Source organism: Butyrivibrio sp. ob235, from assembly GCF_900109475.1.
Taxonomy (GTDB): domain Bacteria; phylum Bacillota; class Clostridia; order Lachnospirales; family Lachnospiraceae; genus Butyrivibrio.
Genome location: NZ_FOBE01000011.1, coordinates 1 through 57,671 on the forward strand (window position 1 = coordinate 1; position 57,671 = coordinate 57,671).

41 protein-coding genes and 2 tRNA genes are annotated in these 57,671 nt (G+C 41.7%); 9 read left to right on the top strand and 34 right to left on the bottom strand.

From position 1 onward, the window contains the following. The 6 genes from rfbB to BMW61_RS09715 form a co-directional block, all read right to left on the bottom strand. A partial coding sequence (gene rfbB / locus BMW61_RS09690; protein WP_091821362.1) for a dTDP-glucose 4,6-dehydratase occupies positions 1–865 on the bottom strand: 865 nt, incomplete at its 3' end. A gap of 121 nt (positions 866–986) precedes the next feature. After that, a complete protein-coding gene (locus BMW61_RS23050; RefSeq protein WP_091821365.1) occupies positions 987–2,021 on the bottom strand; it encodes an acyltransferase family protein in 1,035 nt (344 codons plus the stop codon). A gap of 57 nt (positions 2,022–2,078) precedes the next feature. Further along, positions 2,079–2,678, bottom strand: coding sequence for a VanZ family protein (locus BMW61_RS09700; RefSeq protein ID WP_175475154.1), 600 nt, complete (start codon positions 2,676–2,678; stop codon positions 2,079–2,081). A 170-nt stretch (positions 2,679–2,848) separates the two neighbouring features. Further along, positions 2,849–4,417, bottom strand: coding sequence for a fibronectin type III domain-containing protein (locus BMW61_RS09705; RefSeq protein ID WP_091821371.1), 1,569 nt, complete (start codon positions 4,415–4,417; stop codon positions 2,849–2,851). Between the two features lie 286 nt (positions 4,418–4,703). Further along, positions 4,704–6,017, bottom strand: coding sequence for a VanZ family protein (locus tag BMW61_RS09710; protein WP_091821373.1), 1,314 nt, complete (start codon positions 6,015–6,017; stop codon positions 4,704–4,706). Between the two features lie 124 nt (positions 6,018–6,141). Next, positions 6,142–7,278 (bottom strand): GGDEF domain-containing protein, encoded by a 1,137-nt coding sequence (locus BMW61_RS09715; protein ID WP_091821376.1) that lies wholly within the window; start codon positions 7,276–7,278, stop codon positions 6,142–6,144. 193 nt (positions 7,279–7,471) lie between these two features. On the opposite strand from BMW61_RS09715, the gene BMW61_RS09720 reads away from it, so the two are divergent. Continuing rightward, positions 7,472–7,545: transfer RNA gene (locus tag BMW61_RS09720), tRNA-Met, on the top strand. Positions 7,546–7,648: 103 nt separating this feature from the next. After that, positions 7,649–8,686 (top strand): M42 family metallopeptidase, encoded by a 1,038-nt coding sequence (locus BMW61_RS09725; protein WP_175475156.1) that lies wholly within the window; start codon positions 7,649–7,651, stop codon positions 8,684–8,686. Between the two features lie 67 nt (positions 8,687–8,753). Here BMW61_RS09725 and BMW61_RS09730 read toward each other — a convergent pair whose 3' ends face one another. The 5 genes from BMW61_RS09730 to BMW61_RS09750 form a co-directional block, all read right to left on the bottom strand. Continuing rightward, on the bottom strand, positions 8,754–11,216 hold the full coding sequence (locus tag BMW61_RS09730) for a leucine-rich repeat protein (protein ID WP_091821382.1): 2,463 nt from the start codon (positions 11,214–11,216) through the stop codon (positions 8,754–8,756). Between the two features lie 259 nt (positions 11,217–11,475). Continuing rightward, positions 11,476–12,609, bottom strand: coding sequence for a Coenzyme F420 hydrogenase/dehydrogenase, beta subunit C-terminal domain (locus BMW61_RS09735; protein WP_091821385.1), 1,134 nt, complete (start codon positions 12,607–12,609; stop codon positions 11,476–11,478). Between the two features lie 8 nt (positions 12,610–12,617). Continuing rightward, positions 12,618–14,387, bottom strand: coding sequence for an arginine--tRNA ligase (gene argS / locus BMW61_RS09740; RefSeq protein ID WP_091821388.1), 1,770 nt, complete (start codon positions 14,385–14,387; stop codon positions 12,618–12,620). A gap of 64 nt (positions 14,388–14,451) precedes the next feature. After that, entirely contained in the window at positions 14,452–14,778 is a 327-nt protein-coding gene (locus BMW61_RS09745; protein ID WP_091821391.1) for an MGMT family protein, read from the bottom strand. Further along, complete coding sequence (locus BMW61_RS09750; protein ID WP_091821394.1) at positions 14,759–15,481, bottom strand: epoxyqueuosine reductase QueH; 723 nt, start codon at positions 15,479–15,481, stop codon at positions 14,759–14,761. The genes BMW61_RS09745 and BMW61_RS09750 overlap by 20 nt, the downstream gene beginning before the upstream one ends. A 92-nt stretch (positions 15,482–15,573) precedes the next feature. Between BMW61_RS09750 and BMW61_RS09755 the strand changes: the two genes are divergently transcribed. Next, a complete protein-coding gene (locus BMW61_RS09755) occupies positions 15,574–16,041 on the top strand; it encodes a GNAT family N-acetyltransferase (RefSeq protein WP_026497704.1) in 468 nt (155 codons plus the stop codon). Between the two features lie 59 nt (positions 16,042–16,100). On the opposite strand, the gene BMW61_RS09760 is transcribed toward BMW61_RS09755, so the two are convergent. Next, positions 16,101–16,625, bottom strand: coding sequence for an NUDIX hydrolase (locus BMW61_RS09760; protein WP_044958454.1), 525 nt, complete (start codon positions 16,623–16,625; stop codon positions 16,101–16,103). A 119-nt stretch (positions 16,626–16,744) separates the two neighbouring features. Continuing rightward, entirely contained in the window at positions 16,745–17,869 is a 1,125-nt protein-coding gene (locus BMW61_RS09765; RefSeq protein ID WP_091821397.1) for an SLC13 family permease, read from the bottom strand. 221 nt (positions 17,870–18,090) lie between these two features. Here BMW61_RS09765 and BMW61_RS09770 point away from each other — a divergent pair, with 221 nt between their 5' ends. After that, positions 18,091–18,654: a TIGR01440 family protein gene (locus BMW61_RS09770; protein ID WP_026497707.1), complete on the top strand. Its 564-nt coding sequence runs from the start codon at positions 18,091–18,093 to the stop codon at positions 18,652–18,654. Between the two features lie 116 nt (positions 18,655–18,770). Here BMW61_RS09770 and BMW61_RS09775 read toward each other — a convergent pair whose 3' ends face one another. The 6 genes from BMW61_RS09775 to BMW61_RS09800 all read right to left on the bottom strand — a co-directional run bounded on the left by BMW61_RS09775 (position 18,771) and on the right by BMW61_RS09800 (position 27,505). Beyond that, on the bottom strand, positions 18,771–19,679 hold the full coding sequence (locus BMW61_RS09775) for a hypothetical protein (RefSeq protein ID WP_139176270.1): 909 nt from the start codon (positions 19,677–19,679) through the stop codon (positions 18,771–18,773). Next, on the bottom strand, positions 19,672–20,382 hold the full coding sequence (locus tag BMW61_RS09780; RefSeq protein ID WP_242829888.1) for an RNA polymerase sigma factor: 711 nt from the start codon (positions 20,380–20,382) through the stop codon (positions 19,672–19,674). The genes BMW61_RS09775 and BMW61_RS09780 overlap by 8 nt, the downstream gene beginning before the upstream one ends. Positions 20,383–20,648: 266 nt before the next feature. Beyond that, a complete protein-coding gene (locus tag BMW61_RS09785) occupies positions 20,649–22,388 on the bottom strand; it encodes a vWA domain-containing protein (RefSeq protein ID WP_091821402.1) in 1,740 nt (579 codons plus the stop codon). Between the two features lie 205 nt (positions 22,389–22,593). Then, a complete protein-coding gene (locus BMW61_RS09790) occupies positions 22,594–24,027 on the bottom strand; it encodes an Ig-like domain-containing protein (RefSeq protein WP_091821404.1) in 1,434 nt (477 codons plus the stop codon). A 112-nt stretch (positions 24,028–24,139) separates the two neighbouring features. Further along, the gene (locus BMW61_RS09795; protein WP_091821406.1) at positions 24,140–26,236 is read right to left on the bottom strand and encodes a leucine-rich repeat domain-containing protein; all 2,097 of its coding nucleotides are present in this window, start codon (positions 26,234–26,236) and stop codon (positions 24,140–24,142) included. Between the two features lie 192 nt (positions 26,237–26,428). Next, positions 26,429–27,505, bottom strand: coding sequence for a hypothetical protein (locus tag BMW61_RS09800; RefSeq protein WP_139176271.1), 1,077 nt, complete (start codon positions 27,503–27,505; stop codon positions 26,429–26,431). Positions 27,506–27,686: 181 nt separating this feature from the next. On the opposite strand from BMW61_RS09800, the gene BMW61_RS09805 reads away from it, so the two are divergent. Continuing rightward, a complete protein-coding gene (locus BMW61_RS09805; protein WP_091821412.1) occupies positions 27,687–28,649 on the top strand; it encodes a GTP-binding protein in 963 nt (320 codons plus the stop codon). Positions 28,650–28,734: 85 nt separating this feature from the next. On the opposite strand, the gene BMW61_RS09810 is transcribed toward BMW61_RS09805, so the two are convergent. The 6 genes from BMW61_RS09810 to BMW61_RS09835 form a co-directional block, all read right to left on the bottom strand. Beyond that, positions 28,735–29,691, bottom strand: a complete 957-nt coding sequence (locus BMW61_RS09810; protein ID WP_091821415.1) for an alpha/beta hydrolase — start codon at positions 29,689–29,691, stop codon at positions 28,735–28,737. 107 nt (positions 29,692–29,798) lie between these two features. Then, the gene (gene carB, locus BMW61_RS09815; RefSeq protein WP_091821418.1) at positions 29,799–33,083 is read right to left on the bottom strand and encodes a carbamoyl-phosphate synthase large subunit; all 3,285 of its coding nucleotides are present in this window, start codon (positions 33,081–33,083) and stop codon (positions 29,799–29,801) included. A 70-nt stretch (positions 33,084–33,153) separates the two neighbouring features. Next, the gene (locus BMW61_RS09820) at positions 33,154–34,356 is read right to left on the bottom strand and encodes a carbamoyl phosphate synthase small subunit (RefSeq protein WP_022760589.1); all 1,203 of its coding nucleotides are present in this window, start codon (positions 34,354–34,356) and stop codon (positions 33,154–33,156) included. 20 nt (positions 34,357–34,376) lie between these two features. Next, positions 34,377–38,252 carry a phosphoribosylformylglycinamidine synthase gene (locus BMW61_RS09825; RefSeq protein ID WP_022760588.1) on the bottom strand — a complete coding sequence of 1,292 codons (3,876 nt, stop codon included), beginning with the start codon at positions 38,250–38,252 and terminating at the stop codon, positions 34,377–34,379. A 131-nt stretch (positions 38,253–38,383) separates the two neighbouring features. Then, positions 38,384–38,974 (bottom strand): TetR/AcrR family transcriptional regulator, encoded by a 591-nt coding sequence (locus tag BMW61_RS09830; RefSeq protein WP_091821421.1) that lies wholly within the window; start codon positions 38,972–38,974, stop codon positions 38,384–38,386. A gap of 40 nt (positions 38,975–39,014) precedes the next feature. Further along, entirely contained in the window at positions 39,015–39,482 is a 468-nt protein-coding gene (locus tag BMW61_RS09835) for a hypothetical protein (protein ID WP_026497717.1), read from the bottom strand. Between the two features lie 157 nt (positions 39,483–39,639). Here BMW61_RS09835 and BMW61_RS09840 point away from each other — a divergent pair, with 157 nt between their 5' ends. From BMW61_RS09840 to BMW61_RS09850, 3 genes are all read left to right on the top strand, one after another. Then, positions 39,640–40,182 carry a VanZ family protein gene (locus BMW61_RS09840; protein ID WP_022760585.1) on the top strand — a complete coding sequence of 181 codons (543 nt, stop codon included), beginning with the start codon at positions 39,640–39,642 and terminating at the stop codon, positions 40,180–40,182. 23 nt (positions 40,183–40,205) lie between these two features. Then, positions 40,206–41,825, top strand: a complete 1,620-nt coding sequence (locus tag BMW61_RS09845; RefSeq protein WP_091821424.1) for an alpha-amylase family glycosyl hydrolase — start codon at positions 40,206–40,208, stop codon at positions 41,823–41,825. A 124-nt stretch (positions 41,826–41,949) separates the two neighbouring features. After that, positions 41,950–42,021: transfer RNA gene (locus BMW61_RS09850), tRNA-Trp, on the top strand. A 100-nt stretch (positions 42,022–42,121) separates the two neighbouring features. Here the strand turns inward: BMW61_RS09850 and BMW61_RS09855 are convergent. The 4 genes from BMW61_RS09855 to BMW61_RS09870 all read right to left on the bottom strand — a co-directional run bounded on the left by BMW61_RS09855 (position 42,122) and on the right by BMW61_RS09870 (position 50,221). Then, positions 42,122–42,691 carry a hypothetical protein gene (locus BMW61_RS09855; RefSeq protein ID WP_091821427.1) on the bottom strand — a complete coding sequence of 190 codons (570 nt, stop codon included), beginning with the start codon at positions 42,689–42,691 and terminating at the stop codon, positions 42,122–42,124. Positions 42,692–42,768: 77 nt separating this feature from the next. Next, complete coding sequence (locus tag BMW61_RS09860) at positions 42,769–45,741, bottom strand: glycosyl hydrolase 115 family protein (RefSeq protein WP_091821431.1); 2,973 nt, start codon at positions 45,739–45,741, stop codon at positions 42,769–42,771. Positions 45,742–45,840: 99 nt separating this feature from the next. Continuing rightward, positions 45,841–47,739, bottom strand: coding sequence for an ABC transporter ATP-binding protein (locus BMW61_RS09865; protein WP_242876688.1), 1,899 nt, complete (start codon positions 47,737–47,739; stop codon positions 45,841–45,843). Next, complete coding sequence (locus BMW61_RS09870) at positions 47,660–50,221, bottom strand: ABC transporter ATP-binding protein (RefSeq protein WP_242876689.1); 2,562 nt, start codon at positions 50,219–50,221, stop codon at positions 47,660–47,662. The genes BMW61_RS09865 and BMW61_RS09870 overlap by 80 nt, the downstream gene beginning before the upstream one ends. 127 nt (positions 50,222–50,348) lie before the next feature. Here BMW61_RS09870 and BMW61_RS09875 point away from each other — a divergent pair, with 127 nt between their 5' ends. Beyond that, entirely contained in the window at positions 50,349–51,041 is a 693-nt protein-coding gene (locus BMW61_RS09875; protein ID WP_091821434.1) for a PilZ domain-containing protein, read from the top strand. 59 nt (positions 51,042–51,100) lie between these two features. Here BMW61_RS09875 and BMW61_RS09880 read toward each other — a convergent pair whose 3' ends face one another. From BMW61_RS09880 to BMW61_RS09900, 5 genes are all read right to left on the bottom strand, one after another. Next, positions 51,101–51,400, bottom strand: coding sequence for a hypothetical protein (locus tag BMW61_RS09880; protein ID WP_026497721.1), 300 nt, complete (start codon positions 51,398–51,400; stop codon positions 51,101–51,103). Between the two features lie 370 nt (positions 51,401–51,770). Then, the gene (locus BMW61_RS09885) at positions 51,771–53,636 is read right to left on the bottom strand and encodes a C1 family peptidase (RefSeq protein ID WP_091821437.1); all 1,866 of its coding nucleotides are present in this window, start codon (positions 53,634–53,636) and stop codon (positions 51,771–51,773) included. Then, entirely contained in the window at positions 53,633–54,178 is a 546-nt protein-coding gene (locus BMW61_RS09890) for an NUDIX domain-containing protein (protein ID WP_022760576.1), read from the bottom strand. Before BMW61_RS09890 ends, BMW61_RS09885 begins: the two co-directional genes overlap by 4 nt. Positions 54,179–54,235: 57 nt before the next feature. Further along, positions 54,236–55,321: an acyltransferase gene (locus BMW61_RS09895; protein ID WP_091821440.1), complete on the bottom strand. Its 1,086-nt coding sequence runs from the start codon at positions 55,319–55,321 to the stop codon at positions 54,236–54,238. Positions 55,322–55,422: 101 nt separating this feature from the next. Then, positions 55,423–57,489, bottom strand: coding sequence for a methyl-accepting chemotaxis protein (locus tag BMW61_RS09900; protein ID WP_175475157.1), 2,067 nt, complete (start codon positions 57,487–57,489; stop codon positions 55,423–55,425). Positions 57,490–57,671: the final 182 nt, after the last annotated feature.

Below are 57,671 nucleotides of genomic sequence, written 5' to 3' on the forward strand. Positions count from 1 at the left end.
ATGTGAGCTTCTCTTTTCTGGGATCTGAATCATCAAGAGACTCGCGAAGTACATCGATGATGGTCTGAACGATCTCAATGTTCTGCTTCTCATTGTGTCCGCCGATGTTATAGGTCTCGAAAAGTCTGCCCTGTTCCTGAACCATATCGATTGCCTTGGCATGATCCTCAACATAGAGCCAGTCACGAACGTTCTTACCGTCGCCGTAAACGGGAAGTGCCTTACCCTCAAGAGCATTGTGAATCATAAGAGGTATAAGCTTCTCCGGGAACTGGAACGGTCCGTAGTTGTTGGAACAGTTGGTTATATTTGCAGGGAACTTATATGTATCCATATAAGCCTTAACAAGCATATCTGAGCTTGCCTTACTTGCTGAGTAAGGGCTGTGTGGATCATAAGGTGTATCCTCATAGAAATATGCATTAGGGTCCTCGGGAAGTGATCCGTAAACCTCATCGGTACTTACATGAAGGAACTTCTTTCCTTCCTTGAAGGAACCATCCGGAAGCTCCCACGCCTTCTTTGCAGCGTTAAGCATTGTAGCTGTTCCGAGAACGTTGGTCTCAACGAAGATCTCGGGATTAACGATTGAGCGATCAACATGGCTCTCTGCCGCAAAATGAACAACTCTGTCGATGTCATTTTCCTCAAAAATCTTGTTGATGGCATCTCTGTCGCAGATATTTGCCTTAACGAATGTGTAGTTATCTCTGTCCTCGACATCCTTGAGGTTCTCAAGGTTACCTGCATAGGTAAGTACGTCCACATTTATAATGCGGATTTCGTTGTCGTATTTCTTAAACATATAGTGTATGTAGTTGGAACCGATGAATCCGGCACCACCTGTCACAAGATAAGTTCTCATAAAAAAAACATCCTCCCAAAAATATATCAAAAAATACTAAAGTAGAATAATGGTTGCATGGAAATAATGCAAGTATTTTTAATCAAAATTCAAAACTAATGAAGTGTTTTTGAATCCACATTTATTTCATTCTACTAATACTTACGTAATCTCTAACCTTACCAGATATTAGCCTTATCATCCATGCCAGTACCACAGTAAGTATTAACGTCAACCAAAAATAACTAATACCAATTGACTTTAAGCGATTTTTAAACAGAATCAAAAATCCAAATTGATATAAATATATTTCAAATGAGATTTTACTTAAAAACCGTAATATACCATTATCAAAAGTGAAGTACCTGCATATGAGCATAACAAAGAAATAAAAAGGTATCAGCATCAAATTATGACTTATCAAATCCATAATACTATAGTCCGTTGCTCGTAGTGACATTATGAAAGTAAGTACAAGCATCAATAACATCCCCCCTACCACCCAGACATTATATTTCAAAAAAACATGCTTGATTTTATCTCTGTATTCATAAATTGTGATTCCAATAGGAAATGCCCATTCACTTATATAATAACTTCTTCCAATAGGCAGCGAACTTATTTTACATAGTTCCATAATAATAGAAGTCATAAATATAACTACTAACCATATCCCCAAAGCTTTAGTCCGACTATTTCGAGAAAACTTATATATCACATAGTATAAAATATATAACCCCAATAACGCATATATATACCAATTCATATCCTTGAATAAACTTTTTATAGACATTTTTTCCCCGATTGTAATAAGGAGCATAATCTCCGTAACGATTCTGGAAAGAACCGCTGCGCAAAATATCTTTGAAATTTTTCTGACAAGAAAGCCCTTCAGATAATCTTTTTTTGAACCATATGATAAGGCCAAACCATATCCTGATAGGCAAAAGAAAAAGCCCACACAAAAGGTACTCACTTTCCTAAGCGGCATTAGTATAGTGGGAAGGTTACCGTAAGCTAAAGTACAATGAGTAAATATAATTAATATCGCAAATATGCCTCTTAATTTATTTACATTTTTCTGAATTAAAACAATCTCGTTTATTCCCTCGCGTTCAAATTTAATTCCAGGAATAAGAATAAGCAATATAAAAATATACAAAAAAAGGTACTCCAATAGTAACTCCCCCTATCTATTTAAAAATATATTGTGTTTTTTCTCTTGCACATCACACTACCTCATCATATTAACATCATTAAAAAAATGATTATCATTATTTTTCTTCCTAAAAATAATTGCAGCAATTGCTGCCCCGATAAAGGTTCCCATCGTGTTGGTCACCAGATCATTTATCTCAAATCGTCCCGTTCCGGTATAGAATTGGGTACATTCTACCAAGAGGCTTGTTGCTGCGCCAATAATAGTTGTAACGAGAACTCTTGCAGCAAACTTCTTACTTCTAAAAAAAGGGCACACTACAAGTCCCCACGGAACAAATAATAATATATTCAACGTACTAAAAATACTATTCCAAAGCCTTTTTTCTCCAAACAGTCCAAAACCAAGATTCAGCTTAAGGATCATTATTCCGGCTCTTGACCCGGGTTCACGCCTTAAAATAGTAAGGGACATCAATACGCCCGCATAAGCGAAAAGTAAAAATATATGTAGCACTCTTCCAAAGCTTACCTTTCCCTTTTTAAGTAAAATTAGTCCCGGAACAAACACTATCACCGCTTCTATTGCCAGTAAAGTCAACTGATTGGTAGGAGTAAGCCCCTCTACCTCTCTTCTTAGTATATATTTAAATAAAATAATGTAATTATTCTGCATATTTCTCATATATAAATATTCATAGCTACCCACACCAGTTCATAATTATACCATCTTTCAATCTGATTTTGTGTATTTACGGTGAATCCCAAATAAAAATAGAGCCTGCTCCAAAACCTCAGGCTCTAATAAAAATCAATTACTAATTTTATAACATATGAATTTAATTACTAGTGAAGCTCTATGCTTTTGTTTTTACTCCATTTAGAATACAACACACATTTTCCACATTTTGTGTACGCTCGAATTCGTATATAATACTTTGTTTTCATATTTACTTTTTTGACAGTTATTGATATCTTTGATTTTTTTACCTTTAAAGTTTGTACATTCCTCTTGAAATTTTGATCTGTGCTGTACTGTATCTGATATCCTTTAATGTTATTTACTCTTTTTTTCCATTTTACTGTAAATTCTCGTTTGCCCGGAATTATTCTTTTGATTGTTGGCGTTTTGGGTTTTATCGCTTTCTTTTTAGTATTATCAGTATTATTACTTACCGCAGACATAGCATCAATAGAGCTAGTCTCATTACTGCTAATATCATTATTGTTTCCATCTATCCTGGTATCATTGTCATCAACTAACTCGTTGCCCTTATCACTGTCTTCGGTATTATTATCAGGTGAATTTTTACTAGTATACTCTTGTTCTTCACTAGTCTTTTTTTCTGTATCCTCGCTTATCTTATTGTATTCTGTGGCCTTATTACTACTATCCTGATTACTTTTTTCATTTGAGTCCTCTTTATTTGTGGCATTATTTTTTTCACCTGTACTACTTTGGCTGTATTCCTTTTTGGTATTGCTATTTTTATTTGGTATTTCCGTCTTATCACTTTCATAAAGTTCATTAAGAATAGATGAATTACACTTCAAGTACTCTGAATTTGGAATTGTCTGACCCCACTGAGTTTTTTTAGTTGTAACGCATGTCAATCCCCTTGAACTATATAACTGTTCTATTGTATTAGCGCCTGTCGCATCCTTTATATCAATACCACTGGTTGCAGTAAATAATCCACTTGCAGAACTACTAACCCAGAATTCATAGGCGCATGCAAAATATAGATAATCATTTTTATCAAGAGGAACCGATTTTCCCCAAAAATGAATCACCCTACTATCCATATCCTTATCTGTAAGATCTATTTTTATATACGAATTTGTTTTAGTAACCTTTTCAGGCTTATATGCTTTATGATTCTCCCAAGGAAGCTCATATAGAAATACGCTACATGGATAGGGCTGACTATCAATCGTAATCCAATTTTGCTTGGATTTTGAATATGCAAATAATTTGATTTTTCCAAGATAAACTGAGAAGTTTTGGGGTAGTTTTTTATCTGTTGACAGATAAATTGCTCCCATTGAAAGAAGTTTCTGTGACTTCGGATTCTTTGTATCACCGATAATATGTCCATTATCTCTCCTTGCCTTAATCATAAAGTCACTTCTTGATTCTGATGGAAGGTTCATAGAACAATAAACCGGATCATCTAATAGCGAAACAGGGATATTGCCATCATGAACATCCTTTTCTGACTGATAATAAGAATCCCAGCGTATTAGATCATTTGAATTGTATTTATCTGTTTGTGCAGTAATTATCTCTTCTCTGCTTAGGTTGTAAATACCGTTTGTATTATTGCTAGCATAAATTATATCTCCACATGTACTTAGCAAAAATAATGATACCACCCCCACGTAAAGTAATTTGATAATTTTTGTTTTTTTCAATACTTTTACCTCCTATGTGGTTTCCTCTGCAATTCAAATTGTTTATCCGCTTTATATTGTTTTAACATTTGAAAATGTGATATATAAAATCAACAGAGTACAATATATCATAATTCCGATAATATTGAAATTCTTTTTAGTAATTTGATTATATAGCCTTGTGTATAAAAAAGCAATTTAGCGAATAGATATTCACTAAATTGCATTTGGGGTTTCTTTTTTTACTTTTTTAGTTAATCTATTATAGTGTCCAACATTTGGGGGGTCAGTTCATTACCCTCATGATTCATTCCTGCAATTCCTTATATGACACCCAATCATAATATGCGTAAAGCGGAGAGGCCCCATCATATTCTTTTAGCCACCCCGGTTTATCTCCCGCCCACACATCCATCATTATTTTTGCTTTCATCTGCGGAATATCTTCACTTTTCACTTCGTGAGCCAATTCGCCATCGACAAACCATTGAATAGAATCTTCGGTCCAGTTGAAAGCATACTCATGAAATTCCTCAGAGGCATCAAACCCAAGATCATATAAGTATTCATGTCCTCCGACTCCATTCGTATAGTAGTTGAACTGAACCTTTGTTGTGTCATATCCCAGAAACTCAATATCTATTTCCGTTCCCTCATCTCCAACTTTATCATATGTAAAGAAGGCCGAAACAACGCCGGTATTTTTTATAGGTTTCATTCTTACCTGGTACAAGCCAAATCCAAATGTTCTCTTTGTACATACTTCTCCACCGGTAAGTTTTGGTTCTTCATTGCATAGCTCGAGAACCATTTTCCCATCCTTGCAAAATACGTTTTTGGCTTTCCACCTCAGTTCTTGTGGTTCTCCACTGTCCCATGTAGACTTTCGAAATCTGAAATAATTAAATATATTGAGATTACTATAGAATGTAACATCATCTTTTCTCATAAAAACATCCTGGTCACAATAGTTATATCCAATTGCAACAAGAATCAAAATGCTACATATGCTACCTAATATAATTAAAAATCTTTTTACCATCTGTTCCTTACCTTTTCTCGGTCTAAATATCGTGCAAAGCACTGCAACAACGATCGCACCGATAAATGTTCCTGCCGTATTCGTTACAATATCCGTAAGTTCAAACATTCCAGTAGCAGTATGAAGCTGTGTAATCTCTATGAAAAGGCTGGTAAACGCACCAATAATTGTAGTAATTAAAATCCTGGTTATGGGGCTTTTTTTACTGAAAAACGGACAAATAATCATTCCCCAGGGAATAAACAAGATTGTGTTAAGCGTGCTAAACGCAGCACTCCAATAGGAGACTATTCCCCCAAAAGAAAAGCCTGTATCCACATTAAGGTGCACTATCCCTGGTCTCGTTCCGATGGGACGACGGAAAATGGTCATGGTCAAAATAACTCCCAGATATAATACCAGCAGGTAAACATGCAGTAATTTTCCAAACGAGGTTTTTTTCTTAATCAAGAAAATCAAGCCTGGAATAAAAACTATGCAGGTTTCTATGATGAGTAACATAATCTGATTTTCGAGGCTAATCCCCTGGAATTCCCTCTCAAGTATGTGATTGAATAATTCAATATTCTGGTCTGACATAAGGATAATCCTTTATATAAAAATAAAAGAGAAATACCTTAATTGGCATTTCTCTTGTAATTGCCTTCTTTGAAATATACCACAAAATGGAAATATCCTCAAATCGCGGTGAAAATGATACTTCCTACCTCTTACGCCTGTTATTCTTCTTATAGTACTCCTCTTTGTCAGCATACATATGCTTATCAATTTCGCTTATCAGATCGATGTTCTCATCGGTGCTTAGGTCGATGATATCTCCACCGATGGCCGCAGACAGTTTATAAGGTTTTTTTGACGCGTCATTGTAATCTTCTATAGCATCAGCAATAAATTCTTTATAATCAGCGATTGAATGTGTTGCTGTTTTATCCAGAATTACGATAAACTCGTCTCCTGCAAAGCGGATAACAACGCCGTTATTCATTACTACCTGGTTCAAAATATCGGCCATAGCAATTAGTGCATTGTCGCCTTCCGTATGAGAATAGTTGTCGTTTATCTGCTTAAATCCGTTCATATCAAGCATTAAGGCCGAAAGTTTTTCTCCGCGTTTTTTTGCTGCATTCACTATTTCATTAAGATAAAAACGGTTAAACGCACCTGTCAGTTTGTCCAGGTAGATATTCTCATTTTGAAGGCTCAGTGCTATGCAGCACACAGACACACCCACACACGGCCAGATCAAAGATACTCCGTACAATGCCGTCTGCACCAGCATACCAACCGCAATGGGAACAAGGAACTGCCATGTCGGGAAAAAGCTGAGAATCCTACCTCTCCGCTTCGCCGCAAAGTATTCATACAGTCCATAAAGCAGGAAAAAGGCCTCAACTATTATGTACACGCCATAAAAAGAGAGCCTTCGATAGCAATTGTTTTCATCAATCAGGAACACAAGAGGTTTAAATATATTTATAAGAAGAAGCAGTATCTCACTTAGACACAATGAATATACAATCAGCCTCTGTCTACAGGACTGGCTTTCGTTGATATGTCTGACAATTATAGTTATATATGCCGGTCCTATAACGGCATTTAAGAAAAACAGGAACGAATTACCAATATACAAAAAAATGCGAACAAATGTCCCAGGCTTTCCATCAAAATAGAAAACCAGTGGATCAACGATACAGCCGGATATAACAGAAAAAATCATCACAAGAAGTATCAGACTTTCGGAATTCTTGTTCTGAATTCGCCATCCACGGCTGAGCAGGATCACTGCCATTACCAAAAGTCCAACTATATTGGACGAATAAATTGAAACAAGATTAATCATGTCTTTATGGTATTTTAGAGAAAATCCAAAGTCAATTAACTCACTATTAAAAAAGCGATATAAAAGTATTATAATTACCTTTATAGAGCTCCAAAAATTCTTTGAAAAAAATTTAAAATTATTGTTGACATTACCTTTGGGGAGCGATATACTATCCTAGTCGGTCGGCAAGAGACGACAAAAAAATGAATATGGCGAGATAGCTCAGTTGGCTAGAGCACGCGGTTCATACCCGCGGTGTCGAGGGTTCGAATCCCCCTCTCGCTATGTAGAATAAGACATAAGTCAGTGACCTATGTCTTATTTTTTATGCTATTATATCTTAGTGACCACTAGTCACAATTTTATCAAAACAAGGAAGGTTTATCTTATGAGCTATGAATTAAATGAAAAACGATATCTTGAAGAGCTTGAAAAGGAGCTGGCTATTGATTCCGTCACAGGTCAGTACCACGAGCTTCAGGATTATCTTATAAAGGAAATCGAGGCGCTCGGCTTCAAAACCACCACCCTTCACAAGGGCGGCATTTTAGCTGAAATCGGCGGCGAAGGGAATCCGCTCCTCATCACCGCTCACGGCGATACAATCGGCATGATGGTTCGCCACATCAATGATGATGGCACAATTAAGGTATACAAGGTTGGCGGTCTCTACGCATATCATACCGAGCGTGAGAATGTTCGTATTCATACAAGAAGCGGAAATGTTATAACCGGCTGCGTCCAGAGAAAGAATGCTTCAGTTCACGTCACAGAAGACGAATTAAACAAAGAAGTTGCAAGCTTTGATACCAATTCTTTTGTAGTTCTTGATGAGGATGTAAAGAGCGCTGATGATGTCAGAAAGCTTGGTATAGAAATTGGTGATTATGTAGCTGTTGAACCCAGATTTACATATGCCAATGGCTATATCAAATCACACTTTATTGATGATAAGGCACTTGTCGCACTTATTATGGAACTGCTCCACGATGTTAAAGATGGCAAAATAAAATTAAATCGTAAGATTTATGCTTTCATTCCCTTCTATGAAGAGATTGGACACGGCGGATCCTGCATTCCTTCCGATGTTAAGGATTTCCTTGCTTTGGATATCGCCTGCATCGGACCTGAACAGACCAGCTCTGAGCGCAAGGTTTCAGTATTCTGCATGGATAGTAGATTCCCTTATAATCTTGACATGATAAAAGAGCTTGAGGAAGCCGGCAGAAAATCCGGTGCTGACTATGTCCCCGATATTTTCACTCCACACTATGGAACAGACGCTGATCCGGCGCTTGTGGCAGGCTTCGATATAAGGCACGCTGCAATTGGTCCCGGCACCAGAGCAAGTCATGGCTATGAGAGAACTCATATTGATGGAATTAAGAATACATATAGTCTGCTTGCTGAATATGTAACGATATAAAAAAATAAGGCTTCCCTAATTACTGCCTTCCCCCAAGGGGAAGGCAGTAATTAGGGAAGCCTTTAATTTATTTATTTGTAACCTTCTGTGATTTTCCTGAAACACCACTTGCTTTAAGAATTTTCTTATAAGCTTTGAGCTTGCTCTTTGGAACCTGAACCTTAGCCTTTTTGTTGATCTTCTTGAAGGCATTCTTACCTACTGTTTTCTTTGAAAGGAACGGTGTCTTAATTTTCACGTTTTTAAGCTTCTTGCAGCCATAGAAAGCGTTCTGACCAATCTTCTCTACATTCTCACCGATAACAGCCGTCTTGAGGCTCTTATTACCGTTAAATGCATTCTCCGTTATTTCGGTTACTCTGTATTCGTTGCCGTCAATTACGATGGACAAGGGAATTGTAATGCTACCGGATGATGCCGATCTTGCCTTTAAAAATTTCACTGTAAGATCCGTATCATCATTCGAGGTAACCTCATAAGTATTACCCTGGCAGATAACCTTATCTCCAATATTGTGACGATAAGCTGTATTTACTACAACCACCGGCTGGCTTACTTCTTCTGTTACCACAGCATTTCCGGAGGATACTTCAGCAGATTTACTATCTTCCTTTTTGTATTTCTCCTCTATTCTGTCAATGATATCGGAAACGCCTGTCTTATCAGCTATATCCTCAGCCTTCTTTTCAGCGTCATCCTTATCGTTCTTTTTATCATCCGAAGATTTGTCATCATCATTATGAAGCTTGTCATCAATCTTATCTGATATTTCCTTCTCTTTATCAGATACGGAGCTCTTCTTTATTCTGAAGGTTTTAACTGTTTTCCCAAAATAATTGGGGTTCACTGCAGTGACAATAACATCGGCAATCCCCGGGTCAACGTTATCCTTATATTCAACGGTATAGTCATCCTTATCAAGCACAATATCGTCGTTCTTTACAGTAACCTCGGGCGTCTTCTCCTCTCCATCGTAAATGTAAGAATCCTCGCTCAGTGTCACCATTGTAGGAAGCAGTTCCTTCTTCGTTATTTTGAAATTATTTGCAATCTCCTTCTGCTGCTCTTTGCCGTCCTCATCCTTGTATTTTATAACTGCTGCGGCAGTGTACTCGCCAATTTCATGGATATCGGTTTCGTTTAGTTCATTCCCCTCTCTGTCTCTGTATATGACATCACTTACTTCTATCTCTTCAGGAAGGTTCTCGGGCTTTTGAATATCAACTTTAAGTGCCTCGCCATAGTCTCTGTTTACTGCAGTTATAGATATTGTGTAACTTTCAGAGCAGTCAAGACACTTTATTGTAGCGTTGTCATCACCTGCGCCAAGGTACTCAGCTTCCCAGGAGTGAGTATGCTCATCAGCTTTAAACTCAAAATACTTCGGAGTGTTTGCATAATCGGTCTCTGTATCGCCACCGATTTTCTCACATACCAGATATGCAAACTTGAAATCATTGTAATTCTCAGGGAGATTAAACGTTCCGGTCACATAGTTGTTTATGTCCTTACCGTTTCCGGACTGCTTTGAGCTTGCAACGTCAACCGGTATATATGCAAAATCGGAAGCATTACTTATTGTCAGCCCTTCTTCGTATCTCTTCTTTAAAAGGATCACCGAAAATGAAACCTCATCATCATCCTCTGTATGAGGGAATTTAAAACTTATTTCCTCAGTATCACCATCGACATGTCCTCTTATGTCAGACGGAGTTTGCATCGCACGATCGATAACCGTAAGTTTATACTCGTTGTCTGTTCCCGCAACTAATGATGAAAAGAGTATGGATTCTTTTTTAAGGTTAAACGCGGGGCTTACACCTTCAGATTCGTTCGCCGATCTGGAGCCAATTATTCCAAGACTATCAACTCTATAAAGTCTTTTATTTAATAATTTTGTTCCTTCTTTCCCAAGTCGAAGCCACCAGTCATCCTTTCTTCCGGTAGTAATATTCTTTTTTATTCTATTAAAATCCTCTGCCTGGTTCTTATATCCATAGCTTGTATTTGTTACCTCTTTGGGATCAAGTACAAATATCTTTGTCTCCTTTAGCTGCGCAAAACCTCCGTCAACGCCTTCTCCGTCTGAAGATGACCTTCTTTCTTTTCTACTAAAAGCTATAGCATCCTTTTCAGCACCGGTAAAAACATCGGCATCAAGGAATCCCTGATCATTAAGATCCTCAATCAGCCCTGCGGAAGTACCCGGCATCAAATGATATAGAACACTGTCACAGTCAAGCAGCATCGTGTTTTTGCTGATTTTTCCATAGTCGCTGAAATCAGTGCAATCTGTATCAAGCACCCTGTATTTTACACTCTTATTTTCATATTGGCCGTAGTAGACATAATTCCACTCTCCGCCGCCTTTTACAGGATTCTCAATTGCTCCTGTTCCAAGACCTGTTATGGTTTTGTTCGAAGTCTTTGCATATACTGTAAGCGACTTATTGAAAACCGGAAGAATCGAAATCGAAATGATCATTGCCAATGTAAGTGAAAAAGTTCTTTTATTCGCTATATACTTCATCAGAAAAACTGCCTCCCTTTTGATGAAATTCACGTTCCATAGTATATAACAGAAAAAAGCCGCCAAGCCTACGGATTATGAAGCAAATAGTTCATAATTCGTACTTGACAGCTTTAAGGTTCCATGAAGCCTTGGCTATATAAGCCTTTAAAACTCACACGATGCTATTAAGTTTCCACTTAAAAAATGACCAACATTCAATTTTTATAAAAACAACCTATCAGGAGCAAAGAATCCAATCAAATCAATTACTGTCTGTTTAATATTTGTTCTTTATTATTTTCCTCAATATTCTATACGTTATTTTCCTGGAATAAGTTGCCTTAATAATTGTATCCGTCTTTCGGCCAAGTCTATAATATAAAAACCCTAATGCTCTTCCCCTTGGCATACCAACAGATTTACGTGAATCTGCTGTCTCAGGAAGTATCCTATCAATCTCTGTACTTTTCTGATAAACAAATGATGAAATCGAATTATATAATTCTTGCCCAGGTTCTGAATGAACAATAATAACGGATGAACCTTTATTATCATTAAATTCCGTAAATATGTCCTCAACTCCCCATGCATCTCCAATCGTCATGTCAGATGGTCTGTCAAGAGACTTGTATTTACATACATGGCATGAAGGTCTTAGGATAGAATTACTTAAAAACAAATTCATAAATGTATCATTACTATGTTTTTTTGTATAAGTCTCTCCATTCTCAAAAACAACTGTCATTGAATACTGATTCCATCCCGTACTCTTATCCCTAAAGGATATACTTGTAATTTCATCACCATACAAATGCTTCAATTCACTTAAGTATCTCTTCCAAACTCCAGGAGAAGGAACTCCATGACATAAAACATCTACGGTAAGAAGATTATCGTACTCTTTCTTCAGATATCCTTTCAATCCTGCTATTTGACAGGCCGTTCCTGTATAGAGAACCTTTCTGTTTTCTTCCAGAAGTCTTCTTGTTGCTGCATAAGCTTCAAAATTTCGACTCTGAAGATACTTACTGCCCATCAATTTGATCAGATTATCATTATTATCGCATAAAATATGATGAACCAACCAATTTTCATCAAAAGCCGCACCGACAACTACACCGCCACTTTCGATTATCTTTTTTGCAAGTAGTACAAAAATGCCTCCTGAAGAACTAGACATTCGCTCATTAGAATTATTAACAGCAACATAACATTTCTTATTAGAAGTATTAGAAATTACATTTAATGAAGGACAGCATTTTTCACAAATATGACAATTTACACATAAGTTCTTATCTATGTACGGATATACAAAGCCTTCATTGTCTTCTTTCATTGTTATACATTGACGCGGACAGGCAACATAGCATCCCCCGCAGCCACAACATTCTTCTTTATTGAGATTAATCATAATCAGAGTTACATCCTATCCGGTGCACTAAAGCCAAGTAAATCGATTCCTGTCTCGAGCACTTTAAGTGTTACATTAAGGAGTGCGATGTATCCGCTCTTCTTCTCCTCATCGGGCTCAGTGAGGATCTTGGTTGAGTGGTAGAAGCTGTTAAGCGCATTTGACAGCTCGTAGATATATGCACAAACTCTGTTGGGCATGAGATCTCTTGCTGCGCTCTCCACTGCATCCGTAAATCTTGTGAGAAGAAGCATCAAGTTCTTTTCATCAGCGGACTCTGCATTTCTAAGGAGTGCTTCCCTAACATTACCGCCCTCGTTCTCATACTTTGAAAGGATAGACTTGATACGTACCATTGTGTAAAGGATGTACGGACCGGTGTCTCCCTCGAAGGATGTGAACTTGTCGATATCGAAAATGTAATCCTTTGAAGGCTGGTTTGAAAGATCTCCGTATTTGATGGCTGCAAGAGCTACCTTGTGAGCTGTATCTTTTGCCTCGGTGTCATCGATTTCCTGGTTGCCTTCCTTGATGCGGTTATACATCTGCTCATCGATTTCTGCGATAAGCTTCTCAAGACGCATAACTCCGCCCTCTCTTGTCTTGAAGGGCTTGCCGTCCTTGCCGTTCATGGTACCGAATCCTACAAAGTGAAGCTCTGTCTCGGGAAGAACAAGCTTAGTCTTTCTAGCGCAGCGGAAAACCTGTGTAAAGTAGAGTTCCTGGCGCTTATCTACCACGTAGATGAGGCCTTCGGGTTTGAACTCCTCCATGCGCTGCTGAATAGTAGCAAGGTCTGTTGTATTGTAAAGTGAAGCTCCGTCTGACTTAAGGATCATGCAGGGCGGAATCTCCTTGGTGTCTGTCTCTTCAGCAACATCAACAACAAGTGCTCCCTGGCTCTCATGAGCATAGCCGTGCTGCTTCATGTAATCAACCATTCCCGGGATTACTTCGTGAACGTCGGATTCACCTCTCCAGAGATCGAAATCCACGTTGAGATTCTTATAGTTTTTCTTAAGGTCATTTACAGACACATTCATGATGTGATGCCAAAGTGCGCGATAACCCTTATCGCCGTCCTGAAGAAGCTTTGTTGCCTCCATTGCCTCAGCCTTGAAAGCCTCGTCCTCCTTGGACTTAGCACTGGCTGCAGGATAAATCTCCTCAAGCTCACCGATAGTGAAAGGTGCTTCCTTCGGATACTGTCCGGTGTGGTTTTTATCAAAATAAGGAAGATCGGGCTGACGATGCTTAAGCTCTGTGATTATGAGACCCATCTGAAGTCCCCAGTCACCGAGGTGTATATCGCCTGTTACCTTGTAGCCTGCGTACTTGAGAATTCTCTTAATGCTCTCTCCGATAACTGCTGAGCGAAGGTGTCCTACATGGAGCGGCTTTGCAACGTTCGGTCCGCCGTAGTCGATCATGAAATTAGGCGCATGAAGAGGAGTCTTGATTCCAAAGTGATGCTCATGGAGCATTTTCACAATATAGCCTCTTACGAAATCCTCGCTAACCTTGAGATTCAGGAATCCGGGCTTAACCGATTCTACAGATGAAAAGATCTCGCTTCCCTGAAGCTTTTCAGCAACCGCATCCGCAATCATGAAAGGTGCTTTGCCATATTTCTTGGCGCCTGCCATAGCTCCGTTGCACTGATATTCACAGAGGTCAGGTCTGTTGGAAAGAGTAACCTTTCCAAGCTCTGCATCAAAACCGGCTGCCTCAAACGCAGCGGAAACTTCTTTTGAAATTAACTCTAAGATTTTTTCCAAGATAATCTTCCTTCCTTATAACTAATATGAATAATAATGAATTCTAACACAAATATCTGAAATTTCAAATGTCAGGTGTGCCGGGCTTCCATATGAATCTGTCAATATCGACGTGAGTCTCATCCACAAATTCGATTCCGTCTGCCTCAAGCATTTTTATCTGAATGTTCTCTCCTCCGAATGCAAATGCCGATGACACCCTTCCCTCACGGTTCACGACGCGGTAGCACGGGATGTGCTCGGGATCGGGATTAACGTGAAGTGCATAGCCCACGACTCTGCTCCAGCGCCTGTTTCCTGCAAGCATCGCTATCTGTCCGTAGGTCGCAACCTTTCCCTTGGGAATTTGCCTCACAATATCATAGATTTTATCAAAGGTGTTTTCTTCCATTTTCACCCTGCTCCTGTCTCTCACGCTCCTGGCTTTCCCGCTCCAGCCTTGAAAACTCGCAGCCGCAGAAATCCTGCCTGTAGAGGTCGAATTTATGTGACAGTTCTATAGAGCGTTTATATCCGTCTTTTTTCTTAAAATCAGAAGGCAAAAACGAGACACCATATTTCTCCCCCATCTCATTTCCAATTCGGTTTAGTCTCGCTGCATCCTTTAAAGGCGAGATTGTGAGCGTTGTTGTGAAAAACTCTAAGCTATGCTCTTTTGCTATCCGAGCGGATTCCTCAAGACGAAGTTCAAAGCATCTGGTGCACCGCTCGCCCCCTTCAGGGCAATTCTCAAGCCCTTTCACAGCCTCAAGATAATCGCTTACGATATAGTCACCTTCGATGATTTCGATTTTCCTGGCGCCTTCATCGGAATTCATCCCCTCAAAATCGCCGTTTTCAACCTGTTTGTTATATTCGGCTATGAGGCGCTTTTCCTCCTCCACTCGCTTTCTGTACTCTGGTTCATTCATGATATTCGGATTGTAGAAAAACACGGTGATATCGAAGTACTGTCTAAGATACTCAAGACAGTAGGATGAACACGGAGCGCAGCAGGCATGAAGAAGAAGTCTTGGGAAACGTCCTTCCTTCTGGAACTGCTGTATTCTCTTTTCAAGTTCTTTTGCGTAATTTATATTCACTATCTTTTCCATTTCAATTATACTGTTAATGTTTAAACTTCTATAACTATATCACAAAAGGTATTCGATGCTTCAAAATCGCGAGTACCTTGGGAGGAATGAAAATGAATTTCAGACGAGCACTTGATAAGGATATTCCACAGATTCACGAGCTTTTAAAACAGGTTAATCTTGTCCATCATTTGGGACGTCCCGATCTTTTTAAGAAAAATAATAAATATACCGACGATGAACTTAAAGTAATCCTGAAGGATGATTCAAGGCCTATTTTCGCTGCGGTAGATGACAATGATGTGATGCTGGGCTACGCCTTCTGTGTGCACCAGGAGCACCCGAATGACAATCTTCTTACAGACATCAAGACTCTTTATATCGATGATCTATGCGTTGATGAAAACTGCCGCGGTCAGCATGTCGGAAGAAGTTTATACGACTATGTTCTTGGCTGGGCCAAGGATGCCGGCTACTACAATATCACCCTAAATGTCTGGAACTGCAATGAAAGTGCCATGAAATTCTATGAATCACTTGGAATGCAGCCCTACAAGGTTGGCATGGAGCAGATTCTGTAATTTGTATTAAGCTCCTATATTATTGCGCAGTTGTATGCACATTGAATAAGGCTGTTTTTTCATATATTCAGCAGCTTCCCATCCAAAACAGCCTCAACAAGCTCATCACCTTCATAAGTGAGCTTTAGTGAAAAGAACGGCTGCGCAGGGTCTTTGATCAGATCAAGGAAAATCAGATCACCCTTCCAGAGATCAAGTTTTACAAGTTCGTCCTTGGATATCCATTCAAGGACGCCTTCGTTGCAGTCTCCTGCGTCGCCTTCAAAATCATCGGATGTGAAAAGGCACATGTAATCCGTTACATCGCCATTTTCAGCTTCCGAAGGCTCGTATAATCCGTCTCTGTTCCCGGCCACAGCACGTGAGTAGAACGTCACAATCCCCCTAAACTTCAAAGAATTCAGCTTGATTCCGGTCTCCTCAAGCACTTCTCTTTTCACACAATCATCAGGGCTCTCGCCGTTCTCGCAGTGTCCACCCGGTGCAATCCATTTTCCTTCGTTTATGTCATTCTTTTTCTTTATACGGTGGAGCATGAGATATTTCCCATCCCTCTCCATGTAGCATAGGGTTGTAATTTCCATATTGCTATCCTTTATATTTGTGCGAGTAATTCAATCTATTACCAAGATATTCTTCTTTTTTTCAGTTCTACGGGTAATCCTAAATTATAAAATAATAATCATCCCGCAACACAGAAATATCAGACAATCACAAAGTGCATTCCAACAAATATCACAAGGAACAATACATTAACCGCAGTAAACACAAGCAGGTATTTTCCTCTGCTCTCCTTATAGTCATTGGAGAAAGCCTTGAAAGAAATAAGGCTCGCCATAGAGGCGATAAGGGTTCCGAGACCGCCAACATTTACGCCTGCAAGAAGCTCCTTGTAGTTTTCTGTAAAACCTGAAAGCATCAGCGTCGCAGGAACATTACTGATAAACTGGCTGGCCACCACTGAAGTGATAAACTCGCGTCCTTCCATCAGCTTTGTCAGATTCTCTTTGACGAAGTCCATGCGTCCCATATTTCCGGTGAAAATGAAAAATCCAACAAAAGTCAAAAGTAGTATATAGTCAGCCCTTAATAGGATTTTTCCATCCATAACAGCAACTACAACAAGAACAGCTATCACCATTATAAACCACGGAACTATGCGAAGCACTGATAAAAGTGCAATCGCAAAAAGGAGGCAATAAACTACGATCTGTTTGGTGCTTCCAAAGTGTCTTACTATATTATAATCCTTCTTTCTGCCTTCAAGAGTCTTGGATTTTCCGGGAAGAACAAGCATCGCTGTAAGCAAAAGAACCGCTGCCATAACCGAATAAGGCAGCATGCAGAGCACAAACTCACCGATTCCCATTCCTGTAAGGCCGTAAAGATATAGGTTCTGCGGATTACCGATAGGAGTCAGCATGCTTCCGAGATTCGCCGCAACAGTCTGAAGCACGATAACAGGAATCATCAGGTCTTCTCTCTTACAGCTACTAAGTGTCATAAGCGCGAAGGGCACAAAGGTAATCAGCGCCACATCGTTTGTTATAAACATGCTGCTTACAAAGCAAAGAAATACAAGAACTAATGCAAGCTGCCAGCTTTTCTTAACCTTTGAAAGAAGTACGTCTCCGATTTTCTCAAATATTGAATTCTCGCGAAGACCCTGAATGATGATCATAAGTCCCCAAAGTATTCCAAGTGACCTGAAATCAATGTATCCGGCATATTCAGAATCCGGGCGTACGATAAATGACGATAAAAAAGCCAGAATCCACGCTATTACAAGCACAGGATCTGACAATAGCTTCTTAAGTTTGTTTTTCATAATACTCCTCAAAAAATAAATGGATCTGTTTTATTTCCACATAAGATTTTATACAGTGGGAGAATTATTGCAAGGAAAATTTGGATGGAGCACTATTTTTCCAAACCCAGGTTGCTACTTTATTTGGTACTGCTATAATGGATATTGGCGATATGCATGAATATTGGCCTTGTTTAAAACACTATAAATGAGGCTTATAAAATAATAAAGGCAGGTTCATTATGAATTTTGAAGAAATAACTGCGCAGAGCAGACAGGCAGTAACAGAAATACTTGAAGGAGCAAAACTTCGTCCCGGTTCCATCTTTGTAATCGGATGTTCATCCAGTGAGGTCCTTGGCGACCAGATCGGAACAGCCACGAATGTGGATGTTGCAAACGCTGTCTATGACGGCATTATTCCGGTTCTTAAGGAAAACGGAATCCTGGCAGCCGCTCAGTGCTGCGAGCATCTTAACAGAGCTTTGGTAGTTGAAAGAGAAACCATGGAAAAATACGGCTTCGAGCAGGTAAATGCTATTCCTCAGCCAAATCACGCAGGCGGCGCGCTTGGCACTGTATGCTACGAGAGATTTGATGATCCAGTTCTTGTTGAAAGCCTCAATTGCAAAGCTGACGCCGGAATAGATATCGGCGGTACCATGATTGGTATGCATATGCACAGTGTTGTGGTTCCGATGCGTATATCACTACGAAAAATCGGCGCTGCTCCTATAATCTGTGCAAGACACAGGCCTAAGTATGTTGGCGGACAAAGAGCTATATATGATGAGGAGCTGATGTAAAAAAGTCCCCTCATCCGTCTGCTTCGCAGCCACCTTCCCCCAGAGGGGGAAGGCAAAGTAAAAAAGCCTTCCCCTTGGGGGGAAGGTGGCTGCGAAGCAGACGGATGAGGGGGGCTTTAATTTTCACTTACGTATGTCTGAATCTCCTCTTCCGTCATGCCTTTATCAGAAACAAGGGAGTACATGATTCCATCTTTTTCCCAATAAGCAAATTTATAAGTTGTGTCGTCGCCGCAGGCGATAACTCTGTAACTGTCAAATTCCATAAGCTTTTTGTTTTCAAAAGAACTAACATCTAATTCCTCGAAACCGGTGAACAGTCCGATTTCAGATGCAAAATAGCTTATGCTGTTATTATCTGTTTTATAAAGGATCTCTCCGCCTTCATCATATTTAAAATATTGAACCCCTGTTGCTTCATTTTTCAGTGATTCAATGTCTGTAATATCAAATCCTAAAGCCTGTGAAAGCTCTGATGCAGATGAAAACTCATCTTTTGTCATTGCCGGGCTCTCAGCCTCCTCGGAAGCTGAATCCTCTTTAGCACTTCCTGTAAAATCTATAGCATTCTCAGATTCCGAACCCTTTGCACCCTCTGCTGCACTTATGGATGGCGTCATAACAGAATCTGCTGATTCAGGTAAAGCAGCATCTTCGGTTGCTTCTTCGGTAACCTCTGCATAGTCCATAGCTTCTGAAGTGGCTTCTTCCATTGTTTCCGTTGCAGAATCAGTTTCATATTCGGCAGGTGCTGTAGTAGCCGTCTCTGACTTTGAACCGCCAAGTCCAACTGTTCTGATAACTCCATAGGTTCCAAGAATCAGCAGAGCAAAGACCGCTGCCATAGAACCATATCTCTTTACAAATTTTATTACATTATTACCGGATTTCTTTTTTCTTGTACTATCAAATTCGGTAATATTAGCATCCCCCACACGTAGTTTCTCATCTACATTCGAAAGGATTCTATCGCGCATTTCATTGGTAATTTTTACTGATTCCATAACTTCATTATATTTACTCAAAGTCATACGCCTCCTTTAGAATATTTTTTAGCTGTCCTCTTGCGCGATTTAAATCAGAGCGGACAGTCGACTCCTTTCGATTCAAGATCCCCGCTATATCTTTGGTTGAATATCCTTCCTGATAGAAAAGATGTACCACCTCTCTATACTTTTCAGGGAGCTGTTTTACTGCCTCCCATACAAATGCCAGGTCCTCCTTATTCTCTGCAACAAGTTCTTCTGAAAGCTCATCGGCTTTTCTCACATTCAGATAGTCGATCTTGTTCTTACTCAAATTCGCTGCTACTGTAAGAAGCCATGCTTTCTCGTGCTTTTCATTTTCAAAATAAGGTGCCTTCCTGATGTACTGAATGAGCGTATCCTGGACGATGTCCTCCGCATCACTCATATTGTGAAGGTAAGAATAAGCTACTCTCAAAATATTGTTCCCGTATTTTTCCAGAATTTCTCCTGCTCTTGCTGCTGCGGCATTCTGAGCATCCGCACTTGCGGTCTTCTCTTCATAAGACATACTTTGAGTCTCACCGCCAAAAGCATGATACCGGCTACCGTTAGTTTGCTTTTTTACATCTGCTAAAATCGCACGGATAGCCCTTTCACTAAAATCTCTGTAATCTTTTTTTTCCTTTAAAAAGAATATCGTTTCAAAAATTGTTTCTACATAATATTTCGCGATATTCCTATGCATTGAAATTGTTCTCATCGTTTCCCTAACCCGATGTCATTTTTCATACCGTATGATTTCCTCCCACGCGACATCGATTCCCTCTTTATGAGTTGTCTTTTGTCCCTCGGATTCCCCAAATGATTTTTATTCCTTTGTTTTCAAAAAGACAACTGTTTAAATTTCCAATGCATAGTATATCACGATAACGGTGCGTTTTTCCAGATTTTGCACCAGGAGCTGGTTAAGATTATCCCCTCATCCGCCCCTTCGGGGCACCTTCCCCCCCAAGGGGAAGGCTGTAATCAACTTCTCTTCGCCATCATTCTTACAAGCTGGCCGAACTCATCTCTGTATTCATCCTTGGTCTCGATTGTTTTGTAATCGTCCATGATGCCTGTAAGTGTTGCTGTTCCCTTATATTCACTGTCTGAAAGGATCATTGCAAATTCTGCTACAAGGCCTGCAAACTTTAAGTTTTCACTTCCGTTTTCATAGAAGTCCTTGTCTCCCACAACTACTGAGAAGAGCTGTGATTTATCTGCCTCGGGCTCCTTGTAGCGAACGCTTACTGTTGCGTACTCATCGCTGTAAGCACTGTCTGAATCCTTCTTACGATTATCTTCTTTCTTATTATCTGAATCATTATCCTGGTACTTAAGCTTGATCTCGCTCTTTGCACCTGCAGGAATGATCTCGTAAAGTGCTACTACGCTGTGTCCTGCGCCGATCTCGCCGCCGTCCTTGGTGTCATCGTTGAAATCTTCGTCGTTCATGAGTCTGTTTTCATATCCGATAAGTCTGTAGGAATTAACTCTCTCGGGGTTGAACTCAACCTGGAGCTTAACGTCCTTGGCTACTGTCACAAGTGTTGATCCCATCTCATCGATGAGAACCTTCTTGCCCTCGAAGAGTGAATCGATGTATGAATAGTTTCCGTTACCGCAGTCTGCAAGTCTCTCAAGGTTGTCGTCCTTTAAGTTGCCGCTACCAAAGCCGAGTACTGATAAAAAGATGCCCTTGTCTCTCTTCTGCTCAATGAGTTTCTCGAGATCGTCGGGATTTGAAACTCCTACGTTAAGGTCGCCATCGGTGCACATGATGATTCTGTTGATGCCGCCTTTAATAAAGTTATTTTCAGCAATTTTGTAAGCCTTCTGTATGCCGGCTTCACCGTTTGTGCAGCCGCTTGCCTGCATGCTGTCGATGGCATCTTTGATCTTTGATTTATTCTTCATGCTTGTTCCGGAAAGAAGTACTGCCTCCTGTCCTGAATAGGTAACTATTGAGACGCAGCCCTTGTCGGGAAGTGTATCCACAAGCTCTGTGAGTGATTTCTGCAAAAGAGGAAGCTTATCGGGTTCATCCATTGAACCGGATACATCTACCAGGAATACCAGATTACTGTCGGGTGCCTCAGAAAGGTCGATGTCTCTTGTTTTCATACCAACAAACATGAGCTCGTGGTCCTCGTTCCAAGGGCACTTAGCGATTTCTGTCGTGATACCGAACTTCTCATCTCCCACAGGATTATTGAGGTCATAGGAAAAATAGTTGATGAACTCTTCCGGTCTGACTGCGCTGGGATTTATATCTGTCAGAGAATATCCATCCTCAATCATTCTTCTTACATTGGAGTAGGATGCTGTATCAACGTCTGCCGCAAAGGTTGAAAGCGGTTTTGCGGTTACAAGGTCATATCCATTCTCCTCAGGTTTTTCATAGGACTCTGTGTTGTACTCCTGAACGTAAGGATCGTAAATGTCGGTGCAATCCTCAGTTTCACACATTGCTGTTTCATATGCATTTTCAGCCCCTGCTGCACTCTTATCTGCTGTAGCTGCTGGTGCTTCGCAGGCCTCTTCCTCGTAATACTCAGCAGCCGGCTCCTCATCGTAATACGCTGTGTCTGCAGTCTCCTCTGTACTGTAGCTGTCTTGTACTGTGGTAGCTGTTTCGTGTGTGGTTCCGCCACATCCGCATACAGCACTTGCTGAGATAATGATGCTGAGAACAACTGATGCAACATTCATTTTTCTTCTCATAATTTTTCCCTCCGTTTTTAAAAATGTGTCAGACTTTTAAAAAATAACTTGTTTTTGCTGTTCTACTCTATATACAGATGGGATTCAAAAAATGTTGCAGATATTTCAAAAAAATTTTTTTATTTTTTTCCACAGAAAAAGCCGCCACATTTCTGCAGCGACTTTTCCCTGAAACTATTGAGGTTTATAAAAAGAATGAAGAAACTCAGTAGATACTAGCGGTACTTAACAGTGAATTAAATCCGCTGGGCCACAGATACCACTGTCCATCGGAAGGATCGCGGTAAACCTGTACTGTCAGGTTGTTCTTAAGGCAAGGATGGTTATCTGTGTGGAACAAAATCTGTTCAATCGAAAGCTCTACGCCGTAAATTGTGCTCTTCTGAGGTGCATAGGGAGATTCTTCCATAACAACGGTAATTGGCTGATTGTGGTTGTAGTTGTAAGGCTTTGATCCCTCAAAGAATGCCCACGGAAGTTTTTCCTTCTTATTATCATAACCGAAATAATATGTAAGGTTTCCGGCACCACCAACAGATGCTCTGGAAATGTGAGGTGAAACCAGAAGTTCATTCATCATTGCCTGACCTTCTGCGTCTCTGCCCTCTGAATAAGCTGTCATAGCTGCAAGTGCGCATGCAACTGTGAGATACTTACCATCCTGTTTTCCATCAGCTTCACTTCCCTTACCGTTACTGCGGTCGATCTTCTTCATGTGCTTTGCTCTCTGAGGAAGGCCGTTGAAGGTGATTGTAGTCTGGTTAATCTCCTCATATACAGGCTTTCCGTTTCTTGTAGCTTCTCTTGTAACAGTCTTATATGAAATAGCGGGCTGTCTGATCACAACAGGATCAACGATTGTAAGATTGCAGGAAACAGAATACCCGGCTGCTGTTGCTGTGATAACTGCGCTTCCGTCATCAACGCTCTTTACAACGCCGCCTGAAACTGTTGCTATCGCTTCATTACTACTACTCCAGGTTACATTTGATGCTCCGCTTACAGTAAGTGTAAGTGTCTGTCCATAGTTAATTGTTGCAGAAGTCTGGCTTATTGTGAACTGAGGAACAGATACTGTACATGATACTGAAGTTTTTCCTGCCGAAGCTGTGATAACTGCGCTTCCTACGCCTACAGCTGTTACAAGGCCGTTATTTACTGATGCAACCTGATCGTTACTGCTGCTCCACTTTACATTTGCTGCATTACCTGCATTTAACTGTAATGACTCTCCAAGGAAAACCTGAGCCATTGTCTCATTTATATTCATATCAGGTACCGTTACCTTTACAGAGTAATTTCCGGAGCTGCATTTTCCTGTAATTGTTGCGGTGCCGGGCTTATTAGCTGTAAGCACGCCTTTCTTTGTTACAGATACAACGTTCTTATTTGAGCTTTTGAAATTCTTTCCGCCCTTTACAGAGATTTTCTTAGTTGCTCCCGCTACAAGGGTTATTCCCTTAGCTTTCTTACTCTTAACCTTCTTTGCTTTTTTAGTCTTCTTTTTAGATTTCTTAGCTTTCTTCTTAGCCTCTGCGGTAATTGTTGCCTGAGGTCCAAAAACGCTTGCTGCCGGACTCGCCGCCAGGATAAATGACAATAATATCGAGAATATAACTACTGAAATTCTTTTTTTCATCTAAATCCTCCTTATAGAACTTCTTATTTTGAGAGAAATTTCATTTTAATCCCCCTCATCCGTCTGCTTCGCAGCCACCTTCCCCCAAGGGGGAAGGCAGAAAATTTTTGTATTACTTTTTAATTTTCACTCCGGCATCCGTCTTCTTTTTAAGAAGCTTTGTGTAAGCCTTAAGTTTCTTCTTTGGTGTCTTGAAAGTAGCGCCCTTCTTAATCTTCTTGAAGGCCTTAGCACCGATGCTCTTTACCTTGGCTCCCTTGAAGGTGATCTTTTTAAGATTTGAGCACTTGAAGAATGCCTTCTTACCGATCTTGGATATATTTGCACCGATTGTAACCTTCTTAAGTTTCTTACAGCCCTCAAAAGCACTGTCGCCGATTTCAGTAACCTCGCCTTCAACTGCGAGACTTGTGATCTCAGTATTCTTGAATGCCGAAGGTCCTATCTTGTATACGTTATATTCCTTATCACCAATCTTTACTGTTACGGGAACAGTGAAGTCTCCGCTTACATCCTTTGTGGATTCAAGTGATGCATTTTCTCCGTCAACCTTGTAATGAGCGCCATCAACATCAGCCTCTGTTACAGGTGCAGCATCCTCGACCTTCTTAGCCTCCTCTGTGGGCTTTCCTGCTTCGCCGGACTTGCCTTCTTCACCGGGCTTTGTTTCTTCGCCGGGTTCAATTATTGGCTTGCCATCCTTGTCGAGAGCAGGGATATCTTCGATGTCTATTGTCTGAGTCTTGAAAATTTTGTTTGTAAACTCTGCTGTATATGTAGTTGTTCCCTTCTTACCTATTGATGCCGGAGTTTTAACTTTTGATGAAACCAGTCCTTCTTCCTTTTCTACTTTTCCGCATTTATCTCTTTTACAGGTTCTTGACGCCGTACATGTCTTTCCATCTGCACTCCATTCATATACAGGATCCGCATAATCATGTCCAAGTCTCGGAATAGAATCTCTATTCCCTGTCCTTACATGTTCTCCGCATATAAGACAATCATGGTATTCCTGTTTATTACCTGCTCTTTCACATGATGCAGGAGCGCTTACTCTCCAATACGGCTCACCAAAAACGTGCGCATCTGTATCAGGAACATTTACCTGACTTGGAAATGCAGCAAAATATGAGGAACCATTATCAGATCCATCCGGCTCACCTTCGATTGTGAAATAAACAAAATAGTCTTTTCCATAAGTTTTATTCTTCAGATCGAAGGGAAGCTCGTATGTAATTTCTCCTTTAGCATTTTCATATTTCCCTAAATTCACATATTCATAGAGTTTTGTATTGGACATATCAGCAAGATATTTATCACCTAGTATCTGCTTGTTAGTGATAATAAGAGACATTCTGCTATAGTTGTTGTATTTGTAGTTTGCATCAACTTCATATGAAAACTTGATCTTACCTTGGCATCTTCCAATAGTCTTAGTTGTTATTTTACGTTTATCAGAATCATATTTATCTAACAGAGTAAGCTTATACATACCATGTGTTGAATCCGCCTGCCCAACTTTTGTAGAGAACAGTATTTTGTTTAAAGGTATGTTCATTGACGGAGTAAAGCCAATTACCTGGGTATTTTTTTTATCACTATAGACACTACCATTTGTATTAACATAGTACCCATAATCAGTGCCATACGTATCTCTTAACCACCAGTCTCTCTTGATCCCGTTATAGCTTTTTATCATAGCTTGTGAATTATTACCATAAAATTCATTAATATCACTTTTACTAAGCAAACAATAATCCCAGCCGTGATATCCATCATCAATCTCCTGTATCACTCTGGATTCCAAAGGAGAAAAATGTGCTTGTTCTACGCTGGCAGTTCTAAAATAATAATTTACATCATAAGTTGACCTATGGCTGTTCTCCCATACCGGCATCTTACAGTCGATTAACAGACAAGGCGTGGACACTGTAAACCCACTCTGACATTTCGTTTTGCTGAGAACGTTGAATAAAAGTTCCTCTCGTCCATCTGCCATGCCATACGTAATAACATTAAAATGTCCAGGCTCGATATTAGTAATCGAATTAGCCCCCAAGCTTGTATTAGCCGTTGTTTTCACCACCGCAGCCTCAGCTTTAATGGCCTCTCCTCCTACAGCCGGCAACAATGTTACACTCAGGGCACACGCCAGCACTGCCCCCAGGACTTTTCGTCCCATTTGCTTCATTAGTTTCCTTCTCTTCATTCTTTATAACCCCCTTTGTTGCAGTGAAATTTGTTTTCACGTTTCCGCGAGATTATTGTAAATATTTTTTAAAAATTCCACTACCGCCATTTGGGGGTAATTTTGTCAAAAAATTAAAAAAGAGGTAACGCAGATTGATACGTTTCTGCATTACCTCAGTTTCCCATAATCAAATAGCCGATTTTCTATTTCTTATTCAAGTACTCCCGACACGCCTGTCCATTCGTAGCTCGGATCAGCTTCTTTAACATATTCAAAGACCATCGCCATATTGGAATCATTTATTGTGATTATGCTTTTGCTGTCATAATCCGATTTAAAGTAGATCATCTTCTCCTGTCCTTGGTCAGTCGCAACATAGATGGTACCATCATCCCAGGAGAGATCGTAGTAGGTACCTATAAAGTTCGCATAGCCTTTTCCGTCAGGGCAAAGCATCATATCAAAAGCTACTCCTGCCTTCTTAAGCTGGTCAGCGGTGTAGGTCTTGCTATCCTCCTGAAAAGCCATAATCTCATAATACCCTGTATCGTTATGTTTTGATGAAGACATATCCGGCAAATATGAGGAATCCAGCTTAGTAGATTCGTTAGTTGCCTCTTCTACAGTATTATCTAGGTCAGAAATCGCATCATCAGCAGCGCTGTCCAGTTCTGAAGTAGCCTCATCATAAGCGGAATCCAGCATCTCATCCGTGAGCTGATCTATGGTTTTGTCATAATCACCGTTATCGTAGGCCTGCTTTTCCTCGTCAGTCATGCGGACAAATATCATCTCGTCGCTCTCCTGAGCGATTGTAAGTTTACCGTCGGCAAAAGTATAGGGCACATCAGTATCGCTCACAGTATCATCATGCATGTGGAAATATTTCTCATCCCAGTCGAAATCCGTCATTTCACCCATCATGTTAATTTGGCCTGTTCCATCGGGATTAATGACAGCGAATATGCCGGATCCGATTGCAGCTAGTTGCTCAAGCTCAGCAGTTATATCCTCACCGTCCGTGGTCATGGATATTACCTTGTAGTAGCCGGCAAGAGTATTCTCATCCTGCGCGCTTTCCGAAGAAGCTGCTTCTTTATTATCAGTATTGTCTGTAGTCTCGGTTGTTTCCGGTATCTTGTCAGAAGTTGCCTTCAGTTTTCCCTCAGGAATGCTCGTAGTCTCTCCGGTATTACCAGTATCCGTGCCTTTCTTCGAGGAACCACATGCAACTATAGAAATTGACATAATAAGAACTATTGCAACGGCCAGAATTTTTCTCTTCATATTGCCCCCTTCATATCTGAATTGAAAATTTATGTTGCCACCTATTATTCTAGGAAAAAATCCCGCACACATCTACCCCCAAATGGAGGTAATTATTTCTTAGTAGAGATTTTTTATCATCGCAAAATTTCTTTTTATATTATAATTGATTGTTAGAAAAGATATGATCAGAGGATGAAATATGGTAAAAATAGACTTGATAACCGGTTTTCTTGGTTCCGGTAAAACTACCTTCATTAGGGAATATTCTAAATATCTGCTATCACAGGGTGAGCGCATATGTATCATTGAAAATGATTACGGCGCTGTAAATATAGACATGGTACTACTTCAGGACCTTTTTGGTGAAAACTGTAATCTTGAGATGATTGTCGGAGGCGACGGCCAGGAAGCTCACCGACGAAGATTTAGAACAAAACTGATATCCATGGGAATGAGCGGCTACACAAGAGTTATCATCGAACCCTCGGGAATTTACGACGTGGATGAATTCTTTGATGTGCTCTACGACGAGCCACTTGATCGCTGGTATGAGATAGGGAATGTGATATCTATAGTAGATGGTTCATCTGTGAGTTCACTTGAAGGAATGTCACGATATCTCTTCATGTCTGAAATTGCTCATGCAGGAAAAATAGTTGTAAGTAAGATTTCGGATGGTATGGATGTTCCCGAAGTTATTTCAAACGTTAATTCAATCATGTCCGAATTCGGACTTGGAAAAGAAAACTCCTGGTTTGATCCCTCGAAGGATTTTATTACAAAGCATTATGATGAGTTTACAGAGACTGACTTTAAATCTCTTGCAGGTTGTGGCTACAGACATGCCTCTTATGTAAAGCTTCCCCTTGAAGATAAGCAGTTCACTCCGCTCTTTTATTTTGATGTTGAAATATCCGAGGATAATCTGAGGAAAATCGCAGGATCACTTTTCAAAGATACTAACGCCGGAAAAGTTATCAGAATTAAAGGCTTTGTAAAGACCGGTGACAACTCGCAGATTGAATTTAATGCTACTGAAAACGAGATGAAGATTGCACCTGTTGTTTCAAGCAGGAATGTACTTATAATCATCGGTGAAGCACTAAATAAGGAATACATAAATTCGATTCTTAAGGATTACTGTAAAGTAGTATCGCTATAAAGCTATATCGTAAGGCGAATCAGCAAAAAAAGGAATGTACTGTCATCAGCACATTCCTTTTTATATTTTGCTCATCAGATAATTATCATAATCCAAGAGGATCAAGGAAATCTCTTACTGCGTTCATATAACCTTCCTTGTCATCGAGGACACCCTCAATGTGGGCACTGTCTGCATGATAAATGGTTTTTACAGAGCTTCCGACATTTTCATAAACCTCTTCGACCATATCGGGGAGGCATACCTCATCCTTATCGGATACGATTATCATGGTCGGCAGCTGGTCCTTTGCCACTTCATTCACAGTATCTCCGTCATCGAAATCGACGTGGTTTACAACCTTCATGTATCCCTTAGTTACCGCGATAAGATAGTTAGTCATGGGTGAATACATTCCCTCGAGGCCATCTCCGAACATAAGTCGCAACATGGATTCCATGCCGGGAACAGGACTGTCGCAGATAACCGCATCAGCTGCCTCAGGCGTTCCGGGTGTTACATTTGATGCATAAAGAGCGGTGGTCTGTCCGCCCATTGACTGTCCATGAACAATAACCTTCTCTTTTCCAAGAGTTTCTCTTGCATATTTTACAAGTGCTCTCACATCGAGCTGTTCATGAATTCCGAAAGTAACCTTTTCATCGGGATTAGCTCCATGTCCTCTCTGATCATAGGCAATTATGTCATAGCCACTCTCCAGATAAGGTTCAGCCAAGGGTGCATCGAATGTCCTGTCTCCGCCTGCTCCGTGAACAAGAACTACCAGCTTATCACTTCCGTTATCATAATAAGTTCCGGGAACTTCATTCCCATCCTCTGCTATAGCACTGATATCCACGCCTGTATACTTACTCCTGAAGCCCTCCAAGTCGTAGCCCCACTTTTCAAGCTGCTTCAAGCTATTGCCTACAGTATCATTATCTTTGTTCTGATGTAAAATACGGTCTGCAATATAACCGCCCATTGCTACTGATCCGCCAACACAGAGTATCACGATAACAATCAGTATAATACTTAAGATTTTTGTGATTCTTTTTTTCATTTCCCCAAATTCTCCTTTTTTACACAGTGCTAATATCTTACCATAAAAAGGATGAAAATGGCAGAAAAAATTGGAGGCCTTTTACAGCCTCCAATCTTACAAATTCATTAGATTTTTGCGATGTCCACAAGCTCAAGAGTATCCTCTTTGTAGGTATCCTCAAGGCTTGTAACAAGCGCTTTCGCTGTATCGAGTGCGGTGATTACGTTAACGCCTGTCTCGATAGCGGTACGGCGAATCAGGAAACCGTCTCTGCTCTTGTCTCGTCCCTGAGTGGGTGTGTCGATAACAAGGTCTATTCTGTGACCGAGAATAAGGTCGATGACCGTAGGTGATTCCTGGCTGATACGGTTAACCTTCCTTGCCTTTACGCCGTTCTCGTTAAGCGTGTCAGCAGTTGAGCGTGTTGCATAGATGATATAGCCAAGCTTTTCAAAGCGTCTTGCTATGTCGATAACCTCGCCCTTATCCGAATCCTTAACGGTAATTATCATCTGCTTATGCTTAGGAAGTTTTATTCCTGCTCCGATGAAGGCCTTGTAAAGAGCCTCACTGTATGACTTGCTTATACCAAGGCACTCACCTGTACTCTTCATCTCAGGTCCTAGGCTAATCTCAGCTCCTCTGATCTTCTCGAAGGAGAATACCGGCATCTTGATAGCGATATGCTCTGCCTCGGGCTGAAGTCTAGGTGTATAACCAAGCTCTGTGAGCTTTTTGCCCATCATTACCTGAGCTGCAAGATCAACAATCGGAATGCCCGTAACCTTACTGATGTAAGGAACGGTTCTTGAGGATCTGGGGTTCGCCTCGATGATGTAAACCTCATCTCCCACTGCGATGAACTGTACGTTTATGAGTCCGATTACATGGAGCGCTTTTGCAAGTCTCTCTGTGTAATCGGCGATGGTCTGCTTTACCTTGTCGGAAAGTGACTGTGCGGGATAAACCGAAATGGAGTCTCCGGAATGGATACCTGATCTCTCGATATGTTCCATAATTCCGGGGATAACAATATTCTCTCCGTCGCACACTGCGTCTACCTCAGTCTCAACGCCCTGCAGATACTTATCTACAAGTATCGGATGATCCTGAGCGATTCTGTTGATTATGTTAATAAACTCTTCGATTTCTTTATCAGAGAGCGCAATCTGCATTCCCTGTCCGCCAAGTACGTAGGAAGGGCGAACAAGTACGGGATAGCCAAGTCTGTTTGCTACCTCCTTAGCCTCCTCTGCTGTATAAACTGTCGCACCTTCAGCGCGCTTAATTCCGGTCTCCTCAAGGATTCTGTCAAAGATTTCTCTGTCCTCGGCTGCATCAACGTCCTCAGCCTTGGTTCCGTAAATCTTGACGCCCATTTTCATAAGGTCCTGAGTGAGCTTAATTGCGGTCTGTCCACCGAACTGTACTACCGCTCCGTCGGGCTTTTCAAGTCTTACTATGTTCTCAACATCCTCGGGAGTGAGGGGCTCAAAGTAGAGCTTATCCGCTATATCAAAATCGGTTGAAACCGTCTCAGGGTTATTGTTGATGATAATGGTCTCATAACCTGCCTTTTCGAAAGCCCATGTTGCATGAACAGAGCAATAGTCGAACTCGATACCCTGGCCGATTCTGATGGGACCTGAACCGAGAACAAGGATTTTCTTTTTGCCGCTTCCTTCGCCCTCTGCCTCATTTTCCTCATCTGCATCGCCGTATACCGAGTAGTAATAAGGTGTCTCAGCTGCAAACTCCGCAGCGCAGGTATCAACGAGCTTGTAGGCTGCCTTGATTCCATAGAAGTCCCTCAGAGCCTTAATTGTTTCAACTGAAAATCTTGTAAGTCTGCTTATTACCTTATCGGGATACTCAAGTTTCTTAGCCTTAAGAAGTGTATCCGCGCTTATGATTTTCTTAGCCTCCTCAAATTCCGGAACGTTCTCTTCGGAGGGCTTATGACGTGCTATTGTGCTCTTTTCACCAAGCCTCAGGAGCTTAAGCTCCATCTTTACAAGCTTGTGGATTTTATCAATGAACCAGAGATCAATCATAGTTATCTTATGAATCTCTTCATGGCTCATTCCGCGGCGAAGCGCCTCTGCGATAACCCAGATTCTCTGGTCATCCACGATGGTGAGTCTGTCCTTTAATTCGTCATCGTCAAGCTCTGAAAAGTCATAGCTTGTAAGGCAGTCCACGTGCTGCTCAAGTGAGCGGATAGCCTTCATCATCGCACCCTCAAAGTTGGTGCAGATACTCATAACCTCACCGGTCGCCTTCATCTGGGTTGTGAGTGTACGTTTTGCCGTAATAAACTTATCGAAAGGAAGCCTAGGAAATTTAACTACGCAGTAGTCGAGTGTAGGCTCGAAGCTGGCGTAGGTCTTTCCAGTAATAGCGTTCTTAATTTCATCAAGTGTATAACCGAGGGCAATCTTAGCAGCAACCTTGGCAATCGGATAACCTGTTGCCTTGGAAGCCAGAGCCGATGAACGGCTTACACGGGGATTAACCTCGATTACACAGTACTCAAAGCTTGTGGGATGAAGCGCAAACTGTACGTTACATCCACCTGTAATCTGCAGCTCATCAATGATATTGAGTGCCGCGCTTCTAAGCATCTGGTACTCTTTATCTGTAAGTGTCTGTGAAGGCGCAACAACGATACTGTCACCTGTGTGAACACCTACGGGATCGATGTTTTCCATGTTGCAGACGGTGATGCAGTTACCTGCGCCGTCACGCATAACCTCGTACTCAATCTCTTTCCAGCCTGCAATACAGCGCTCAACAAGAACCTCATTAGCTCTTGAAAGTCTGAGTCCGTTTTCAAGAATCTCCTCACACTCTATTCTGTTATGTGCGATTCCGCCGCCGGATCCTCCAAGTGTGAAAGCAGGTCTGAGAACTACCGGATATCCGATTTTCTCAGCAAAAGCCACACCGTCGTCGACGTTATGCACAACAAGTGAAGCTGCACAGGGCTCGCCAATTTTCTCCATGGTATCCTTGAATTCCTGACGGTCCTCGGCTTTTTTAATAGTCTCAGCTGTTGTTCCGAGAAGCTTTACACCGTGCTTTTCAAGAAATCCTGACTCTGCAAGTTCCATTCCAAGGTTAAGTCCTGCCTGCCCTCCAAGGGTAGGAAGAACGCTGTCGGGCTTTTCCTTTTCAATAATCTGCTCCAGGACCTTGACTGTGAGAGGCTCAATGTAAACCTCGTCCGCTATGTCTTTATCTGTCATGATGGTTGCAGGATTGGAGTTTACAAGGACAACCTCGATGCCCTCCTCCTTAAGGGAGCGGCAGGCCTGAGTTCCAGCATAGTCGAACTCCGCCGCCTGACCGATTACGATCGGTCCCGAACCTATAACCAAAACTTTTTTCACATCTAAATTTTTGGGCATTTTATATCCTTTCTCTAGTTCAACACCTCATCCGGCGCTTCGCGCCACCTTCCCCTCAAGGGGAAGGCTTTTATTTATTCTTCATCATGTTAATGAACCTATCGAATAAGTATCCGCTGTCCTGGGGACCACAACAGGCCTCAGGGTGGAACTGAACTGTGAAGATGTTCTTTCCGACATACTTAAGTCCTTCATTTGTTCCGTCGTTTACATTCACAAAAGCAGGTACCGCAACGTTGCTGTCGAGTTTGTCGGTATCTACCACGTAGCCGTGGTTCTGGGATGATATATAAACTCTTCCAGTCTCCAGGTCCTTGACGGGGTGGTTACCACCTCGGTGACCGTACTTCATCTTATAGGTATCCGCTCCTGTTGCAAGTGCCATGAGCTGGTGTCCAAGGCAGATTGCAAAAATCGGAACATCCGATGCATAGAGCTTTTTAATTTCCTCGATAACGCCTGTGCATTCCTTCGGATCGCCGGGGCCATTACTAAGCATTATGCCGTCCGGTTTTCCCTCAAGTATCTTCTCTGCAGATGTATCCTGAGGATAAACTGTTACGTCGCATCCTCGTGCAGCAAGAGAAGCTGCTATGTTATCCTTTGCTCCTACATCCAAAAGCGCAACCTTTAGGCCTTTGCCGTTAAGCTCCTTAACAAGGCTGGGGCGCTTTTCTCTCTTGGAAAGGTCTCCCTTTAAGGATGCCTCGTAGTCTTCCTTCTTAAATACCGCACTTCCGGAAAGCGGTCCGTTGTCAGAGAGTTCCTTACTTCCTGCAATATTCTTTACTTCTTTGCAGGAAACCTTCTCAACAACTTTTCCTGTAGTATATGCCTTGAGCCTCGGAATGATCTCATCAAGGTTGTAGTTCTCGTTGGTGGTTATCATTCCGTTCATTGTGCCCTTTTCACGAAGGATGCGAACAAGCTTACGCGTATCTATTCTCTCTATTCCCGGAATGTCGTATTCTTCAAGAAATTCCTGGATTGTCATGTCGCATCGAAAATTGGATGCCACGTCAGAGAGTTCTCTGACTATAACTCCGTCCAGCCAGATGCGCTCGGATTCCATATCATCCTTGCACACGCCGTAATTTCCGATAAGCGGATAGGTCATGCAGACCGCCTGTCCCGCATAGGACGGATCAGTAAAGACCTCTGTATAGCCCGCCATGGAAGTATTAAATACGATTTCGCTTATTACTTCCTTTACCGCGCCTATGGCATGGCCCTTGAAAACTGTGCCATCCTCTAAGATCAAAAATGCTTTCATTCGCTCCTCCTGTATATCTATTATCCGAAGTACTTCACGCCACTCTCAAATATCTTCATGTCCTGCTCGCCGAAGATGTTAACAGCTACGCCGTCACCTCTTCTCTCTGAGTGGCACATCTTTCCAAGGCATCTGCCATCGGGTGATGTGATACCCTCAACTGCCATGTAGGAACCGTTGATGTTCCAGAGATTGTCGAGATGTACCTGACCCTCGGGATCGCAGTACTGTGTAACAACCTGACCGTTCTCGAAGAGCTTCTTAAGGGCATCTACGGGGGCTACAAATCTTCCTTCACCGTGGGATGCGGGATTTACATAAACTCCGCCGAGTTCAGCGCCCTGCATCCAGGGAGACTTGTTGCTGACAACCTTAAGGTACGCCATTGTTGAAATGTGGCGTCCGATTGTATTGAAGGTAAGTGTCGGGCTCTCAGGGTTCTGACCTGTGATCTGTCCGTTGGGAACAAGGCCAAGCTTGATCATAGCCTGGAATCCGTTACAGATACCAAGTGCAAGACCGTCTCTCTTCTGAAGAAGGTCGTTAACCGCTTCCTTGATACTCTCATTCTGGAAGGCAGTTGCAAAGAACTTAGCGCTTCCGTCCGGCTCATCACCTGCTGAGAATCCGCCGGGGAACATGATGATCTGTGCCTGTTCGATTGCCTTCTTAAATTCAGCAACAGACTCTACGATATCCTCCGCATTTCTGTTTCTGAAGATTTTTACTATGGTGTCAGCACCTGCTCTCTCGAAGGCCTGAGCAGAGTCGTACTCACAGTTACTTCCGGGGAATACCGGGATGAAAACTGTGGGCTTTGCTGTCTTATTTTTGCAAACATATATATCAGAAGTCTTATATTCTTTTGTAAGCGCGCCATCATCGAAGATGCTCTTCTTATCTGCGCTTTCGGTATCCTCCTCGGAAATGGGTGCTACTGAAGGGAATACCTTTTCAAGCTTATTCTTCCAGTTTTCAAGAGCCTCTTCTTCAGAGATTTCAACGTTTCCGATAGTGAACTTCTTATCATCGGTAACCACACCGATTTCTCTTGCTTCTCTGAGCGCGAGTACTTCTCCGGCCTTGTCTGCGGGAACTTCCACCAGGATGTTTCCGATTCTGTTTGTGAAAAGGTCCTCATTTTTCACACAGCCCGCGATCTTCACACCGAATCCGTTACCAAATGCCATGCGGCTTATAGCTGCTGCTACGCCGTAGGAATCAATTGCATAAGCTGCGGAAACATAGCCCTTCTGCATAAGGTCATGGATCTCATCGTATCTGGCCATAACCTTTTCATAATCCGGAAGGCCGTACTCATCTCTGTCTATCGGAAGCTCGATGAGCATATCTCCGGCTTTCTTAAGCTCGGGAGTAATGACATCACTCTGCTTTGCAACGTCCACTGCGAAGGATACAAGAGTCGGAGGAACGTTGATTTCTCCGGATGCTCTCTTCTCATCACCCTCATAGAAGAAGGATCCTGACATTGAATCCTTACCGCCGATTGATGCGATACCGAATCTGAGCTGTGCCTCAAAGGATCCGAGAAGTGCTGTAAGCGGCTGACTCCATCTGGTCTTGTCAGCTGTCATTCTCTGGAAGTACTCCTGGAAGGTAAGGTGAAGCTTTTTATAATCACCGCCTGTTGCTACGATTCTGGCAACAGACTCTGTTACTGCATAAGCTGCGCCGTGGTAGGGACTCCATGAAGAGAGGTAAGGATCGAAGCCGTAAGCCATCATTGTTACGGTATCCGTTTTCCCTCCGAGAACAGGGAGCTTAGCTACCATGGACTGAGTCTCTGTCAGCTGGTATTTTCCTCCGTAAGGCATGGTCACTGTGCCTGCACCGATTGAAGAGTCGAACATCTCAACGAGTCCCTTCTGTGAGCAGACATTGAGGTCTTCCATTTCTGAAAGCCATGCTGTTTTTACGTCGTTATTCTTAAGTGCTTCGCCTGCAGCTTTGCACGCATACTTATCAAAATAGTTATCTTCTGCTGCAGGAATCTGAACCTCAACCTCAGTCTCCTGATGAGCGCCGTTGGTATCAAGGAATGAACGCTTGATGTCTACAATCTTCTTGCCTCTCCACTTAAGGACAAGTCTGGGCTCCTCAGTAACAACCGCAACCTTAACTGCCTCGAGGTTCTCCTCTGCTGCGTACTCAAGGAACTTATCTACCTGAGAAGGATCAACAACTACTGCCATTCTCTCCTGTGACTCGGAGATTGCAAGTTCTGTTCCGTCAAGACCTGCGTACTTCTTCGGAACCTTATCGAGATCTACATCAAGACCGTCTGCAAGCTCACCGATTGCTACGGATACACCGCCGGCACCAAAGTCGTTACATTTTTTAATAAGCTCTGAAACCTCGGGTCTTCTGAAAAGTCTCTGAAGTTTACGCTCTGTAGGTGCGTTACCCTTCTGAACCTCAGCGCCACAGGTAAGGATTGAATCGGCTGTGTGAGCTTTGGATGAACCTGTTGCACCGCCGCAGCCGTCGCGTCCTGTTCTACCGCCAAGAAGCACGATGATGTCTCCGGGATCGGAGCTCTCTCTTATTACATGTTCCTGAGGAGCAGCGCCCATAACAGCACCGATTTCCATTCTCTTTGCAGCGTAGTCGGGATGGTAAACTTCCTTTACATAGCCTGTTGCAAGACCGATCTGGTTACCATAACTTGAATAACCTGAAGCAGCACCGCGAACAAGCTTTTTCTGTGAAAGCTTACCTTTAAGTGTATCAGCAACCGGAACAGTGGGATCAGCTGCACCTGTCACACGCATTGCCTGATATACATAACCTCTTCCTGAGAGCGGATCTCTGATAGCGCCGCCAAGGCATGTAGCAGCACCACCGAAGGGCTCAATCTCTGTAGGATGGTTGTGAGTCTCATTTTTGAAAAATACGAGCCAGTTTTCTTTTACAGGGCCGTTACCGTAGTCAACATCTACAGGAACAACAACTGTACATGCGTTATTCTCTTCAGACTCTTCCATGTCTGTGAGCTTTCCGTCTTTCTTAAGCTTCTTCATTCCCATAAGGGCGATGTCCATAAGGGAGATGAATTTCTCCTCGCGCTTTTTAGGATCAGCGTAAACGTCTTCTCTCGCGCTAAGATATTTATCATATGAGGCTTTGATAGGCGCAGCATAGAAGCCATCACCAAAGCTTACGTTTTTGAGCTCTGTGCCGAAGGTTGTATGACGGCAATGATCTGACCAGTATGTATCAAGAACGCGGATCTCTGTCATTGAGGGATCGCGCTTCTCATCATCGTGGAAGTACTGCTGAATCCACTTGAAATCATTGAAGGTCATAGCAAGACCGAAGGATTCGTAGAGCTTTTTAAGATCATCCTCTGCCATATCCTTAAATCCGTCCAGAATCTTAACATCCTCAGGCTCTTCGAAGTTATCTACAAGAGTCTCGGGCTTTCCTTCATCAGCAATTCTTGAATCAACGGGGTTCATTACGTACTCTTCTATTTTAGAAAGTTCCTCATCAGTAATGTCTCCCATCAGCATATATGTTACAGCTGTGCGGATAACCGGCTCCTCGTCGCCCTTAATAAAACGTACACACTGAACTGCTGAGTCAGCCCTCTGATCGAACTGTCCGGGAAGCGCCTCAACGCTGAACACTTTTGCCCCTTCCGGGATCTCGATCTTTTCATGATAAAGGATATCAACCGGGGGCTCTGAAAAAACTGTAGTGCAGGCTTTTTCAAATACCTCATCCGAAATGTTCTCCACATCGTAACGGATGAACTCCCTTACCTTGGATACACTCTTGATACCGAGATAGCTCTTGATCTCCTTACGGAGCTCCTTAGCTTTTCCGGCATAGGGTGCTTTCTTTTCCACATAGACTCTTCTGACTTGGCTCATAAATCTCCTCCTGATAGTTTATAAATGTCATCCCCTCATCCGTCAGCTTCGCTGACACCTTCCCCCCAGGGGGAAGGCCCGAACAAGAAGACTATTTTTATATCAAAAAATCAGTGTCGAAAAAACACTGATTAATTATCTGCGGGCACTAAGCCCTCCAATATATATAACAATTCGCGGTCAACCGCGGCCTCGCTAACACCAATAGTTTTAGCGGATACTTTAAGACCCTCAACCACATACATAAGGTTGCGGGCACATCCATACGGATCAGCACAGAAAAACTCGCCTGAACGTATTCCGTTTTCAATTAAAGCCTGAACAATCTGAACTCCGGTATCGAACTGTTTACGAAGCGGATTGTCAGAGGCGGGAATATCCCTGTTTGCAAAATATTCATAGGAAGCAATAACCAGGCTGTTCTTCTTTCGAAGAATTTCCTTTTTCTGCTCTTTCAAGAAAAGAGCCAGCATATCGCCGGCAGTAGCGTCATTATTCAACGCTTTTGAAATAGCTTCCTCATCCTCATCGGCTGTCTCTTCAGACAATACGGCAAGGAAGATTTCTTCAGTGGACGAGAAATAGAGATAAAGCCCTCCACGACTGATGTCACAAGCTTCTACAACATCCTTCATGGTGACGTTTTTAAATCCCTTTTCCGCAAATACTTCGCGGGCTTTTTCCAGAATGTATTTTCTTTTCTGAGCAGATTTCTCACCCATTAGTAAAACTCCTGAAATCAAAAGTTAGTTCATAATCTTCTTAATACGACATCGTACCCCAGAAGTGTATGAGATCGTCCATCTTGTAAACAACAGCATAGAGAACACCGGTGTATACACCTTCGGCCCACACGGTTCCCTTGGTCTGTCCCTCAAGAATGTATCTTGAGAGGATTCCTGCAAGGTCATCCATGTCTGTGATCTCAGCATCTTCTATAAATAGAAGTTCATCCTTATAAGTATGGAGATGATTTCTTGTATAGACATATGTATAGTTGCGATTCATCATCTTCGTCTGCTGTGCCTGTTTTACAAAGCTCAGAAGATTTGAATCATAGACAGGAAACGGCATTGATTTGGATAATTCGCTGTTGGAGTAACTCTCTGCAACCTGCTGCTTGGTATGCTCCTTAAGCCATGTTATGTAAGGTGCAAGGCTTGCAACATCATCCTTATATCTTGAAATGATATCTTCTACGCTGTTCTCGCCGTCTTTTCCTTCAAACATATCTCTGCCCCCTCGGATTCAATATATTAAGAAAATTTATCTCAATGAATTATAACATAAGAAAGAAAAAAATATATATGGAAATTTGTTCAAAGAATAGTTTTGCTGTATACTTGTTCCTAACCAATTTTCACAGATAGGAAAAGGAATATAAAATATGAAATATTTTCTTCTATATATAAAGCAGACGCTGCGCTTTGTTTTAAAGCCCCTGTCGTTTCTGCCTGCAATTGTAATGATGTGCCTGATTTTTAATTTTTCTGACCAAAATGCCGATGCAAGCTCAGCTCTTAGCTACAAAGTCGGGGTTGAGGTTTTGAACGTAACCAATGATGTTCTAGATAAGGGATGGACTGATGCCCATATTTCAGAGCTAAGTACCACATATCAGTATTATATAAGGAAGCTTGCTCATTTTTCGGAATATATGCTTCTTGCTATTACGGTTGCTTTTCCGCTCTATGTCTATGGGCTTAGGGGATTTCCACTTGTTATTATTGCCGGTGCAATATGCGTAGGCTACGCCTGCCTCGATGAATACCACCAGTCATTCATCGCCGGCCGCTCCCCTCAGAAGAAGGACATCATTATCGACAGTTGCGGCGTGCTTGCCGGAGTCATAATTACAAGAATTGTCGGCTGGACAGGGCGTATGACCATTTTCAGGCCACTGTCGAACCACAAGGAAGTCAGGGAGTAAAAACAACAGGGGGAGAAAACAGTATGAAAAAGTATTCCAAAAGACTCAAATATATAAGTCTTGTCTCTACACTTTGCTTAATGGCAAGCACTTCTGCATGTGGAAATAAAAAAGAAAGTACCACCATCGATGATAACTATCGCACCACTTACGAGATCTTCGTGTACTCCTTTTGTGACAGCGATGGTGATGGAATCGGGGATCTGAAGGGTGTGATCAACAAGCTTGATTACATAAATGACGGAGATGATTCTACAGCTGAAGATCTTGGTTGTAATCAGATATGGCTTATGCCGGTTTGTCCATCTCCTACATATCATAAATATGATGTGACCGATTACTGTGACATCGATCCCGAGTATGGAACCATTAATGATTACAAACAGCTCATTGAAGAATCTCACAAGCGCGGAATCCGTGTTATCAATGACATGGTTATGAATCATACCTCTTCTCAGCACCCATGGTTTAAAGAAGCTTGCGATTATCTGAAGAATCTGCCTGAAGGTGCAGAGCCCGATTCTGCGGAATGTCCCTACTTTGACTACTATAATTTCTCAAAAGAGTCTGCGACAGGCTTTGAGAAGCTTGCAGGAACCGACTGGTACTACGAGTGCAGATTCTGGTCCGAGATGCCTGATCTCAACCTTGATAATGAAAAGGTTATAAATGAATTCTCAGACATCGCAAAGTTCTGGCTTGATCTTGGATGCGACGGTTTCAGAATGGATGCTGTCACGTCATTTACAACTGATGATACCGATGCAAGCACAGCTGAGCTTAAGAAATTTGTAAGTGCTGTGAAGACCTTAAATCCGGATGCTTACATCGTAGGTGAGGCCTGGACCAACTCTTCGACCTATTCCAAATATTATGCAAGTGGTATCGATTCGCTCTTTGATTTCGATTTTTCCGGAAGTGAAGGTGCCATCGCTAAATGCGCAAAGAGCAAGCTCAAACCTATAAAATACGTACAACAACAGATTGACGAGGATAAACTCTTTTCATCTTATTCAGAAGATTATGTGAACGCCCCCTTCTACACCAATCACGATATGGCAAGAAGTGCAGGTTATTATATTGGAAAAAATGCGACAGACAGCACAAAGCTAGCCGGAGCGCTGAATCTCCTTATGAGCGGTAACGCCTTCATATACTATGGTGAAGAGCTTGGAATGAAGGGTTCCGGAAAAGATGAGAACAAGCGCGCTCCCATGCAGTGGGGCGAATCGGGTTCTGAAGGCATGACCAAAGGTCCTTCCGGTATGGATAAAATCGAGATGACCTATGGTACCCTTGAAGATCAGAAAAATGATGAGTCTTCTATTTACAATTACTATAAAAAAGCAATCAGAATAAGGAATGCTTATCCTGCAATAGCACGTGGGAAGTGCGCTATCCTTGATCAGCTTTGCGGCGATCGCTGTGCTGTATGGACAAAAGAAATATCAGATACAGACTCTGTTATTCTTATTGCTTTGAATAACGGTAAAGAGCCGATTCAGATCGATTTAGCCAAAAGTGATGATGCTGATGGCTTCAAGACTCTTGGAGCATCTCTTTCAACCGGTGGCGAAGACGCAGTACTGGATGGGAACACCCTTACTCTTCCTGCCTTTTCATTCGCGGTTTTGACAAAGTAAAGCCCTAAAAAGCGCGTAGTAACAGCACACTATTTTAAAGATGTAAAAAGTTCAAAAAACATGTTTACATCACCATATTACTGTGATATAATTTCATTCGTTGGCGACATAAAGCGTCAAGGATAGGGGAATCATACAATGGCTAGTATTGCGGTCTCCAAAACCGTTCATGCGGGTTCGAATCCTGCTTCCCCTGCTCAAAACAAAACCGCTTAATCATAATGGTTAAGCGGTTTTATTGTTTATAAAAATGATATAGGTGTCAAAAGTATCTTTTGACACCTATATCATAGTAATTATTTACTTACCTTGAAATTAAATGTAACGTGCTTCGCAAGAATTGCCAAAGTGTCGAAGAAGATATATACTGTATCACCGGCATTAAGACTTACTGTCTGCTTTCTCGTCTTAGGGAACCGCTTGTTGCCTGATCTGCTTGCAAAATAACCATCACCGGGAGCGTTGGTCTTGATATTTTCGTAAGAAGTAAGTCCATCAACACCATCAGCCTGCTGCTTGTATAAAGTGTAGAATCCATTTGCATAGCTGCCATTGGGTGTACTTAACTTAGATAATGTGAATGTATAATCCTTTGTAGCAGGAGCTGTGAATTTTACATATGATAAACCTCTATGATTCTTTTGCTTGAGCTTGAATTTGTAGCTCTTGCCTGCTTTAATCTCAGTTGCACATGAATTTGCAACGCTTACTGTGAGGTTACCGACATCATTCTTGATTGACTTTAATGTCTTTACCTTTGTTTTAGCTTCAACGCTTAAAGGATTGGTTAAAACAAGTGCCGCAATAAGTGCGAGTGCCAAAAATCTTTTTGCGACAGCACTAACTTTTAAAAAATGATTTTTCATACTTTTTTTCCTCCGGATATAATATTTAAATGATTATTTCTTGGCTTTTTGCTTTTACAAGGCTAACTGAGTAGAACTCATTGTCGATATAAATATGTTTTCGGAAGTATAACATCCTCTCTGCAAAGTACCAGCTTGTCGAATACTGCGCCGGCATCTCCTGCATAGAGCGCGATAGTATTTATCCCCTTATGAAGGCTTACCTTAACACTTTTTGTATGCTCGTGTGAAAGGACGTCGTCGCACCACTGCCTGCATGGAAAATCTGTAAAATAGCCATCTTTCAAGGCGTTTTCGATTATAATTTCAGATTCATTTACTGCATAGCCAAACTTAAGGAGTCCCCCTTTTACTATGGGATTAGTCATGGCAAGATGGAAATCCAATGTATAAACACCATCATCTTCGACAAGTACATTGTATTTCACCAAAGGAGCCTTTCCATCAAGGATTTCCTTTTTATCAAAATTTGAAGTCGAAGGGAATACCTTGATTGCAGGCTTGCCGCTCTTTCCAAGATAATCCACTACCTTAAAGCCAGCTCCGCGCACATCTTTTTTCTCATGAAAACACTCAGCATTTACTGTGATGATTCCACATTTTTCCATATAGAGGTTTTCTCTACTATAACCATCAGGGTAGTTCTCCTTGTCAGCTTTAAAAATGATGTCCACATCAGTAAAAGTGCCATCATCAAAGCTAATCTTCACCTTGGCTTTTGCCTCGATTTTTCCGGTTATCAGCTCTCCCCTTTTTGCAAAACATACAGTTTTCCTTCCGTCACTTGAAGTGCCGTTATCGTCTTCTGCTATGAGATTTGCCACTCTGCTTCGCGAAACTTCTACTCTTCCCTTAGCATTCTTGCAAATAAGCCAATCAATATCATTCTCAATTTCATAAAAATAGCTCACATCACCTCTACTGTCAATATCAAGAAAGACTTCCGTAGTTTCAGGTCTTGTAAATCCGTAGCTTACAGGTGCAGGCGGGCACTGCCAATGAGCACCATAGTTTACTATCTTTTCACCCCTGAATGACACTGCTGCCTTAGGCCCGTGAATTGGCGAAACAACCGATACCGTAGGGTATGTCCAGTTATATGCATCCCAACTTCTGAAATTAGTGTGATCAGAGCTCATCATATGTTTCCACTTGCAGTCATTAAACTCATGGAACTCATTAACATATCGGATATCCTCCTCGATCCTTTTCCTGACAGACTCAGCATAATGATTTGCATAGACGCAGCCTCTAAGAGCAAGCTCTCTATTCATACCTGCTTCAACATTCATAAGCACATTGTTAAGGCTTGCTGCAGCCTGATAATAAATCATACTCCTGTATGCAGTAAGTGCTTCATCTCTAAGCTCTCTATTTAATCTGTCAGCAGTATCAAGTATATCCCTTGCATCTCTCCAGACTCTGTCTCCCTCCATGAAGTTCACGGGATGATATACATCCGGATTCATAGTCTCCGGCGTTCTCTGCGCATTGAATCTCGTATAACCCTCGAGCACCTTAGCGATATCTTTTTTCTGCTCATCGCTAACACCGGGAAATTGCCTGTTAATCCAACCATAGACATACTCCTCTATCTTATTAACAGACTTTTCACCATATTTTTCATAGTCATATGCCATATCCATGAAAAATGAAAGCGGATACTCATTGAGCTTAAGGTCGCCCACATTCACAATCCACATCTGCCTCACTCCTGATTCGTAAGCAAGGCTCATCTGTTCCCAGGTCTTAGTCAGTCTCGTACAATTGACCCATTCATAGCTGACAGGAGCGCCATGATAATCAAAATGATAATACATTCCAAATCCGCCCGGATGATTTCTTGTATCATCGGTAGGAAGTGCTCGAACATGACCGTGATTATCATCACTAAGTAAAAAGATGACATCCTTAAGCTCATCCCAGTCCTTTAGTCCCTCGGTGTACTCATCACCAAAATAGTAGTCCTCTACCTCTTTGTAGATAGCGAGCATCCTTGGCACCATTGAAATATCCTCATTCACATTTCTTCTGATAAGGTCATCCTGAGTCTTAATAGCCTTCTTTATAACCCTGATATTATCTGAAAGTGTAGCATCCTCAGGCATGAGCTTTGAGTCCGCCTCACCGCGCATACCTATGGTAATCACATTTTCGAATGCCTTATTCCTGTTTATTCCGTCCTCCCAAAACTTTGTAATGCCCTCTTCATTTGATAAAAAGCTCCAGGTGTTATCGTCACTGTATTTTTTATACTGCTGCTGCCACTCGTTACCTGCTCTGCACATAGGCTCATGATGAGACAGCCCCATCACTACGCCAAGCTTATCTGCAAGTTCAGCGCTAAGAAGCCCCGGACCATCCTCCGAGAAATTGGAATTCCACATGGCAGGCCACATGTAATTGCCCTTCAGCCTTAGAAGGAGTTCAAATATCTTCCTATAGCACTTTGCATTCACATCGCCGAATTTCTCTGTAGCCCAGTTTCCAAAGGCAGGCCACTCATCATTAATAAAAAATCCTCGATATCTAACAGAAGGCTCCTTGGATACAATTTCTTTATCAAGCTTTAGGATTATCTCGTTCTTTTTAAGTGGTGTCACATCTCCAAAATAAATCAGCGGAGATACTCCGCACATCTCAGAAAGTCTGAACATTCCGTAGATTGTTCCGCGTTTATCACTTCCTGCAATCACGAGCATCTGCTTTACATGACCATTCTCAGGGAAAGGTTCATCAACAAGTGATATCTTATAGACTTCACGTTTACCTTCTATGTCCTTTGTCGTTATCTTTCCAAGGGACTCAAGACTGTCAAGAACCGGGCTGTGTCCACAGGTAGCCATGAGAATGATATTTTCACATGAACTTTCAGAAACGTTTTCTGCCTGCATGTCCAATATGCCCCGGATAATCTCAGGCATTATACCGGTCACACACTGTATGTCCTCTGCGACAGTTTTTCCTATTAGTTTAATCCCTTCAAAGCTCTCCTCTTCGATAAGAAAAGTGGCAGGTATATTGTTGCTAAATATAGTGAATTTATCCATATTTATAATTATCCCCTCATCCGTCTGCTACGCTGACACCTTCCCCCTAGGGGAAGGCTTTAATTAACTTCACATCCTTCCCAAGGGGAAGGCATGATTTTAGAGTGCTACTCTGACTTCCATCTCCTCATACTGTCTGGAGAAGAGCTGGTGATAATAACCACCGATATTCTTCATAAGTTCCTTATGTGTTCCGCGTTCAATTATCTTTCCGTCTCTTACAACAAGTATAAAATCTGCATCAACTACTGTTGATAATCTATGGGCGATCATAAAGGATGTTCTGCCTTTAATAACAACCGATATGGCATCCTGTATAGCTTTCTCTGTCACGGTGTCAATGGAAGAAGTAGCTTCATCGAGTACCAGTATCCTGGGATCTGCAAGAATAGCTCTTGCAAAGGACAGGAGCTGCTTTTCACCAGTCGATAGCATATCTCCGCCCTCTCCGACATCACTATCAAGTCCTTTCTCCATCCTGTTTACAATTTTATCAGCAGATACCAGCCTGAGTGCTTCCCATATCTCCTCATCAGTCGCATTCGGATTGCCATATTTCAGATTTTCTCTGACACTTCCCGAGAAAAGATGCGGTGTCTGCAAAACATAGCCGATGTTACTGTGAAGCCACAGCTGCGATCTCTCTCTTGCATCCCTTCCGTCTATAAGCACCTGTCCTGAGGTAGGCTCAAAAAATCTGCAAACGAGGTTTACAAGTGTGGACTTGCCTGCTCCGGTCTCACCGACAATAGCTACGTTACTTCCCTGCGGAACCTTCAGATTAAAATGTTCCAGCACATACTCGGTTCCATCGGGATAATGGAAGGATACATCCTTGAACTCTACGTCTCCCACCAGTTCTTCCCAGTTTTCCTTCCTTGGATTAAAGGTGTCTCCGTACTTCCTTACAACATCAGGAGAATCCGCAACATCAGACTCTGTGTTAAGTAGTCTTGTAAGTCTCTCCACATTAACCTGAACAGCAATAAGTTCGGAAATCGTAACGATTATGTTCTGTATAGGTTCAAGTATTCCAAGCGCATAGGACAGGAAAACCGAAAGCGTTCCTATTTCCATAACGCCCTCCATCGTAATCATACCACCTCTCCAAAGCACAAGCGCAAGGGCACAGGACGAAAGCATTGTTACCGAGGCCGTAAACATTGCAGAAAAGTGCGTCGCATGAACTGCGGTTTTCCTGTACTTCTCGGTATCCTCCATGAAGTCTTCCTGAATCTTCTTTTCAACAACAAGTGTTTTTATTGCCTTGGCACCTGTAATACCCTCATTGAAATTACCTGTTATTGTTGAATTCAGCTCTCGTATTTTCCTATTAAGCACTATCAAATGCTTTTGGAAATAAATAACAAGCACTATTGCAATCGGAACAAGTGCAAGAACATACAGCGCAAGTCTTACATTAACCGTGAGCATAACTATAAATACGAATAGTATGTAACTGCCGTTCCAGACTATGTCCATCATTCTCCAGGCGCACATCATACCGATCTTACCGGTATCACTCATTACCCTGGCATGAATATAGCCGACATTGTTCTGGTTGAAGTAGGAAAAGGACAGCTCCTGCAGATGGTTGAATGCTGCATTTCTAAGATCCCTGTCCACAGACATCTCTATTTCCCCGCACATATACGCACTGGTAAAGTCCATAATCAGCTTAAGTATAAGAATAACAGCGTAAACAAAAGCAAAGATGCCTATTCCTTTAATCGTTCCCCTGGCAACGAAATTATTTAGTGCATATCTGTTAAAAAGCGGTACAACCGAATCCACCAGACTTACCATACTCCCCAGAAAGACCATTACTGCCATCTTTGGCAGATAAGGTTTCAAAAAAGGCATAAGTCTTGGTATTCCAAACCATGGAAGCCTGGTGACGGTTTTATTAGTATCATTTTCAGGCAATACCTTCACCTCCTCCCTGAATCTGTATGTCATAAATTCTGCGGTAAAGGCCATTCTCTGCAAGAAGCTCATCGTGAGTTCCTTCCTCTACAACCTTTCCGTGACTAAGTACAATTATTCGATCCGCATGCATTAGCGTAGTTATTCTGTGGGAAATGATGATAGTTGTAGCCATTCCCGCGTGTTTATCGAGAGCTGCCCTTATCTTGGCATCCGTCTCCGTATCAACAGCTGAAAGCGAATCATCAAAGATCATAATCGGCGGGTTAGTAATGAGCATCTGCGCTATCGCAGTCCTCTGCTTCTGTCCGCCTGAAAGGGTTACTCCACGCTCTCCTACGAAGGTATCGTAGCCCTCATCGAAATTTTTAATGGTGTCATCAAGCGACGCCATCTTAGCAGCTTTTCTGACATCCTCCATCTTAGCTGACTTACTGGTAATTCCGATGTTTTCAAAAAGCGTTCTCGAAAACAGGAATGGCTCCTGAAGCACGAAACCGATGTTTTCCCTTAAGTAATGCATCTTGATTTTGCGAATATCGACTCCGCCTATAGTAATGCTTCCACCATTCTCCGGAAGGTTGTAGAGTCTGTCAAGAAGGTACATAAGTGTCGATTTTCCGGAACCCGTTCCTCCAAGCACGCCCACAGTCTTCCCTGCTTCAACCTTAAAGCTGACGTCCTTAAGAATCTCTGCTGTCCCGTTTTCATAAGTAAAGCTCACATGATTAAACTCTATATCCTTGTTAAGCGGTGGTTCTCCGGCATCCTCGTCATCCTTCTCCACCTCGGAGTTCATGATATAACGAAGCCTGTCAATGGAAACGCCGGCCTTACTCATCTCGGATATAACACGCCCCAGAAGTCGCACAGGCCAAGAAATCATAGCATTGTATGCAACGAATGCTATGAGCTCACCCACTGTAATTCGCCCCTGTACGCAGAATACAGAACCCATCACAAGTACCGTCATACCCTGAAAGCCTGATATCAGATCATTTGATGTCCAGAAGGCTGCCAGCAACTTCATGAGGTGAACCCACATATTAGTATATTCTGTGTTCTTTTTCTCAAAGCGCTCACGCTCGAACTTCTCACGTCCAAACGCTCTTACCACTCTGACTCCGGTCAGGTTCTCCTGCGCTATAGCTGAGAGCTTTCCCTCCTCGATATCCGCATTTTCAAAGGCACTTCCGATCCTGTTATGAAAGAAAAGAGAATACAGTACTATTACCGGAATGAATGCGGCTGAAATCAGTGAAAGCTTCACATCTATCTGAAACATGAATGTTAAACCGAGCCCTATCATGATCACAATTCTGAAAAGTGCGGTCAGCTGCTCAGAGAGAAAGTTCTTGATTGTCTCCACATCTGATGTACATCTCTGAATAATGTCACCCGTATGGTTCTCACTATGCCATGAAAAGGGCAGATGGCTGATATGCTCAAAGAGAATATCTCTCATCCTGCATATAAGCTTTTCAGCAGCCATCGAGTTGAGCAGCTTATTGAGATACCTGAAAACAGCACATAGAAATGCTATGATAACTACAATAAGAGCCATCATAGCTATATGCGCCCTTAGATACTCCTTTCCACCTGTGAAATCGACTATCATCTGCATATAAAACGGCATGCGGGAATTTGAATCCCCGATTAGATAATCGACCGTATACTGTATGATTTTAGGATTAACCATATCAAGAAAAGCCACCATTATCGAAAAGATGACTTCTGAAAGGAATAATGCTTTACACCCTTCTAAAAAATACAGGACCAGTGATGTTTTAGTAGTAAATCTTTCGCCGGTATTTTTCATAGTCCTCCGATCTATATGGGCTGTGGAAGGGCGAATACAAACAACAGCCAATGGCACGGCATTGGCCCCAAGATTATCTATCGCCTCCGCAAGGCTTGAATAGGCCCCCTGACGTGAGTAGCCGCCTCCCTTTGCCCTGAAATAATTGTTGTGTATATAGAAGCCGTCAGCCTCTTTTGAGATATTTACTGTATGAAGCTGATCTTTGATATTATTTACATTCCAGTAAAATGTCACGATAAAAGTACGATATCTCTCGCCAAAGGAATTGATATCCTCCTTTTTTCTTGTGGTAAGCTTTTTTACTTCAAAGCCCCTGCTCCTAAAAAATTTGCACGGCGCTGACGGAGTAATTCCAAAGCCACCCTTAAGTGCAATCCCTTTTTGTTCGAAATATCTTATAAGATAAGGTATAGTATCGCTCTTATCGCCGAGACTCCTAAGTGCATTGTAGGTTGCTATTATTTCACAGCCCGAGTAAGACATATCTGATTTTTTATGAGTACCAAATAAGACACCTGTCCACTCCGACTGGTTCTCTATGTGCCCGGTATTCTTAAGAAAACGTTCTGCATGCTCCGAAAACAGCCTGCTGTTTTCCCGGAAATGCAGTTCTCTTATCCGTTTCTTTACAGGACCCGAAAAGAATGCAATAATGGAAAAAAGAGCCAGAACTACTGAATTGGGCACAAATTTAGGAATTATTTTTTCATATAGTTTATTAGTTTTTGGCATTTACTTTCACCACGGCTTAATTTTTTGCGAAAACTCACTTTACATTTGTGGTTTCCCATTGTTTAATATATAAGGTTGCAATTATTCATGTACAAATAAACATTTTATTCAAACGTATGAGGGCGCTATGAATATCACTGCTTTAGCTCAAGGAACAGAACTCACCGTGAGCACACTAATCGATAATATGCCGGTAAACATTAAGACGAAAGCCATCTCGGTTATGGATGACTCACTTCTGGTCGGTCCGCTTAAATATCACGGACAACCCATACCCGCTGCTACTCAGGCTACAGCAATAGCTAAGATGCCTTCCGGTATTTCTATAAATTTCCATCTTGAGTCAGTTATTCCGTATGAAAACTGGAATGATACGTATTATCTTCTAAAGGGAACCGAAGCGATATCCGATGCAGATAATCAGAGAAAGGCTGAAAGATATGTAATAAATGCCCTCAGCAAAGCAGTTATAAATCATGTGACTACAACAAGCGCTATTATCTATGATATTTCTATTCGCGGTTTATCACTTCTTCTCGGAAAATCCGCCACAGCAAAAGCCGGTGACACAATAAGGCTTACCTTTAAGCCAGCCGGTTATACAAAAGCTTTTGAGATGAACCTTACAGTTGTACGAAATTTCAAAATCGGGACCTACGATGCAGTAGGCTGTAAGATGCGTGGTATCGACAGTCAGCTTATGACCTACATCCTCTCTGTTAAAAAGCAGAAAGATGAGATCAAAAGAGCTCAGTCTCTTTCAATGGTTACCGTTCATGATGAATCTGCTCAGGATGAATCGAATGCTGTGGTTCAGTAATAGGTATAAAAAAGGAGTTGCCTTAATTATAAGTCAACTCCTTATTTTTATCATCAGTCTCAACCTGCTGCAGGTACCATCTCGTCCATAACTTCTGAATTATCTATATTCTCATTTGATATAAGCTCATCCGTCTTACGTGGAGCGCGAACTCCAAAGCTTCCTTCGTATCGCTGTTCCTTCAGTATCTTACGGATAGCCTGAAGATCCTTGCTCATGTCCTCGCGTCTCTTACAAACGACTGTCGGAACACTTCCGTTTCCCATCTCAACCATATAGCCGGCTTCAGAAAGGATTCTCTGAATCTTCAATTTATCTGTGGTACGAATCTCTGCAGGTGTCTTATCTTCTCTCCCCACTACAAACCTCCTATGAATCACAATTAGCAGAATTTGTGTTTAAATCATTTCCTACCACAAAATATAGCACATTCGAAATAACATTGCAAGAATCGGTATTTCTTTAACAAACTAAAAATCCCATAAATTCTGGGCTTTTTCTGAATTTGACTACGCTAATCCGTTAATTTTTATTTCTGCTTCACACATTACAGATATAGTTTATAAACATAATATTTTTACTTTATGAACCGTCCATATTTTGGCAACATATTTATCTTAATATAAACACATCAGAGATGAAGAACATCTTCTGAACCCCAAAAACTTTTTTCATACAACATGGCCATGCGACTCCCCATCGCATGGCCACCTCCCATTAATGGGGATTTTATTTTGTAATCAAATCTATATTTCTTATTTTCTTTGTGTAGATCTTCACAAAGAAGTCTCTTTCATCTTGCCTGAGCATGTAATTGCCGGTTCTGTCGACCAGATAGCTGTGACCGCTTGCCGTGTTCACTGTATGTATTGATCCCAGATTGTTATGCCACTCATCCTTATGCTGCTCAGTTGTGTAATCCATGGCCTTTTCATAGACGAGGTACTGCTCCTTACCAGGTTTTATAACCAGAATATACTTTTTGTCTTTTTTTACCTCTATCTTTTCAGTTAAAGAAAACGTGTGATATCCTCCGGTAATCGATTTGCAATCCATTGTTATGATTGGGCTTCCGAGCACACTAATACTGTAATAATCTGCATTTGAACCATCTGCTTCTCCCGGAAGCTCGTAGATGCTTACAGTATCATTTGAAAGAGTACTCATCGTAAAGTATCCGAAGGCTGAAAGTTCCTCATCACTTTCCGGTGAAAAGACAATTCCATACTCCGCGTTATTTTTATCAAACATGTAAACTACATTTTCCTGGTCGATTATCGGATCCTTGATATGTGTCAAAAAACCTGCATACTGATAATTCGTATCATACCAGTTATCATCTTCCGGCATCGCACAATCATACGCAGCAACATTGTTATTACACAAGATACTGTCCTCATAGGACAGATAAAAGTAACCCGATGCCCCGTATTTGGTACCCCAGCTGTTCCTGCAGATAAAAGCGCCATTCTCTGAAGGTTTTGTAATGAAGTTTGCAGCAGGGTAGTCGTCATTCCAACCTACTATTAGTACTTCATGATCGGCATAATTTCCGTTTCCGTACTTTTTATAATCGTACAGCGCAACCTTTTTGCCTGTCCAATAGTCATCATCAGCGCAAATACTGGCCGTCACGCTTCCGTGCTTTACTATCAGCCTTTTAATAAGTTCCCTGTTCTTTTCTGTAGCCGGAACTTCCATGACATTCTGGACATGGCAAACGGCATTCCCATACGCATCAGTAGGTACATCAGCATTTTGCGTATAAAAATCATTCTGACCTCTGAGAACATGTATTGAATTCGTATTTTCATCCACAACAGGGCCTTTCCAGGCTGTCAGAATACTAAGGCAATAGTCAGTAACACCTCCAACGGATAAATAGCCGGTGTCATACTTACTTAAAAACCCATCACCCTCTTCATAGACAAATTCGCGATAGTCTTCGTCGATGCCACCGCCTGCAGAGCCTTCGGCTTTATGCATGTTATAGTATGCTCCGTGCTTCTCCGATAGGTTAAGCGAATCTGTCTCAAGATCCTCATGCTTCTTTAGAAGATCGCTTTCCACAGCCCCGAGCGCCGCAAAATTCCAACAAAGTGCAGTATCACCCTGATTCCTTACAGCTGTTATATAATCCCTGTTATCAGTTTTATCGGAAGTATAAAAGCTCGGCAATTCCGTATCGTCCGATATCGATTCATAGTCTGTTTCTGTCCCATCTGCAGCGGTTATAAGGTCCTCATCAGCATCATCAATAACAATTGCTTCGCTCACCTCAAGTTCTTTGATATCAATCGGTTGTAATTCTTCAATATCGATTTCTTCGCCGTTTGCTTCACCGGTTTCTTCCTGAGCATCATCACTTGCAGAAATATCATCTGTTTTACTTTCAGAAAGCGCAGGCTTGGTATCCTCATCCACTTGAGTTATTGCTCTTGCGAGCTCAGAAGGATGCTCACCCTCCGGTATCTTCTCAAAGAGTTCCGGAGGATCTTCGTTTTCCTCACTATTTGCGCATGCACAGATCGCACATGTAAACAATACCGTCACTGTAAGCCTTATCACAGTGACGGCTATTTTGTTTTTCGTCATCCTATACCCCTGATAAGTTTTAAAGCATCACGAAGGATCTCTTCGTGATCGAATGCAAGGTCCTTTGAATAAAAAACATTATCACCGCAGGAAAGCTTTACTCCTTCCGCAGTATCCTCAATCTTATACCATCCGGTGGCATCAGCATCGTCACCCGCTATAGGCTTTACCTTATTTTCATCAACCTCTGCAAGAAACGCAATAGAAATTGTCCAATCCCTGGGGTCTCTCCCGGGCTTACTGTAGACTCCGACAAGCTCAAGGTCGCTTGGAGCCATTTTTACAGCAGTTTCTTCCTCAAGTTCTCTCGAAGCCGTTTCTTCTATACTCTCCCCGGCCTGGGTAAATCCTCCCGGAAGTGCCCACATGCCTATGCATGGATGGTTTCCCCTCTTTACAAGAAGCAGTTTTCTATTATCAGGATCATTTGTTATTATACAAATATCAGACGTAACAGATGGTTTTTTCCACTTGTCCGGATTGTAATCCTTTAAATATTCCTCTTCTGTTAATCCGTTTTTATCTTTAAATAAATCGCTCATAGTATCCTCCCCAAATGGCTGATTGAAGCCATATTATCATTATTTTAAATTCATTTGCTATACTGTAAAACGTCTGTTTCGATACCATTTTTCAGATATCATCTTATATATCGGACGCTTTATAAACAAATAAAGGACATAACATATATAACTAAATACATATATGCCTATGATACTGCCTATAATATGAAGTATGAGCAGCGGGGTGTCACCTCCCGCAAATCTCTTAGCATCCAAAAAGCCTACAAGTCTGAGATTTAAAATATAGACAGTAAAGGTTCCTCCGGCTATGGCATTTATTATACGATTGTTCGTTATCTTTATTTTTCTGAACATCATGAATAAAAGCGCTGCCTGGGAAATAATAAGCGGATTGTTATAGTTCCAGGCTATCGTATCATAGATGTTCTTTCCTGCCCTTATTCCATCAGCATAGCTCCAGGCTACCGTCACCAGGATACTCAGAATATACCAGAATAACAGATGTCCAACCGTCGGAACATGCTTTTCATCCATATCCCGAATTCCAGCTCCAATCAGATAGACAAGCGCAAAGTTTACAATTGTATATCCTGCCTGAGCTCCATCAATTCCAATAGTACTGCTTCCGGCAAGCTGTCTGCCTGACCAGTATTTTAAAATATCAATCACTGTTGGATAAACCGAAAACAAAACAAATGATATTCCGATAAGAAGCTTTCTTCCGGAAACATCAAGTTTCTCCCAGGCAATATTGATGAACGGCGAAATAAAATAGAGCGCCACGAACACATACACAAACCAGTTGCCTGAAAAAATATATTCAAACAAGTCGTCAATTGAAGAGCTTTGATGTAAAAAGATCCGCTTTGCCAAAACAGTAATCAGCGCAAAAACAATCACCTGCATTACAAGGCTAAGAGGTTTAAGGCCATCACGCTTATTAACTTTACACATGAAATAACCGGTGATCAGAACAAATACATTTACAGCACAAATGCTGAAGGTCTCGAGTAAAACAAGAATAAACTGATTTATGCTGCCATCAGCAGCTCCTGCAAAGCCTCCGTTTTTCACACTGTTATAATGCAGCATTATTACCCCACAGGCTGACAATATTCTCAGAAGCTCTATATTTGATTCACGAAGTGGTCTCTGACTCATATATCCCCCAAATTATTAAAGCTATTCAGGAGAAAATGTCAAAATTTTCATCCTGAACAGCTTTAATTGTATCACAATTTGCAATTATGAGATATATGCCCTTACCTGAGTTTGAAGTTCTTTACAATTCCGTCAAGAGTAACAGCAATGTCTTCCTGTTTGCTGGACATATCACCGACGTTTTCAACTACATCAGCAGCAGTATTGATGGAATCGGTAATATCAGAGCTATGGGATGCTGTTTCCTGAGTTGATTCTGCGATATTCTGAATCGCATTATTAACCTCATTCATTGCATTTCTGATATTCTCTACCATCTGAGCTATCTGATCGGACTGTGAGCCGAACTGCTGAGCATCATCACCATACTGACGGGCTACATGCACGAAGTTCTCATAGTCAGGTGCAGCAGTATTATTTACAAAATCAAGCAGTGCCTGTGAACTCTCGGTAAGTGTCTGGAAAGCATCCTGAACGCCGTCGATAGTGGTCTGGATCTGCTGAACTGCCTCGGCGGTATCCGTTGCAAGCTTATTGATCTCGGAAGCAACAACCGCGAAGCCCTTACCATGCTCTCCTGCTCTTGCAGCCTCAATTGAAGCATTCAGTGAAAGGAGGTTGATCTGATCGGCTATCTCTGCAATAGACTGTGCCATGTTGCTGATCTCTTCAACAACCTTAGCCTTCTCGGATGCATCCGAAAGCTCCTGACTTCTCTCCTGCGCGATATTTATTGCATTATCGTATGCCTTCTGGCTGTTCTGCTCGATCTCATGTGCGCGAATCATGATATCCTTGGTAGCAGCAAGGCTCTCCTCACTCACATCTGCAAGGCTCTGAACCGAAGTATTAACTTCCTCTACGGATGCACTTACTTCCTCTGTAGCTGCTCCGGATGACATCATCGCATCGTTTACACCGGACATGTTGCTCTGAATCTTCTCAAACTGGCTGGTAAGCTCGTTTGCCATCGATGACAGTGAAGCACTTGCCGAGCTTATCTGTTCCGATTCATCGGATATCTGGCTGATTACGCTTCTGTTGGACTCATACATGTTATTTAAGGAATCACTCATAAGTCCAAGCTCATCCTGGTTCTTAGCATGAAGCTTTGATACGGTAAAGTCGCCGCTTGCAAGGGATCCTGCAAATTTTTTAACGCTTGCGATATTTCTTGCAATAGAACTTACAAGGAGTATTACTACCAGTGAACTTATAACAAGGGCAGCTATCAAAATCCCCACCATCATATAAGTCATCTGATTTACGTCTTCTTCAAGCTCATCCTGATTCATGCGAATCATAAGCTTCCAGTTAACCTCCGGAACCGTTCCGTAGTTAACAATAATATATTTTCCGTTCTCCTCAAATCTTGCCATACCTGTCTCATTGGCAAGTACCTGAGATGCGGCAACTACAAGCGAAGCGTTATCTTCATCTGTTATCTTTGCGCCATCCTGAACCTTCTGATTATCTGCGGTATAGAGATAAGTTCCATCAGAGGTTACCATCATAGCTGATCCGGTTTTGCCTACTGTGATTGCACCGGCAATATTAGCAATCGAATCAAGCACAACATCTACAGTAACACAGCCGATATACTCACCTTTGTTATTGTAAATAGGTGCCGAACAGGTCGACATAACAGTTCCCGATGTCGGATCATAGTAAGGATCTGTTATCTTCGCAGTTCCCTTCGACAAAGCCTTGGCATTAATATAATATTCCTGATTGTGATAATCATACTCAGCATTACTGTAATCCCAAGTCTCTACTACAGAAGAACCATCCTTATACCAATAAGGTCCCATGTACTCCTGATCGCCTTGATAAGCAAAGGGCTCAAACCAGATTCCGCATCCGGATATGAGTTCATTGTTCATCTGGACATTGGTGAAAGCATCTTTAAAATCTTCCATTGTCGCACTTCTGTAGGTTGCGCCAACAGTTTCCGCAAGTCCTACAGCCGTGGTTCTTATCGCATCCAAATAGCTGTCGACCTTATTGATATTACCTTCGGTTATTGCCTCATTTCTTTCAGTCGTCTGCTCCTGGATCAGACTGCGGCTGGTTGAGACACTGATATAGGTCATCAGAATCATTGCTATAGCAACGATAGGAATAATACCAATCAGCATCTTTGCCATAATAGACATCTTTTTCCACATAGTCATACCCTCATAAATTATTGTTGTGGCCAGGGACTATACCGTCACCCGAACCGGTGTCAATAACAGCTTGCTTTTTATAAAACATAATTTCATTTTTCCATATAAAAAGTGTATCATAAATTATGTGGAAAATTATCAAATAAACGATTATTAATTATTAAAGTTTTGGAAACAAAGTT

What these genes read in the sequence shown, in the direction of transcription:
- BMW61_RS09860 (WP_091821431.1), bottom strand. Translation starts at nt 45,741, where the DNA reads ATGGATAAATTCACTATATTTAGCAACAATATACCTGCCACTTTTCTT.
- BMW61_RS09835 (WP_026497717.1), bottom strand. Translation starts at nt 39,482, where the DNA reads ATGTTTGAAGGAAAAGACGGCGAGAACAGCGTAGAAGATATCATTTCA.
- BMW61_RS09735 (WP_091821385.1), bottom strand. Translation starts at nt 12,609, where the DNA reads ATGATTAATCTCAATAAAGAAGAATGTTGTGGCTGCGGGGGATGCTAT.
- BMW61_RS09780 (WP_242829888.1), bottom strand. Translation starts at nt 20,382, where the DNA reads ATGAGAACAATTTCAATGCATAGGAATATCGCGAAATATTATGTAGAA.
- BMW61_RS09840 (WP_022760585.1), top strand. Translation starts at nt 39,640, where the DNA reads ATGAAATATTTTCTTCTATATATAAAGCAGACGCTGCGCTTTGTTTTA.
- BMW61_RS09730 (WP_091821382.1), bottom strand. Translation starts at nt 11,216, where the DNA reads ATGAAGTATATAGCGAATAAAAGAACTTTTTCACTTACATTGGCAATG.
- BMW61_RS09820 (WP_022760589.1), bottom strand. Translation starts at nt 34,356, where the DNA reads ATGAAAGCATTTTTGATCTTAGAGGATGGCACAGTTTTCAAGGGCCAT.
- BMW61_RS09885 (WP_091821437.1), bottom strand. Translation starts at nt 53,636, where the DNA reads ATGACGAAAAACAAAATAGCCGTCACTGTGATAAGGCTTACAGTGACG.
- BMW61_RS09715 (WP_091821376.1), bottom strand. Translation starts at nt 7,278, where the DNA reads ATGATTAATCTTGTTTCAATTTATTCGTCCAATATAGTTGGACTTTTG.
- BMW61_RS09900 (WP_175475157.1), bottom strand. Translation starts at nt 57,489, where the DNA reads ATGTGGAAAAAGATGTCTATTATGGCAAAGATGCTGATTGGTATTATT.
- BMW61_RS09870 (WP_242876689.1), bottom strand. Translation starts at nt 50,221, where the DNA reads ATGCCAAAAACTAATAAACTATATGAAAAAATAATTCCTAAATTTGTG.
- BMW61_RS09760 (WP_044958454.1), bottom strand. Translation starts at nt 16,625, where the DNA reads ATGGAAATTACAACCCTATGCTACATGGAGAGGGATGGGAAATATCTC.
- BMW61_RS09825 (WP_022760588.1), bottom strand. Translation starts at nt 38,252, where the DNA reads ATGAGCCAAGTCAGAAGAGTCTATGTGGAAAAGAAAGCACCCTATGCC.
- BMW61_RS09765 (WP_091821397.1), bottom strand. Translation starts at nt 17,869, where the DNA reads ATGAAAAACAAACTTAAGAAGCTATTGTCAGATCCTGTGCTTGTAATA.
- BMW61_RS09805 (WP_091821412.1), top strand. Translation starts at nt 27,687, where the DNA reads ATGGTAAAAATAGACTTGATAACCGGTTTTCTTGGTTCCGGTAAAACT.
- BMW61_RS09830 (WP_091821421.1), bottom strand. Translation starts at nt 38,974, where the DNA reads ATGGGTGAGAAATCTGCTCAGAAAAGAAAATACATTCTGGAAAAAGCC.
- BMW61_RS09725 (WP_175475156.1), top strand. Translation starts at nt 7,649, where the DNA reads ATGAGCTATGAATTAAATGAAAAACGATATCTTGAAGAGCTTGAAAAG.
- BMW61_RS09875 (WP_091821434.1), top strand. Translation starts at nt 50,349, where the DNA reads ATGAATATCACTGCTTTAGCTCAAGGAACAGAACTCACCGTGAGCACA.
- BMW61_RS09750 (WP_091821394.1), bottom strand. Translation starts at nt 15,481, where the DNA reads ATGGAAAAGATAGTGAATATAAATTACGCAAAAGAACTTGAAAAGAGA.
- BMW61_RS09700 (WP_175475154.1), bottom strand. Translation starts at nt 2,678, where the DNA reads ATGCAGAATAATTACATTATTTTATTTAAATATATACTAAGAAGAGAG.
- BMW61_RS09745 (WP_091821391.1), bottom strand. Translation starts at nt 14,778, where the DNA reads ATGGAAGAAAACACCTTTGATAAAATCTATGATATTGTGAGGCAAATT.
- BMW61_RS09865 (WP_242876688.1), bottom strand. Translation starts at nt 47,739, where the DNA reads ATGAGCTTCTTGCAGAGAATGGCCTTTACCGCAGAATTTATGACATAC.
- BMW61_RS09785 (WP_091821402.1), bottom strand. Translation starts at nt 22,388, where the DNA reads ATGAGAAGAAAAATGAATGTTGCATCAGTTGTTCTCAGCATCATTATC.
- BMW61_RS09890 (WP_022760576.1), bottom strand. Translation starts at nt 54,178, where the DNA reads ATGAGCGATTTATTTAAAGATAAAAACGGATTAACAGAAGAGGAATAT.
- BMW61_RS09845 (WP_091821424.1), top strand. Translation starts at nt 40,206, where the DNA reads ATGAAAAAGTATTCCAAAAGACTCAAATATATAAGTCTTGTCTCTACA.
- BMW61_RS09770 (WP_026497707.1), top strand. Translation starts at nt 18,091, where the DNA reads ATGAATTTTGAAGAAATAACTGCGCAGAGCAGACAGGCAGTAACAGAA.
- BMW61_RS09810 (WP_091821415.1), bottom strand. Translation starts at nt 29,691, where the DNA reads ATGAAAAAAAGAATCACAAAAATCTTAAGTATTATACTGATTGTTATC.
- carB (WP_091821418.1), bottom strand. Translation starts at nt 33,083, where the DNA reads ATGCCCAAAAATTTAGATGTGAAAAAAGTTTTGGTTATAGGTTCGGGA.
- BMW61_RS09800 (WP_139176271.1), bottom strand. Translation starts at nt 27,505, where the DNA reads ATGAAGAGAAAAATTCTGGCCGTTGCAATAGTTCTTATTATGTCAATT.
- BMW61_RS09895 (WP_091821440.1), bottom strand. Translation starts at nt 55,321, where the DNA reads ATGAGTCAGAGACCACTTCGTGAATCAAATATAGAGCTTCTGAGAATA.
- BMW61_RS09795 (WP_091821406.1), bottom strand. Translation starts at nt 26,236, where the DNA reads ATGAAGAGAAGGAAACTAATGAAGCAAATGGGACGAAAAGTCCTGGGG.
- BMW61_RS09710 (WP_091821373.1), bottom strand. Translation starts at nt 6,017, where the DNA reads ATGTCAGACCAGAATATTGAATTATTCAATCACATACTTGAGAGGGAA.
- BMW61_RS09755 (WP_026497704.1), top strand. Translation starts at nt 15,574, where the DNA reads ATGAATTTCAGACGAGCACTTGATAAGGATATTCCACAGATTCACGAG.
- BMW61_RS09855 (WP_091821427.1), bottom strand. Translation starts at nt 42,691, where the DNA reads ATGAAAAATCATTTTTTAAAAGTTAGTGCTGTCGCAAAAAGATTTTTG.
- BMW61_RS09790 (WP_091821404.1), bottom strand. Translation starts at nt 24,027, where the DNA reads ATGAAAAAAAGAATTTCAGTAGTTATATTCTCGATATTATTGTCATTT.